The sequence below is a fragment of the Simiduia curdlanivorans genome, from assembly GCF_030409605.1.
GTDB classification, from domain to species: domain Bacteria; phylum Pseudomonadota; class Gammaproteobacteria; order Pseudomonadales; family Cellvibrionaceae; genus Simiduia; species Simiduia curdlanivorans.
In genome coordinates, this window is the sequence record NZ_JAUFQG010000004.1 from 1,208,444 (window position 1) to 1,266,114 (window position 57,671).

At 50.5% G+C, this 57,671-nt stretch carries 49 protein-coding genes and 1 tRNA gene (1 of these 50 cut by a window edge); 32 read left to right on the forward strand and 18 right to left on the reverse strand.

What is annotated here, in order from left to right; all coding sequences use genetic code 11:
* Positions 1–699 (forward strand): substrate-binding periplasmic protein, encoded by a 699-nt coding sequence (locus QWY82_RS05545; RefSeq protein ID WP_290260554.1) that lies wholly within the window; start codon positions 1–3, stop codon positions 697–699.
* A 196-nt stretch (positions 700–895) separates the two neighbouring features.
* Positions 896–2,008: a zinc-binding dehydrogenase gene (locus tag QWY82_RS05550; RefSeq protein ID WP_290260555.1), complete on the forward strand. Its 1,113-nt coding sequence runs from the start codon at positions 896–898 to the stop codon at positions 2,006–2,008.
* 140 nt (positions 2,009–2,148) lie between these two features.
* On the opposite strand, the gene QWY82_RS05555 is transcribed toward QWY82_RS05550, so the two are convergent.
* Positions 2,149–3,801: a polysaccharide lyase family 7 protein gene (locus QWY82_RS05555; protein WP_290260557.1), complete on the reverse strand. Its 1,653-nt coding sequence runs from the start codon at positions 3,799–3,801 to the stop codon at positions 2,149–2,151.
* A 322-nt stretch (positions 3,802–4,123) separates the two neighbouring features.
* Here QWY82_RS05555 and QWY82_RS05560 point away from each other — a divergent pair, with 322 nt between their 5' ends.
* Positions 4,124–4,912 (forward strand): class II aldolase/adducin family protein, encoded by a 789-nt coding sequence (locus QWY82_RS05560; protein WP_290260558.1) that lies wholly within the window; start codon positions 4,124–4,126, stop codon positions 4,910–4,912.
* Positions 4,913–4,990: 78 nt separating this feature from the next.
* On the opposite strand, the gene QWY82_RS05565 is transcribed toward QWY82_RS05560, so the two are convergent.
* A complete protein-coding gene (locus QWY82_RS05565; RefSeq protein WP_290260559.1) occupies positions 4,991–7,276 on the reverse strand; it encodes a tetratricopeptide repeat protein in 2,286 nt (761 codons plus the stop codon).
* A gap of 113 nt (positions 7,277–7,389) precedes the next feature.
* Between QWY82_RS05565 and QWY82_RS05570 the strand changes: the two genes are divergently transcribed.
* Positions 7,390–7,740 carry a hypothetical protein gene (locus tag QWY82_RS05570; protein WP_290260560.1) on the forward strand — a complete coding sequence of 117 codons (351 nt, stop codon included), beginning with the start codon at positions 7,390–7,392 and terminating at the stop codon, positions 7,738–7,740.
* Positions 7,741–7,779: 39 nt separating this feature from the next.
* Here the strand turns inward: QWY82_RS05570 and QWY82_RS05575 are convergent, their stop codons facing one another.
* From QWY82_RS05575 to QWY82_RS05585, 3 genes are all read right to left on the reverse strand, one after another.
* A complete protein-coding gene (locus QWY82_RS05575; protein WP_290260561.1) occupies positions 7,780–9,336 on the reverse strand; it encodes an arylsulfatase in 1,557 nt (518 codons plus the stop codon).
* 96 nt (positions 9,337–9,432) lie between these two features.
* Complete coding sequence (locus tag QWY82_RS05580; protein WP_290260563.1) at positions 9,433–10,482, reverse strand: HAD family hydrolase; 1,050 nt, start codon at positions 10,480–10,482, stop codon at positions 9,433–9,435.
* Positions 10,483–10,658: 176 nt separating this feature from the next.
* Entirely contained in the window at positions 10,659–11,555 is an 897-nt protein-coding gene (locus QWY82_RS05585) for an alpha/beta hydrolase (protein ID WP_290260564.1), read from the reverse strand.
* A 560-nt stretch (positions 11,556–12,115) separates the two neighbouring features.
* On the opposite strand from QWY82_RS05585, the gene QWY82_RS05590 reads away from it, so the two are divergent.
* The 6 genes from QWY82_RS05590 to QWY82_RS05615 all read left to right on the forward strand — a co-directional run bounded on the left by QWY82_RS05590 (position 12,116) and on the right by QWY82_RS05615 (position 18,081).
* Complete coding sequence (locus tag QWY82_RS05590; RefSeq protein WP_290260565.1) at positions 12,116–12,820, forward strand: DUF3313 family protein; 705 nt, start codon at positions 12,116–12,118, stop codon at positions 12,818–12,820.
* 394 nt (positions 12,821–13,214) lie between these two features.
* Positions 13,215–13,979 carry a 3-hydroxybutyrate dehydrogenase gene (locus QWY82_RS05595; protein WP_290260566.1) on the forward strand — a complete coding sequence of 255 codons (765 nt, stop codon included), beginning with the start codon at positions 13,215–13,217 and terminating at the stop codon, positions 13,977–13,979.
* A 109-nt stretch (positions 13,980–14,088) separates the two neighbouring features.
* Positions 14,089–15,804 carry a class I poly(R)-hydroxyalkanoic acid synthase gene (gene phaC, locus QWY82_RS05600; RefSeq protein ID WP_290260567.1) on the forward strand — a complete coding sequence of 572 codons (1,716 nt, stop codon included), beginning with the start codon at positions 14,089–14,091 and terminating at the stop codon, positions 15,802–15,804.
* Between the two features lie 82 nt (positions 15,805–15,886).
* On the forward strand, positions 15,887–16,336 hold the full coding sequence (gene phaR / locus QWY82_RS05605) for a polyhydroxyalkanoate synthesis repressor PhaR (protein WP_290260568.1): 450 nt from the start codon (positions 15,887–15,889) through the stop codon (positions 16,334–16,336).
* A 111-nt stretch (positions 16,337–16,447) separates the two neighbouring features.
* Positions 16,448–16,810 (forward strand): phasin family protein, encoded by a 363-nt coding sequence (locus QWY82_RS05610; protein ID WP_290260569.1) that lies wholly within the window; start codon positions 16,448–16,450, stop codon positions 16,808–16,810.
* Positions 16,811–16,866: 56 nt separating this feature from the next.
* The gene (locus tag QWY82_RS05615) at positions 16,867–18,081 is read left to right on the forward strand and encodes a polyhydroxyalkanoate depolymerase (protein ID WP_290260570.1); all 1,215 of its coding nucleotides are present in this window, start codon (positions 16,867–16,869) and stop codon (positions 18,079–18,081) included.
* Between the two features lie 54 nt (positions 18,082–18,135).
* On the opposite strand, the gene phbB is transcribed toward QWY82_RS05615, so the two are convergent.
* From phbB to QWY82_RS05645, 6 genes are all read right to left on the reverse strand, one after another.
* The gene (gene phbB / locus QWY82_RS05620; protein WP_290260571.1) at positions 18,136–18,879 is read right to left on the reverse strand and encodes an acetoacetyl-CoA reductase; all 744 of its coding nucleotides are present in this window, start codon (positions 18,877–18,879) and stop codon (positions 18,136–18,138) included.
* Positions 18,880–18,897: 18 nt separating this feature from the next.
* Complete coding sequence (locus QWY82_RS05625; protein WP_290260572.1) at positions 18,898–20,067, reverse strand: thiolase C-terminal domain-containing protein; 1,170 nt, start codon at positions 20,065–20,067, stop codon at positions 18,898–18,900.
* Positions 20,068–20,715: 648 nt separating this feature from the next.
* Positions 20,716–22,113, reverse strand: a complete 1,398-nt coding sequence (locus tag QWY82_RS05630; protein ID WP_290260574.1) for a diguanylate cyclase — start codon at positions 22,111–22,113, stop codon at positions 20,716–20,718.
* Between the two features lie 397 nt (positions 22,114–22,510).
* Complete coding sequence (locus QWY82_RS05635) at positions 22,511–23,059, reverse strand: porin family protein (RefSeq protein WP_290260575.1); 549 nt, start codon at positions 23,057–23,059, stop codon at positions 22,511–22,513.
* A gap of 308 nt (positions 23,060–23,367) precedes the next feature.
* On the reverse strand, positions 23,368–23,715 hold the full coding sequence (locus QWY82_RS05640) for a hypothetical protein (RefSeq protein ID WP_290260576.1): 348 nt from the start codon (positions 23,713–23,715) through the stop codon (positions 23,368–23,370).
* 308 nt (positions 23,716–24,023) lie between these two features.
* The gene (locus QWY82_RS05645; RefSeq protein ID WP_290263547.1) at positions 24,024–24,236 is read right to left on the reverse strand and encodes a hypothetical protein; all 213 of its coding nucleotides are present in this window, start codon (positions 24,234–24,236) and stop codon (positions 24,024–24,026) included.
* Between QWY82_RS05645 and QWY82_RS05650 the strand changes: the two genes are divergently transcribed.
* A complete protein-coding gene (locus QWY82_RS05650) occupies positions 24,153–24,743 on the forward strand; it encodes a transposase (protein WP_290263465.1) in 591 nt (196 codons plus the stop codon). The two genes, QWY82_RS05645 and QWY82_RS05650, sit on opposite strands and share 84 nt — an antisense overlap.
* 79 nt (positions 24,744–24,822) lie before the next feature.
* Here the strand turns inward: QWY82_RS05650 and QWY82_RS05655 are convergent.
* Positions 24,823–24,909 (reverse strand) — tRNA-Leu (locus QWY82_RS05655).
* Between the two features lie 299 nt (positions 24,910–25,208).
* On the opposite strand from QWY82_RS05655, the gene rnr reads away from it, so the two are divergent.
* The 8 genes from rnr (at position 25,209) to QWY82_RS05695 (ending at position 33,483) form a co-directional block, all read left to right on the forward strand.
* Entirely contained in the window at positions 25,209–27,833 is a 2,625-nt protein-coding gene (gene rnr / locus QWY82_RS05660; RefSeq protein WP_290260577.1) for a ribonuclease R, read from the forward strand.
* An 11-nt stretch (positions 27,834–27,844) separates the two neighbouring features.
* On the forward strand, positions 27,845–28,582 hold the full coding sequence (gene rlmB / locus QWY82_RS05665; RefSeq protein WP_290260578.1) for a 23S rRNA (guanosine(2251)-2'-O)-methyltransferase RlmB: 738 nt from the start codon (positions 27,845–27,847) through the stop codon (positions 28,580–28,582).
* A 325-nt stretch (positions 28,583–28,907) separates the two neighbouring features.
* Positions 28,908–29,339, forward strand: coding sequence for a 30S ribosomal protein S6 (gene rpsF, locus QWY82_RS05670; RefSeq protein ID WP_290260579.1), 432 nt, complete (start codon positions 28,908–28,910; stop codon positions 29,337–29,339).
* A gap of 11 nt (positions 29,340–29,350) precedes the next feature.
* Positions 29,351–29,578, forward strand: a complete 228-nt coding sequence (gene rpsR / locus QWY82_RS05675) for a 30S ribosomal protein S18 (RefSeq protein WP_183911075.1) — start codon at positions 29,351–29,353, stop codon at positions 29,576–29,578.
* A 12-nt stretch (positions 29,579–29,590) separates the two neighbouring features.
* Positions 29,591–30,472, forward strand: a complete 882-nt coding sequence (locus QWY82_RS05680) for a YybS family protein (RefSeq protein ID WP_290260580.1) — start codon at positions 29,591–29,593, stop codon at positions 30,470–30,472.
* A gap of 35 nt (positions 30,473–30,507) precedes the next feature.
* A complete protein-coding gene (gene rplI / locus QWY82_RS05685; protein WP_290260581.1) occupies positions 30,508–30,954 on the forward strand; it encodes a 50S ribosomal protein L9 in 447 nt (148 codons plus the stop codon).
* Between the two features lie 207 nt (positions 30,955–31,161).
* Entirely contained in the window at positions 31,162–32,622 is a 1,461-nt protein-coding gene (dnaB, locus tag QWY82_RS05690) for a replicative DNA helicase (RefSeq protein ID WP_290260582.1), read from the forward strand.
* 657 nt (positions 32,623–33,279) lie between these two features.
* Positions 33,280–33,483, forward strand: a complete 204-nt coding sequence (locus QWY82_RS05695) for a hypothetical protein (protein ID WP_290260583.1) — start codon at positions 33,280–33,282, stop codon at positions 33,481–33,483.
* A 12-nt stretch (positions 33,484–33,495) separates the two neighbouring features.
* Here the strand turns inward: QWY82_RS05695 and QWY82_RS05700 are convergent, their stop codons facing one another.
* Positions 33,496–34,083 (reverse strand): HutD/Ves family protein, encoded by a 588-nt coding sequence (locus QWY82_RS05700; RefSeq protein ID WP_290260584.1) that lies wholly within the window; start codon positions 34,081–34,083, stop codon positions 33,496–33,498.
* Between the two features lie 228 nt (positions 34,084–34,311).
* Between QWY82_RS05700 and panC the strand changes: the two genes are divergently transcribed.
* Positions 34,312–35,163, forward strand: a complete 852-nt coding sequence (gene panC / locus QWY82_RS05705; protein ID WP_290260585.1) for a pantoate--beta-alanine ligase — start codon at positions 34,312–34,314, stop codon at positions 35,161–35,163.
* Positions 35,164–35,171: 8 nt separating this feature from the next.
* A complete protein-coding gene (gene panD / locus QWY82_RS05710; protein WP_290260586.1) occupies positions 35,172–35,552 on the forward strand; it encodes an aspartate 1-decarboxylase in 381 nt (126 codons plus the stop codon).
* A gap of 18 nt (positions 35,553–35,570) precedes the next feature.
* Here the strand turns inward: panD and QWY82_RS05715 are convergent, their stop codons facing one another.
* Complete coding sequence (locus QWY82_RS05715) at positions 35,571–36,155, reverse strand: c-type cytochrome (protein WP_290260587.1); 585 nt, start codon at positions 36,153–36,155, stop codon at positions 35,571–35,573.
* 74 nt (positions 36,156–36,229) lie between these two features.
* Positions 36,230–37,789 carry a response regulator gene (locus QWY82_RS05720; protein ID WP_290260588.1) on the reverse strand — a complete coding sequence of 520 codons (1,560 nt, stop codon included), beginning with the start codon at positions 37,787–37,789 and terminating at the stop codon, positions 36,230–36,232.
* A 245-nt stretch (positions 37,790–38,034) separates the two neighbouring features.
* On the opposite strand from QWY82_RS05720, the gene QWY82_RS05725 reads away from it, so the two are divergent.
* Positions 38,035–41,028 carry a TonB-dependent receptor gene (locus QWY82_RS05725; protein WP_290260589.1) on the forward strand — a complete coding sequence of 998 codons (2,994 nt, stop codon included), beginning with the start codon at positions 38,035–38,037 and terminating at the stop codon, positions 41,026–41,028.
* A 628-nt stretch (positions 41,029–41,656) separates the two neighbouring features.
* A complete protein-coding gene (locus QWY82_RS05730) occupies positions 41,657–42,475 on the forward strand; it encodes a PhoH family protein (RefSeq protein ID WP_290260590.1) in 819 nt (272 codons plus the stop codon).
* 174 nt (positions 42,476–42,649) lie between these two features.
* On the opposite strand, the gene QWY82_RS05735 is transcribed toward QWY82_RS05730, so the two are convergent.
* Positions 42,650–43,861 (reverse strand): ammonium transporter, encoded by a 1,212-nt coding sequence (locus tag QWY82_RS05735; RefSeq protein ID WP_290260592.1) that lies wholly within the window; start codon positions 43,859–43,861, stop codon positions 42,650–42,652.
* Between the two features lie 231 nt (positions 43,862–44,092).
* Here QWY82_RS05735 and QWY82_RS05740 point away from each other — a divergent pair, with 231 nt between their 5' ends.
* Positions 44,093–44,611 carry a TrmH family RNA methyltransferase gene (locus tag QWY82_RS05740; protein WP_290260594.1) on the forward strand — a complete coding sequence of 173 codons (519 nt, stop codon included), beginning with the start codon at positions 44,093–44,095 and terminating at the stop codon, positions 44,609–44,611.
* Positions 44,612–44,683: 72 nt separating this feature from the next.
* Positions 44,684–45,184, forward strand: a complete 501-nt coding sequence (locus QWY82_RS05745; RefSeq protein ID WP_290260595.1) for a DP-EP family protein — start codon at positions 44,684–44,686, stop codon at positions 45,182–45,184.
* Here the strand turns inward: QWY82_RS05745 and QWY82_RS05750 are convergent.
* Positions 45,165–47,711, reverse strand: coding sequence for a serine/threonine-protein kinase (locus QWY82_RS05750; RefSeq protein ID WP_290260596.1), 2,547 nt, complete (start codon positions 47,709–47,711; stop codon positions 45,165–45,167). The two genes, QWY82_RS05745 and QWY82_RS05750, sit on opposite strands and share 20 nt — an antisense overlap.
* Positions 47,712–47,951: 240 nt before the next feature.
* Here QWY82_RS05750 and acs point away from each other — a divergent pair, with 240 nt between their 5' ends.
* The 5 genes from acs to QWY82_RS05775 all read left to right on the forward strand — a co-directional run bounded on the left by acs (position 47,952) and on the right by QWY82_RS05775 (position 52,429).
* Positions 47,952–49,886 carry an acetate--CoA ligase gene (acs, locus tag QWY82_RS05755; protein WP_290260597.1) on the forward strand — a complete coding sequence of 645 codons (1,935 nt, stop codon included), beginning with the start codon at positions 47,952–47,954 and terminating at the stop codon, positions 49,884–49,886.
* A gap of 161 nt (positions 49,887–50,047) precedes the next feature.
* Positions 50,048–50,497 (forward strand): acyl-CoA thioesterase, encoded by a 450-nt coding sequence (locus tag QWY82_RS05760; protein WP_290260598.1) that lies wholly within the window; start codon positions 50,048–50,050, stop codon positions 50,495–50,497.
* The gene (gene smrA / locus QWY82_RS05765) at positions 50,490–51,089 is read left to right on the forward strand and encodes a DNA endonuclease SmrA (protein WP_290260599.1); all 600 of its coding nucleotides are present in this window, start codon (positions 50,490–50,492) and stop codon (positions 51,087–51,089) included. Before QWY82_RS05760 ends, smrA begins: the two co-directional genes overlap by 8 nt.
* Before the next feature lie 50 nt (positions 51,090–51,139).
* The gene (locus QWY82_RS05770) at positions 51,140–51,679 is read left to right on the forward strand and encodes a hypothetical protein (protein WP_290260600.1); all 540 of its coding nucleotides are present in this window, start codon (positions 51,140–51,142) and stop codon (positions 51,677–51,679) included.
* Between the two features lie 18 nt (positions 51,680–51,697).
* Positions 51,698–52,429: a SapC family protein gene (locus QWY82_RS05775; protein WP_290260601.1), complete on the forward strand. Its 732-nt coding sequence runs from the start codon at positions 51,698–51,700 to the stop codon at positions 52,427–52,429.
* 168 nt (positions 52,430–52,597) lie between these two features.
* Here QWY82_RS05775 and QWY82_RS05780 read toward each other — a convergent pair whose 3' ends face one another.
* Entirely contained in the window at positions 52,598–53,776 is a 1,179-nt protein-coding gene (locus QWY82_RS05780) for a helix-turn-helix domain-containing protein (protein WP_290260602.1), read from the reverse strand.
* Positions 53,777–54,213: 437 nt separating this feature from the next.
* Between QWY82_RS05780 and QWY82_RS05785 the strand changes: the two genes are divergently transcribed.
* Entirely contained in the window at positions 54,214–56,004 is a 1,791-nt protein-coding gene (locus QWY82_RS05785) for a cellulase family glycosylhydrolase (RefSeq protein ID WP_290260603.1), read from the forward strand.
* 62 nt (positions 56,005–56,066) lie between these two features.
* Positions 56,067–57,671: the 5' portion of a glycoside hydrolase family 9 protein gene (locus tag QWY82_RS05790; protein WP_290260604.1), read on the forward strand. It continues 1,476 nt past the right edge of the window; the window shows 1,605 of its 3,081 coding nt (coding positions 1–1,605); its start codon is at positions 56,067–56,069; the stop codon falls past the right edge of the window.

Here is a 57,671-nt window from a genome sequence, read left to right on the forward strand (position 1 = left end):
ATGGCTAGCTATCTGTTTGGTATCGGCTGCGCACTGACTTTGCTGGCTTCATGGGGCAGCGCAGGCGAATTCTCTGAGCTTAAGGCAGGTATTCCAGAAAATCTTCCGGAAGTTCACCTTGAAAATGGAAAATTAATAAGCCCTCATGCGTCTTTGCGACAGCTGCATTGCATTGAAGAAAATTTGCCCTACGCCATTCGCTGGGAGGCTTATCCTGCGGCAAGGTTGATGCATGTTTTGCAGTCTGGCAGCGTTGATTTCGCTCTTCCATTATCCGTATCGCCAGAACGAGACGCCGACTTTGGAAAATTTATTCACTTAGGAACAAACTCGGATCTATTGGTGCGTCTAGAGCAGCTACCTGGGGAAAATAAAGATACTGTTGTCGGCGCTATGCGCGGGACTATACAAGCGCAAATTGCACAGGAACGCGGCTTTGGCGTCATGAAAGTGAATGAAATAGACGTGTTAATAAAGCTCTTACGTGCAAAGCGAGTGGATGCCATTATCCTCACTGAAAAATATTTCAACGCCAACGCACAGACCTGGGTAGAACCTGTCCATTCAACACTGTTTAGAACCGAACTTTTCGGCATCTATTTCTCAAAAAGTGTGGCCAAGAAAGTTGTCGATGATTTTGCGTTAGTGGCTCACCTTTGTCGTAATGCGGCGCAGATGAAAACCATTGCAACAGATTAATCCAACCTACTCGTGTATTACTTTCTGGTCGTTATATTGCTGAGGGCAATTCTGTCCGTGGCCCGAGCCTTGTGATTGCTAATGGCAAGCCTCGTTTGGGCTTGTGTTACACCACGGCATTAGCAGTCTTAGTGAAAGCACAGTATTCTAACCATCAAAGCACTTCACCCCTAGATCTAGCGGATAAGGAATGACTATGAGTAAGGCACTACAACTTTTTTCTGAAATCAAGCAAACCGGCGAGTTGATTGTGAGTTTGCAGGAGGTGGCGGTGCCTGAGCCGGCGTCGGGTCAGGTGTTGGTGCGCATGCAGGCGGCGCCGATCAATCCCTCTGACATGTGGCCCTTGTTTGGCCCGGCCGAGCTGCGCGAAGCCAAGCTGAGCGACGATGGCCTGAGCTTGCGCGCGCCGGTGTTGCAGTCTTGGGTGGGGGCGATGAAATCTCGCTGGAATCAGGCCTTGCCGGTAGGTAATGAGGGCGCCGGCGTGGTGGAAAAAGCCGGTGCCGGCGCCGAGCACTTACTGGGTAAAACCGTGGCGGTGATGGGTGGTGCTAGCTACGCGCAATATTGCTGCGTGCCTATGCACAGCTGCCTACCCCACCAAGCCGGCGTGACGGCGCGCGAGGCGGCGGCTTCCTTTGTCAATCCACTAACGGCCTTGGGCATGGTTGAAACCATGCGCATGGAGGGGCACACCGCGCTGGTGCACACAGCGGCGGCGTCAAATCTTGGCCAGATGCTTAACCGCATTTGCCAAGAGGATAAGGTGCCTTTGGTGAATGTGGTGCGTAAACCTGAGCAGGCTGAATTGCTTAAAGCGCAAGGCGCGACCTTTGTGGTGGACAGCAGCCGCGAAACCTATCGCAAAGATCTTTACGCCGCCATTGCCGCCACTGGCGCTACTTTGGCGTTTGATGCCACTGGCGGCGGCGAGTTAGCGAGCGATATTCTCGCCACCATGGAGGCTTATTTAAGCCGTGATGCTCAAGGTTTAAATACCTACGGCTCGGAAGCGCTAAAGCAGGTCTATTTATACGGCGCACTGGATGTAAGCCCGACAGTATTGCGGCGTGCCTATGGCATGAGCTGGGCTGTGGGTGGCTGGCTGCTGCCGCGCTTTATTGCCAAGGTGGGCATGGCGCGTGCGGCAGAGCTACAAAAACGCGTGGCCTCATCGATTAAAACCACCTTCGCTAGCCAGTTTACCGAGCAGGTAAGTTTGCGCGATATGTTAAAGCCCGAGGTGATTGCGCGCTACACGGCGAAGAAAACCGGCACCAAATTTTTAGTCAATCCAGACGCATAATTGTTCCTGTTTACCGGGTGGCCGAGCCACCCGGCAAAGCCATAAAAACGCGTTGATTTAAAACTCGAAACCCAGCTGGTCCCACGATAGTTAAGAATATACGGCGGTAAAAAAATAAGGCGAACATATTCTCGGTCGCACTAGCTACCGCTATGCGCGACACTCAATTCGTAGACATTCACCACAAACTTTCCCGCCGACCCAATAGCGGCTTGGGCGTAGTTGCCAATCTTGAAATAGTAAACATGATCGCGCCAATCGCTACTCAGTTCGGTGCCGAAGGCAACGGATTGGGTGACGCCGTTGACGGTGATCGACAGTTGGTCATCGCTTAGACTGATGGTGTAATCGAACGTCTCTGTGCCCGGTGTGCCGAAGCTTAAATTGAAGGGGTCGCCGCTATCTGGGTTTTGGTTGATGATGGCGCGCACGGGTTTGGTGGGGCCGTCCCACTGTAGTTTAACCAGTGCTTTGCTCGAGTCTTTAGCGTGTATTTGGCCAACCACCACTTGTGGGTCGCCGCTGAAATAGTCTGTTACCGATACCTTCGCTGTTAGCCTATGGGTGCCGGTGGGTGACCAATTGGCGCTGCTGTCGCTTTCGCCGGCTTGCCAATCGTACAGTTCGCGCAGTTCGCTGCGCGCGTAGGTTGAATTGGCGGTGGAGGCTAGGCGTGGGTCGGCCAGATCGACGCTGAATTGCATGGCGCCATCGCTACCGGTCGCAAAGGTGTCGGTGTCGATGAAGCCATCGTTTAAAGGCGCTATGCCGTCTGGATTTAAGTCGAAGGGTTTGATTTCTGCGGCGTTCGAGCCACCGCTGCCAAAGTAAATATCCTTCGAGTAAGGCAGGGTCAGCTTCCACTGGTCGAGATTAAAGTTACCCGAGGGCGGTAGGCTGGCGTTGAGGCTGCCGGTGCGAAAGTAATCGAGTGCAGTAAAATTAACCGTCGCGCGGCCATCGGATTGTAAATACACGCCTGCTTTAAAATAGCTGCTGAGATCTTGCCAATAGCTGACATCGCGCGCATTAACTTTCACCACATCATCCACGCTGATGGTCATTTTATTGTTGGCCACCGCGATTTCCGCGCTGTGACCAGCGCTGTTATAACTGCCGAGATCGACATAGGTATAGGCGCCGGCTGCTATTAAGTCGTCTTTAATTACCGCCCATAAATGATCGCTAATACCGTTGCGCTGGCGCAGCCAAACTAATCTGAGCAGAGGTTTATTGAAGGCTTCTGAATCGTGAATTTGCATGAAGGTAAGCTGATCTACGTTGCCGCTTAAGGGGTTGTCTATAGTGAAGCTTCCCTTCATGCGATTGCCTGCATCCTTGGTATACCACTCGCTCATTTGGCGCAGTTCCGAACGCTGGCTTAAGCCTTCAACGGTAAAGGTGACGCTATTGGGTTTTAGGTTGCTGCTGTAGAAATAGCTATTCCAAGCCGAGTCGCTATCAAAGTTGCCTTGGGCTATCAGCGTACTGCTGGTGGGCGCCTGCAATTTTGAGGCATCTAAAACCGATTGAAAGCTTGGCACGGCGCGATAGGGAGCGGTTAAAATTTCTGTTGGCGTTGGCGTTGGCGTTGGCGTTGGCGTTGGCGTTGGCGTTGGCGTTGGCGTTGGCGTTGGCGTTGGCGTTGGCGTTGGCGTTGGCGTTGGCGTTGGCGTTGGCGCCGGTGTTGGCGTCGGCGCCGGCGTTACCGGTGTGTTAGTGGAGTTGGAGGAGCCTCCGCCGCCGCAGCCTATAAGAGTTGCCGTGATTAGGCCGATGGTAAATAACTTCATAGCTTTCTCTTTGAAAATGGGGGCCAAAATCCTTAAGGCGCTGGTAGGGGTAGCTAGGTCAGGGTGTAGGGCGGCGGTTAGGCACTCCTAGCCCATGGTGGCCCATGTTAAATTCTGGTCAACCGATTAGTCTGATCAACAGGTCAGACTATAATCTACCCAATCAAGGCCGAAAAGCCCTAGCAGTAAAAAATGTGGCTTTGTCGGAATTGTCTCTACCCCTTAGTGAATATTTACCAGTGCGAGAGCCGGTTTAGGGTGCTAGTTTTTAACCCTAGCGTGCCAGTGCACGAGCTTTTGGCTTTTACTAAAAGGGGCGATGATGAATTCCAAAACCAATAACATTGTGATGAATGCCGATCTAGATACCATGGGCCAGGCGGCTGGCTCTATTGAGGCTGAACGGCTGCACCGCAAGCGTCAGCTGGTGGCGGCTTTTCGGTTGTTTGGTAAATTTGGCTTTGACGAGGGCGTGGCGGGCCATATCACCGTGCGCGACCCAGAAAAAACCGACCACTTCTGGGTTAACCCCATGGGCGTCTCCTTCAAGCAGATCACCCTATCGCAGTTGCTGTTAGTCAGCCACGAAGGCGAAGTAGTTGAAGGCAATGGTTTTCTCAACGGTGCCGCGTTTACCATTCACTCCCATGTTCATGGCGCGCGACCAGACGTAGTTGCCGCTGCACATGCGCACTCTGTGCACGGCAAAGCCTGGTCTTCTTTGGGGCGGCTACTCGACCCAATCACACAGGATGCCTGCGCCTTTTATGAAGACCACGCGCTCTATGATGATTTTGGCGGTGTGGCTTTGGAAATGGAGGAGGGCGAGCGCATAGCGAAGGCTCTGGGTGATAAAAAGGCTGCCATCTTGCAAAATCATGGCTTAATTACCGTGGGCCAAACCGTTGAGGCGGCGGCTTGGTGGTACATCACCATGGAGCGCAGCTGCCAAGCTCAGCTGCTCGCAGAAGCCGCCGGTAAGCCTAAGTTGATTGCGCCTAAGGTAGCCAAGAAAACCTGGGAGACGGTGGGCTCGCCCATTGCTGGGCAATTCCAGTTTTCGCCCTTGTTTAACGTGATTAGCGCCGAGCAACCAGACATGTTTGATTAAAGTTTCTAGGAGCCGGCCATCTAGTTGCTAGACCAAGCTGCTAGATGGCCGGCCTCGAACTATTCCTTAGCCATCTCGCTATTTTTTCTGCCTTAAATTGTTAAGTACGCCGGTAACCTCTGGGTGAGGCGGGTAGGTCTTTTGCCAGGTTTCCAAGAACGCAATGGCCTCCGGTGTTTTATTAATTTTCTCTAAAATAAGCGCATAGGTGTAAGCATACCGAGGGTTATCGGCTTGCAGTTTGGTAGCTTGTTCTAATTCCGTTTTTGCGCCGGACAAATTCGTCGCACGCACGTAGAGCAGGCCAAGTGAGTAATGCACGTTAGCGTCTGTTGGCTGCACACTAATAGCCCGTTTTAATAACGCTTCACCTTCGTTGTCGCGGTCTAAACCACGGTACAGATCCGCGAGGTTGAGCAGCGCGGGTAAGTGGTTGGCCGATAGCTGCAGTGCCTTGTTATAGCTTTTTTCTGCCTGTACGTAATTTCCCTGCGCCATGTAGAACAGGCCGAGGGCTACTTGCGTCTCTGGGAAGTCGGCATTGAAGTTGGCGCTTGCGAGAAAATCTTTATAGAGGCCTTCGATAAGTTGCGCTTCTCGCGGTGGAATTTCTGCCAAAGGTATATCGGCTAGCTGCCGCGCGAGTTCGACGCGCACAGACAAAACCGGCTCATCTAACCTAGCGCTCAACAGGGAAAAGCGATAATTTGCAGGCATCGCTTGAATTGAGCGAACGGCCGCGGCGCGCACCAGCGGGTCGCTATCGGCCAGCAGTGTTTTCAGTTTTTCGATATCGGTGTGCTGAAAAAAACCATCGTGCATTAACACGGCTGTAGCGCGGGCTATGTCGGGCTGATGTTTATTCAGCGCAATGGCCATTAAATCGGGCGCCGCTTGCGCATCGCGTTGTTGGATTCTGTGGAAGGTATTGGCGAAGCTGTGGCTGGTTTGGCTTTTGCCCAAGGGTTTTAACCAAGCATCAATTGCGCTCGCTGCCCATTGATTGTCTCTATCCGTGTGGCATTGGGTGCAGGCATTTGGCGTTGCCGCCGTTTCGCTAACAGTCGGCCTTGGGATTCGGAAGCTGTGATCGTGACGCACATCTACGCCCATATAAGTTTCGGATGGCATATGACAACTGACACACTGCGCGCCGGCGCTTTGTTTTTCATGATGATGGTGCGCGCTGCTGTCGTAGTAGCTGGGTAAATGGCATTGGCTGCAAACCCCATTGCTGTCGCCTGGCTTGCCGACTTTTAACGCGAGTGAGTGCGGGTTGTGGCAGTTGCTACAGGTTACGCCCTCGCTGTACATCTTGCTTTGTAAAAAGCTACCGTATACGTACACCTCATCGGATATTTGGCCATCGCTAAAATATTGTGGCGATTCTAATAGATGCAGGCTGTGACTATCGTAAAATGATTTGTTCACATCGGCTTGCTGCAGCTCTGAGCGGCGCGAGTGGCAGGTGGCGCAAACTTGGTGTTGTTTTTCCGCCGATGGGCCAGTGCGACCTAAGGTCGTGCTAAGGGATTTTTTGGTTTGTGTTGTGGCTTCGGGCGTTTGCAGCGCCGCAATAGCCGACCACACACCTTTGTTGGCGAGGGAAAGTTTAAATCCAGCATTGCTGGCGGGTGGGTTTGCTTTGTCGCCACGCTTAGCCCAAGCCAGGTGTTGTGAACCTTGGCCGTGGCAGGCTTCGCAGCCGATATTCACCTCCTGCCAGGTGGTTTTGTAGGTGTTTTTTTCGGCATCGTAATTTTTTCTAAGGTCGGTTGAGTGGCAGGCGGCACAGCGCGAATTCCAATTAAAATAGCTGCCAGTCCAATGCAATGCGTCTTGGTGATCGATAGGGTCTAGCTGGCTGCCGCCATGTTGCAATAATTCATGTTCCGGGTAGAGGTGATACCAGCGCTGCCCGCCTTCGGCCTTCGCTCGGGTATCCCAAATAATTGACAGTACTTGCTTTCGCCCGTCGGGAAAATCAATGAGATATTGCTGTAACGGCTCGATGCCGAAGGTGTAGGTTATCTCGAACTCCTGTAGCTTTCCTTCTGCATTGTCGGTCAGGACAAAAAACTTACCCTCGCGTTTATAAAATCGACTGGTAATGCCGTTGTAGATAAATTCGGTATTGTTAAAATCGCCGAGCACACTTTTATCCGAGGCGGGTTGCATGGCATGCCAGTGATGGCTTTGTTGCCAGTCTTGATATTCGGCCTGGTGACAGCTAGCGCAGGCCTCACTACTCACGTAGGTGATTTGGTCGTCTTTTGGCGAGGGATCGAGAGCTTGGCCTGCACTGTGCCAACCAAGTGGCAGGGCGATGATTGCTAAGTAGAGGGCTCTTAGATTTTTATGCATTATGTTCGCTTATTTTTTGCCGATAGGAAGTTAAAGCGGGTACGGAAATAGTATCATCACTAAACCTTGTTATCGATTGATTTAATTGTTTTACAAATAGGAAGTTAACTATCATGAATGTACGTAGGGCATTGACACTTTTGTTCATGATTACCATAGCGACGCACGCTGTGTCTCAGGTGCTTGATCCTGACATTGAGTGCGCAGCCTATTGGCAACTCAAAAGCGTTGGGCTTGCCCAGGAATACAGTATTGCGGCGGCCATAGAATCGGAAAAATATCAGCAACAGTATGTGGCTGCAAAGAATACCTTAACCACGCACCATGGCAGCGCCGATTTTACCCGTCAGTTTTACGATAGTGTAAAAGTCATGTTGGCAAGTGTAGATAATGATCTATCGAATACGGTTGTGCTGGACGAACAATACCAAGAAAGGTGTACGCTAGAAACAGAGGCTCAATGAATGAGCCTCTCTAATGTAGATCTTAAGAAATAGTGAGTATTAGTGCGACGGAGGGGTTAACTGTCGAATAATCGCATCTTGGTCGATGGTAAAACTTGCTGCACTCTGGCGCGGCGGAAACTTCACATAGGTTTCAAAATGCTTAGCCACGTAGGCCTGTGCTGGAATTAACAGGAAAGCGCGATCTAGGTACCAATCCCAATAGGTGTTCGAGGTGATGGTCGCGTTTTCGTACGGGTCTGTGCGCAAGTTAAAGAGAATTGGCATACGGGTTTTGGTAAAGGGTTCAGCCCAAATGTTCAAGGTTCCCACTTCTCGCTGCTGCTGGAACACAACCTTCCAGTTGTCGAAGCGAAGACCGGTAAGTTCGCCATCGTCAGAAAAATAGAAAAATTCCTTGCGTGGCGCTTTGTCTTCTTTGCCTGTTAGATAAGGCAGGAAGTTGTAGCCATCGAGCATAACCTTGAACTTCTTGCCATCGGCTTTGTGACCTTTCATCAGCTTGTCTTTGATGTTGGTCTCGCCAGTGGCTGCTAACAAGGTTGGCAGCCAATCAATATGAGACATAATCTCATTCGATATCGTGCCTGGTTTGATGTGACCGGGCCAGCGAACCATTGCCGGTACGCGATAGGCGCCTTCCCAGTTGGTATTTTTTTCTCCGCGGAAAGGTGTAGTGCCGGCATCGGGCCAGGTGTTCATGTGTGGGCCGTTATCGGTGGAATAAAACACAATGGTTTTGTCTTTCATTCCCGCTTTGTCGATGGCGGCAAGCACTGTGCCGACGTTTTTGTCGTGATCAATCATGACGTCGTGATAATTGCTTTGCCATCTACCGGCCTGGCCGACACTTTCAGGCTTGGCATGGGTGCGAAAGTGCATGTGGGTAAAGTTCACCCAAACGAAGAAGGGCTTATCGCCTTTGGCTTGCGTTTCAATCCAGTCTGCTGAGCGCTTGGCAATATCGTCATCGATGGTTTCCATGCGCTTTTTAGTCAGTGGCCCGGTATCAATAATGCGGCCGTCGGCAAAACTATGAATCACACCGCGCGGGCCAAACTTTTTCTTAAACTCTGGGTCCTTCGGATAGTCCCGTTGCTCGGGTTCTTCCTCGGCATTTAAATGGTAAAGATTGCCGTAGAACTCATCAAAGCCATGGTTACTTGGCAGATGTTTATCTTTATCGCCTAAATGATTTTTGCCGAATTGTGCTGTGGCATAGCCCTGGCCTTTTAGTAGCTCGGCAATAGTGGGGTCCTTCTCATGCATGCCCATTTCCGCACCGGGCATACCGACTTTACTTAACCCTGTTCTATAGACATTTTGCCCCATGATAAAGGCCGCACGGCCGGCAGTGCAGCTTTGCTCGGCGTAGTAATCGGTAAACATCATGCCCTCTTTGGCGATGCTATCGATATTGGGGGTCTTATATCCCATCATGCCGTGGCTATAGGCGCTGACATTACTCTGGCCAATGTCATCACCCCATATCACCACGATGTTGGGTTTATCGGCGGCAAATGCCGCGCAGCTTACGAGGGTTCCTGCAATTAAGCTGAGCGCTTTAATATGCAGGCGGGATCTACTCTTTCTCATGCTGATGTTCCTTATTTAGCTTGGTACTGGTAGTCCGCCGAGGCGGGATGAAAACGTTGCGCATTTCGATAGTGATGAAGGCATATGACAATTTTGTTACTGGTTTTGGTCATTGGGATAAATTTTTCGCCAGTCCTTTTTCATGTCGACTACCAGCCAGTTTTTTTCAGCGGCTTGAGTTAACCCTTGTTTGAGTTGACCGATAGGCGAGTCTTGATCGTAGGCCCATTCACGCTCTGCATCAGTATGGTGAATGTAGGCACTCAAATGGGGCAGACTGTTGGCGTCTGTCCATTGCAGCATTTGTAAATCACCGTCGGAATTACCGAAGGCAAGTATGGGGCGCTTGCCAATGTGTTGATGAATGGCGATGGGTTTTCCAGCCTTGTCATTGATAAAGTTAAGCTTGGGCCTGCGTAAAATAACTGGGTTGCCATTGCGGTATTCGTATTCCAATTTAACGCTTGAACCAATCACATTTTCTGGCGCAACGCCATACACCTGTTCGGCCCAGGGGCGCATAAAATCGACGCCGCCACCGGAAACGATATAAACCTTAAAGTCCTTTTCCCGTAATAAGCTCATCAGTTCGAGCATGGGTTGGAACACCATGTCGGTATAAGCTTTGCCAGTGCTTGGATGCTTGGCGGTTTTTATCCACTGTGTGACAACGGCTGCATACTCTTCGCTGGTAGCGGAATCGTTGCCGGTATGGCTAGCCATAACCAGTTCTATTAAACCCTTCTCACCACTGGCCGCTAACGCTTTCATGTCATTTTCAAGCACAGCTTTGTAGGGTTGTTGTTCGAGCCATTGAGCTTTCAGTTCTGGCGATGACTCGGCGAGTGCGCGCACCCGATCCATAGCAAAAAGTAGTTGAAAGTATGCCGGTTGCTCAGACCACAAGGTGCCATCGTTGTCGAAGACGGCAATGCGATCTTTTGGTGCAACATAGAGCTTGTTGTTTGTATTGCTGACGTCGGTAATGAATTGAAATAATCTTTGACTGTTCTCGTTGTCATGCCAAGAGGGGAGGCTGCTGGCAATTGATGTCTGATCTTTGCAGGCTAATAAGCCTAACAGTAAGGTGGATATTATGAAGGCAAGCAGCAAGCGCGGGTTCGAGTTATAGGTGAAAGGTTTCACATGACCATCCTTTGCAGTGAGTTTTTACCAACCTAAAACACTAGCAGCGAATAGACATATCAGCAAAATTTCTGTTAGAAAAAATAATTCTTTCGCGTGGGCTAAGCATAGCGAGTATGGAAAGAGATAGTGCTTGCGGGCAAAGATTGGCGCATTAAGTCAAGTAACTTGTATCTTTATTTAGTTTGGATTGACTTTATAAATTGAATGGCGTCTAAAACCACGGGATTTTCGCGCCTCAGGGGAATTGAAAAGCTTGCGATAATATCCGCGTGGCCAACACCCTGATAAATGCGCTTATTGACGACGCTGTTTGCGGCTTCTAGCCGTTTATATAGACCTTCAATATTGACTGGTTTCACCCTTGTGTCGGCGGCGCCGTAGAGCAACAGGCTGGGTGGTTCGGAGCCGTCTACATAGGTAATGGGCTGCGACTCGCGCTCGGTGAGAGGCGGGCCGAACAGTTCGGGCATGTAAGCCTCGTCAAAGGGTAAGAAATTGTACGGGCCGGCTAGGCCAATAAAGCCGCTTACGTCTGCGTAGGTTTCCGTGCTCAGGTAAGCCTGATTCATCGCCAGCATGGCCGCCAAATGTGCGCCGGCTGAGTGGCCCATTAGAAATATTTGTTTCGGGTTGCCGCCGTATTGATCAATGTGTTGGTGTGTCCACTCGACCGCGTTTCTGGCGTCATCAATAATGCTAGGAAAGCGCACCTTGGGAAATAGTCGATAATCTGCAATAACCACAACGATGCCGTGCAGGGTTAAGGTTTGTGCCACAAACGCATAGTTTGCCTTTGGCAGCGTCTCGCAGGCACCCCAACAACCGCCGTAGAAAAATACCACAACGGGTAAGTTGCCGGCGCTGAGACTATTGAGGGGCGTGTAAATATCTAGCCGTTGTTCCGCTTCCGAGCCGTAGGCGATGGCGGTGTAGCGCTGCATGTCTTGAGCGAGAGCCATTTGATTAACAATAAATAATTTAGCCTGAGTTGATGTTGCAATACCGATCATCACCAATAGGAGTGCTGCAGTTAAAGCCAATAGAAATTTTCCGAGATGCTGACGTCGCATAGTTTTATCCTAAGTTATAGATGTTGCGCCTACTATATAGAGCTTATCTGTTACAAAAAGTTGGCGGCTAACGTATTACCTTCTAAGCCTAAAGACTTAATTTGGTGCTTGATCGGCAAGGACTGAAAGTATGCTGCCCTAGGGCTTTAAGGCTGGTGTCGGGGCCGGGCTACATAGCCGATTTGAGCAAAGACATCTATCTTTGCCTATCGGCTAGCTCTCGATCTGATACCGTAAATCCCCTTGCGGACATTACCGTATATACCTTGCTGGCGCACGTAAAGCCTGTTGCCTAGACTACTTGATTAATCTAGGGTATTGGACTAGAGAGCAATTTAGATGTTAGAAAATTGTGCGACCTAAGTCGTCGCAATGGCTTTCAAGCGCTGACTAAAATAGAGTTGACCTATCGCCTGAAGCCGTTGGCGAACATTTTAGATTGTTGCGATGCTTGTTCTGCAATTTTATATTTTTTAGAGCCTGTTGCTTATGGCTGCGTTAGCAACACTTGCTGGCCCGCAGCGAACAGAAAGTAAATGACATTATAGGGAGAAAAGGGTATGGGTAAAGTAATTGCTATTGTGGCGAATCGGCTCAAACCGGTTTTCTGTGCTCTATTGTTGGTTTCTATGCTCGCGCCGATTGCGCAGGCAGAGAGTGAGCTGCCGGAGGTGAGTAGTGATGGCTTACACCTACTAAAAACGAGTAAGGTGCGCGTTGCCTATGTTAAACCCGGTGTTGATCTCACCCACTACAGCAAGGTGAAGCTGCTCGACTGCTATGTTGATTTTAAGAAAAATTGGCAGAAAGAGTACAACCTCGATGAGGTGGGTTTAAGTGGCCAGGTAAAAGATAAAGATGCCGAAAAGATAAAGGATAAATTGGCCGCTGAATTTCGTACCGTGTTTACCGAGTCGCTCACAAAGGCGGGCTATCCGGTAGTAGAGGATATTGGTTCAGGTGTATTACTACTTCGGCCTGCGCTACTTAACGTTGACGTAAGTGCTCCGGATATTTTGACCGCTGGGCCATCGCGTACCTTGGTGAAATCTGCGGGTGATATGACCTTGTTTTTAGAGTTATATGACGCATCAACCAGCACGTTACTGGCTCGTATTATCGATCCACGGGCGGATAATCAAGCCTACGCGAAACTGGCCTCCGGGGTGACGAATAAGGCTGCCGCGGATCGAATTTTGCGTACCTGGGCAAATCTGTTGGCGGAAAATCTTGCCGATGTGCGCGAAAAAGCCGTTGCAAAGTAGCGTGACTGCGCCGGTTTTAACCCAGCGCCTTGCTGTTAAAAGGCGCTGATTGCTGGCTAATCAGACCAGGTCCAATTTGCAAGACGGCTGGCTAGCCGATGATCATCACGCGCCCTTCTATTGCGTATTTTTTCTTCGTATTTCGCCCATTGCCATTGGTTCAGCGGATGCCGAATCGTTGCCCTTCTTTTTCAATTGAGTCACGTTAAGCAAAAGGCCTTACTTGCTTTCCGCATTCAGCATGCTTAGGTAATACAAGCGGTTTTCCTATGTGGACTCTATTTTGCATTCTACTTGTTGAGCGCTAGAACACCCTCGAATTGTCACATTCGTGCGCTAGGATTGGGCGTATTGTTCTCGATCTGTGCGCTTTAAGTGAGCAGGAGCAGACGAAATGTCTAAAAAATTGTGCGCCAGTATCGCCTTAGTAACCGGTGCTGCGAGCGGGATTGGCTTGGGCTTAGCCACACATTTGGCGCAAGCGGGATGCCGTGTGTATTTAACCGACCTAGACGGCGCCGCGGCAAGTCGAGCCGCACAAGCTATCGATGGCGACGTGGTTGCGCGGGCGTTAGATGTAAGCGATGCCCAGGGCATTGAGCGCTTAGCGCAGGAACTCGGCACTGTCGATCTACTTATCAATAACGCCGGCATTCAGCACGTGGCTGCCCTCGAGCAGTTTCCGGTGCAGATGTGGCAGCGCATTATCGATATATTGTTAACCGGGCCCGCGCTCTTAACCCGTGCTTTCTTGCCGGCCATGCGCGCTCAACAATTTGGGCGGATAATTAATATCGGCTCGATCCATGCGCTGGTCGCATCGCCCTACAAAAGCGCTTATGTGGCAGCCAAGCACGGGCTGTTAGGTTTCAGTAAGACTGTCGCACTGGAAACGGCCAATACGGATATCACCATCAATACCTTGTGCCCAGCTTATGTAAAAACCCCTTTGGTAGAAAGCCAAATCAGTGCCCAAGCGCAAACCCACGGCATTAGCGAAGAGCAAGTTATTCAAACCATTATGTTGAAGCCTATGCCTAAGCAGGCCTTTATTGGCTTGGAGGAAATTACCGCCGCCGTCGATTACCTCGCCAGCCCTGCGGCGCGCAACATGACGGGGCAAACCTTAGTGCTTGATGGCGGCTGGACGGCCCAGTAATTGACCGGTAATTGATTCAGTAATTGTAAAAGCTATTTCATAGAGCAGAGTAGCTATCACAGTAACTACACCAATAACGACACCAGTAACGACAAGAACAGGAGTGGCTATGACGGTGGATTACGCATCGATGGTGAGTAGGCTAACTCAGCAAGTCGCCTTGCATATGCAAGATAACGCGCAGCATTTAAGTCGTATGGTTGAACACGGCGGCGTTAAAGTCTCGGTAGAGCCGAGCCAGCTGATGCAGTTGCAATGCGATCTATTTAGCCGCCAAACGCAACTGTGCAATGCCATGATCACGGCGCTTACTGAGCACAAGCCGCTACCGGAAATTACTCAGGCGACCGACGACCCACGCTTTACTGACGATGCCTGGCACGAGCAACCGGCTTATAGTTTCCTGCGGCAAAATTATTTACTCAATGCGCAGATGTTAGAGAAGCAGTTAGATGCACTGCAATTCGGTAGTGCCGCCGATGCCGCCCACTGGCGCTTTTATACCCGGCAGCTCATTAATGCCATTGCGCCGTCAAATTTTCCTTGGAGCAATCCCGATGTCATGCGCGATGCAGTACAGGAGCAAGGTGAAAGTTTACAGCGCGGCTTCAACAATTTATTGGCTGACTTACAGCGTAGCCCGTTAGAGACCCTGAAAGTTAATCAGGTAGACGGCCGAGGTTTTACCCTAGGCGAAAATATTGCCTGTACGCCTGGCAAGGTGGTCTTTCGCAATCAATTGTTTGAGCTGCTCCAGTATGCGCCGCAATCGGATACAGTGTATAAAACCCCTTTGCTGTTGATCCCGCCCTTTATCAATAAATTTTATATCCTGGATTTGAACCAGAAAAAATCGCTGGTTAATTGGTTGGTCGGGCAGGGCTTTAGCGTGTTTATGGTGTCTTGGGTTAACCCGGGGGAGCAGCACCGCAAGCTAGGCTTTACTGACTACCTGCGCGACGGTGCTGCCTGCGCCATCGATTTGGTGCGTAACCTGTGTGGCGTTAAAAAAATTCATGCGGCTGGTTATTGCGTGGGCGGCACCTTATTGGCGAGCACCCAGGCTTGGCTAAAAGCGCAGGGGCAAGACAAGCTAGCATCGCTGACCTTATTAACAACGCTGTTGGATTTTTCCGAGCCTGGAGACCTTGGCCATTACCTCTACCCGCCATTGCTCGAATCCCTTGAGCCGATGATAGAAGCGCGCGGCCTGCTGGATGGCAGGGTGCTGGCCACTAGCTTTAACTTCCTGCGCGAAAATGATCTCTACTGGCCGAACTTTATTAACAATTATTTAAAGGGAAAAACGCCACCGGCCTTTGATTTGCTGGTTTGGAACAGCGATTCAACCCATTTAACAGAACAAATTTTTCAAACGTATGTAAAAGGCTTCTATCACCACAACCCACTTGCCGGTGGTACGCCGTTGACGGTGGATGGGGTGGCGTTAAATTTGGCCGCTATCGATACACCGGCCTATTGCTTGGGCGCCGAAAAAGATCACATTGTGCTTTGGCAGGCCGCCTTCAATAGCGCGCGTCTATTGGCTGGGGCAACCCGGTTTGTGCAGGCGGGCTCTGGCCACATAGCCGGCGTTATTAACCCACCCAGTCAAGACAAGTATGGATTTCGCGCTGGGGCGCTCGCTAGCAGCTTGCCTGAATGGGAGGCGGGTGCCGAGGCTCAGCCCGGCTCCTGGTGGCAGGATTGGCGGACTTGGCTGCTGGCGCAAGACAGCCGCGAATGTCCGGCGCGCACGCCAGGTACAGCGCAATATCCGGCGCTGGCCGAGGCTCCGGGTGATTACGTGCGAGTGACTGTCTAGCCAGGGGGGCGGCTATTACACCTTGGCGTTGCTCGGCTCAGGCGATATGCTGTAATGCAGCATTTAACCGTGAGCGAAGCCTGTGATTATCGTTAAAAAGTACCCGAATCGACGGTTGTACAACACCAGTAGCAGCCAGTACATCAACCTTGACGATATCAAGCTGATGATCAACAGCCACCAAGATTTTCGCGTGCTGGATTCGAAGACAGAGGCCGATGTTACCAAGGGGCTGTTGCTGCAGATTATTGCCGAGCAGGAGGCGACGGATCAGCAGTCGCTCTTGACCAACACCCTGCTAAAGCAGCTGATTCGCTTCTACGACAGCGATATGCAGGCCTATGTGCGGCAGTACTTGGAGATGAGCCTAGCTCATTTTATGGAGCAGCAGGGTAGCCTAGATGCGGTAATGAAGCAGATGGTAAGTTCGACGCCCATGGGGTTGTTTAATCAGTTCATGAGCCAGAGCAACCCGTTTTGGCCGAGTCCCGAAAAGCCCAAAAAGAAGCCGGATTCCACTGAAGAAGATTGATGCGCCAATTTTTGCTGCACCGCAGCAAATTATGATTGACACAAGCCCAAGGCTTTTCTACTCTGTGAAAACCGTATGCTGCAGTGCAGCAAATCACACAGGAGCAAGGCCATGTTTGAACAACTTACCGAGCAGTTCCAGTCCGCGATGAAGCCCGCCAACAACCTGATGGCGGTTAACATTCAGACCTTCGAAAAATTGACTCAGCACAACACCGCGCTGCTGAGCGGTGTGGTCAACGACACCATGGCTTACACCAAGGGTTTGAGTGGCCAGAAAGATGTGAACACCTATATGGAAGGCAGTAAAAGCTTCCTCGAAGGCTTGCAGGAAAAGTTCACCAGTGCCGCTAAAGATGTCTATGGCATCTTGTCTGAGGCGCAAGAGCAAACCGCTGAAACCTACAAAGACTTATTCGCGCAAAGTGTACCGGCTGCAAAAGCGGCACCGAAAAGCGCTCCTAAGGCTAGTTAGTTACCGCGGTCGCTTTGGCCCCAACCTTGTTGGGGCTCTTTGTCTGGGAGTGGAACATGCGTTATCAAACCTTCGAAACCTACGCCAATGGTTTGCGCGTATGGCACGAGTCCTTTAATTTTCTAAAGCACTTAACCGATCAGCACCCGCTTACCCATACCCCCATGGGGCGCGCTTTTTGTGCCAGCTTGGAAATGGGGCTGCGCTTAACCCAGCGCTATGAAAAGCAGGCCTTTGATATTCGCCAAGTGACTATCGATGACAGGTCGGTGGGGGTGTACGAGCGCATCGAACACGAAAAGCCCTTCTGCAATTTGATTCATTTCAAGCGTCGCGGGCGCGAAGATAAAAATAAAGTATTGCTGGTTGCACCGCTGTCCGGCCATCACGCAACGCTCACCAAAGGCACAGTAGAGGCGTTGCTACCGGATCACGAGGTGTACATTACTGACTGGCTAGACGCGCGCGAAGTGCCCTTAACAGAGGGTGAGTTTTGCTTCGATGCCTATGTGGATTACCTCATCGAGTTTATCGAGCTGCTGGGCGACAACACCCATGTGATCGCGATTTGCCAACCTACGGTGCAGGCATTGATTGCAACGGCGGTGCTAGCAGAGCGCAAAAGTGCGGCCACGCCTAAGTCGCTGACCTTAATGGCAGGCCCCATTGATTGCTCGCGCAACCCCAGTCGCGTTAATCAGTATGCGCAAGAACACCCCATGGATTGGTTTCGCAATTTTGCCATTATGACCGTACCGAAAGGCTACCCGGGCGAGGGCCGGCGAGTCTACCCAGGCTTTTTGCAGTTGGGCGGTTTTCTCAGTATGAACCCCGATACCCATGCAAAAAAGCTTTATAATTTTTACCAAAATTTAATGATCGGCGAAGAGGAAGATGCCGATCGCTTTCGTGCTTTTTACGATGAGTATTTAGCCGTATTGGATATACCCGCTGAGTTTTACTTAGAGACTATAGAGCGGGTATTTAAAAATAATGAAGTTGCGCGCAACGCGATAACTCACCACGGCAAGCCGGTAGATTTTTTAGGTATCGATAATACGGCATTGCTGACAGTGGAAGGCGCCATAGACGACATCTGCGGCATTGGCCAAACCGAGGCTGCTCAGGATATTTGCAAAAATATTCCGAAACATATGCGGCGTCATCATTTGCAAGAGGGCGCTGGCCACTACGGTATTTTCAGCGGCTCGAAATTTCGCATGCATATCCGGCCGTTAGTCACCGAATTTATTCATAAGCACAGCAATTAAAATAAAAAGACCTTGGGGCTAGTAAACCACCAAGGTCTTTTCGTGCAGATCTTGTTAAGCCATTGACTGGCCGCCGTTCACTGAAAGGGTGGTGCCGGTGATGAAATCGGCGTCGTCTGCCACCAAAAAATTCACACAGCGCGCCACGTCTTCCGGTTTAGCTAAGCGCCCGACGGGGATCTTTTCGATGATTTTCTGTAGCACTTCTGGCGCAATCGCGCGCACCATTTCCGTATCCACATAACCCGGTGCAACGGCGTTAACCGTAATACCAGAGCGCGCCGATTCTTTCGCAAGTGATTTAGTGAAACCACACATACCGGCCTTAGCCGCGGCATAGTTGGTTTGGCCAAACTGACCTTCGAGGCCATTGATTGAACTGATATTAACGATGCGGCCAAATTTCCGCTCGCGCATCCCGGTCATCACGGCGTGGCAGGTGTAAAAGCAGGAGGATAAATTGGTTTCAATAACATCGTGCCAATTCTGCGGCGACATTTTATGCATTACACCGTCGCGCGTGATGCCGGCGTTGTTCACTAAAATATCAATCGGCCCCATATCGGCTTCGATGGTGTGAATGGATTGTTGCGTCGCTTCGAAGTCCGAGGCGTCAAATTTAAACACCGGAATGCCGGTGCGCTCAGAGAAAGCTTGTGCCACTTCGTGGTTGCGTTGGAAGCTGGCCAGTACACGATAGCCTTCGTTGTGCAAGGCAATACTAATGGCTTCGCCAATGCCGCGCGTGCCGCCGGTAACCAGAGCCAGTCTATTGGTGGTGGGTGCTGCTGCAATCATGGTCTTGCTCCTGTGCGATTAAATGCGTTCCAAAATGTGGGTAAAAGCCGAGCCGGCTGCGCCGCCGAGGTTTTGCGTCATGGCCAGCGTTGCACCGGGTATCTGTAATTCACCGGCTTGTTCCGTGAGCTGTAAAAAGCACTCGGCCAGCTGATAAACGCCGGTCGCACCCACTGGGTGACCGCGGGCCTTTAAACCGCCAAAGCAGGTAATGGGCAAGCTGCCGGTCTTGGTGAACATGCCTTCGGCGGCCATGTGTGTTGCAGTACCTGGCTGAGCAAAGCCGGCGGCTTCTAAGCTTAGCGCTGTCATCACTGTGTAGGCATCGTGTGGTTCAAATACATCGATATCGGCGGCGGTCACGCCACTTATTTTGTAGGCTTTTTTAAATGAATCGCGCGCGGCGGCGAGCGCTAGCGGATCTTGTCGATCTTCGATGGCCAAGGCGTCGGTCGCACAGGTAGATGCCAGCACTTTTACCACCGGCATACCTAAGCGTTGCGCCCGACATGCCATCTCTTTATTGCCTAGCAGCAAAGCGCTGGCGCCATCGCAAATAGGCGGTGCATCGAATAGCCCGATGGGGTCAGCTAGCATTCTGCCTGCGTCATAGTCATCGCTGGTGATGGTTTTTTGCAGCATGGCGCAACTATTTTTTGATGCATTTTCGTGCGCGTTGACGGCAAAGTGAGAAAATGCCGAGCGCTCGGTGCCGTAGGTTTCCATGTAGGCCTTCATAATGCGGGCATTTAAGGTGATAAAGGTTTCGCCCTTGCCGCCCTCTCGCTCCCAACAGGATGCTGTAGCTAAACCCCGGCTTACCTCTTCGCGACTGTTGCGGCTCATTTGTTCGGCGCCGGCAACCACCACCAGGGAATGAAAGCCGCTGGCAATGGCCATAACACCCTGGCGCATTGCCGCCGCGCCCGAGCCGCAAGCGGCCTCCGCCGTGATGGCTTCGCAGCCGGTAAGTTGGGCGTGTTGCGCAATTAACGGCGCGAGTAATTGCTGATGCGATAAAATCCCAGATAGCATATTGCCCACATAAAGCGCGGTCACTTCTTCGCGCGCAAAAACGGCGTTCTCCATTAGAGGTTCAATGGCGCGCGCGGCGAGGCGCGCTACGTCGTCTACATCGTATTTTACCGCCGGCACGCGGCCGGCGTTGAGTATAAAAACCTCTTCCATGGTAAAACCCCTGCTATTGAAGTAAGAATTGCGAGCCTCATTAACGAACCTTGTCATTCGTAATTGCAAAGTCTGCGCCGAGTTTGTGACTAATCTTTTACAGCTGGAGGCTAGGTAAGAGGTTTGGGTTAAATTAATAGAAATAGAGAGGGTTGATGCATTTTTCAGTGCTTTTAGGAATATAAAGATTGAGCTAATAAATTGATTTAGATATAAAAGTACTAACTTCAGTACCAGCTAGCGCTAAAGTGGCGGTTGAATTTCTTTGTAGTTAAATGAAATAACCTTCTTGAACGCACCAGAAAAAAGCGCATATTTTTCGATCGACTGGATGTTGCGCTAAAAAGAGTCATAAAAATGTAACTTGCCCGTCGTCAATGCATCGTTGGTGCTTTGCGCTAGGAGTAGATGCTTGGCCATGTTTAAGAAGAGGTTGGCCGTTGCTGTTATCGCTGTTTTAGATCGAGTTAAATGGTCGGCCTTTGGGCCAATGCCGAATGGGGTTGGTTGTATCTTGTTTGCTAAAGATGTTCGCGCTGATTTTTTGTCGCTATGCTTCGGTGCCTATACTTCGGCAACTCTATTTCGGTGCCTATGCTTCGATAACGACGTTTTTCCAGCGGTGTTTCGGCAAGAGTGTTTCGATAACTAGGCTTCGTCATTCGTGCGGTCGCGACACACTTGGTTTCTGCCGTTGTTTTTTGCGCAATAGAGTGCGCGATCAGCAAGACGCATGAGTTGGGTAAGGTTAAGCTCTGTTGTATTGCTGACTTGGGTGTAGCCGATGCTTACTGTAATGCCACCATGTGGAAGGCTAAGGGTCTGGGCCGCTATATTTTGTCTTACCCGCTCAAACAGAAGCTGTGCTGTTTGATCAGACTCGGCCATTATCGCGATAGAAAATTCTTCGCCGCCAATGCGCCCGCAGGCATCTTCGGCGCGCAAGCTGTCTCTCAGGGTTTTAGCCACGGCGATGATGGTTTTGTCGCCTTCATCGTGGCCAAAGCTATCATTGATGGATTTAAATAGATCGATATCTAAAATTGCGATCGCAAAAATTTGATTATGCCGTTGCACGCGAGCGAGCTGGGTTTCGGCCAGCTGAAAAAATGCCTTTCGGTTGGGCAGTCCCGTCATATAATCGTCATAGGCCAGTCTTTGCAACTCTGTATTTTTTTGCCTTAGCTGTTCTGTGCGCTCTTTAATGATGAGTTCGAGTTCCTCGCGCATAATCTTTAAGTCTTTGTTTCGTTGCTCCAGTTTTTCGTTGTAATAGGTGGTTTGGGTTATGTCGCGCTCTATGGCGGCAAAATGCGTTACCTCGCCATACCGATTTTTAAGTGGGATAATACTTAGGTCGAGCCAGTAGGGCATGCCGGTTTTGGTGTAGTTGAGTATTTTTTCTCGGCAGGGCTTTTTAGCTTCAAGGGCGATGCGAATTCTTTTTCTGGCTTCCGGGGAGGTATCCTTCCCTTGTAGTATGCGCGGGGTTTCGCCAATAATTTCGTCGGCAGAAAACCCAGTGAGTGATTCAAAGGCCTTGTTCACATACACCACCTTAGGCCCAAAGGGCGCCTGAACGTCCTCTGCTTCGGTAACGATGACGATATCTTGGGTATTATGCAGAATATCGGCAAAGGAAAATTCCGATTTTCTATCGGTGATATCGACAAAACTGACTATCACAAAACAGTTGTCGCTGCGCTGTTCTCCCTCCACATAAGCATTCACCGAAAACCAAACAATATCCGGATTACTCGAGTCGGTTACGCCGAGGATTTGATCGCGCACCGCAGTTATTGAACTGAGTGCGCGATTAACTGGGTATTCGGCGGGTGGTAGGGGAATGCCGTGTTCGTCGATAAAATGCCACTGTGGGTCTAGTGCGTCTTTGCCAATGATTTGGTTATAGGACAGCCGTAACAATCGAAGCGCGGTGGGGTTGGCATAAATAACTTTGGTATCTGCGGCATGAATCACAACGCCAATGTTGGCATTTTCTAGTAGTTTGAGAAGGCCAACCTGTGTAAACGATTGCGTATTCATTCGATGCCCATGTTGGTACAGTTTTGATAAGCCTAGCCAAACTGGCGCCTAAATCTACATCTAAGGTATATTTGATAGCGATATGGGGAGTAAGTCTAAGATGAAATTACCATAAGTGCGCAAAGTACGTAAGTAAGCCGGAAACGCGTTGAATATCTTCGAGCTGATTGGTTGATCAAGCAAGGGTAATTACGCCGATTAACCCACTGCCACCCTAGGCGAAAATCTTATTGTCAATTCAACTCTATAATAGTTGTGTACATTGCTCAATTGTCTCGCCAATGTAGAGCGCTCTGCCTTATTGACACTGTGCAGTATTGTTGATGCAGCCTAATATAAATGCCCTTCTCAAACTCGAAGGCGAGTGGCATGGTTTTATCCATGCCACTTTCAGTCGTTAAAAGGTATAGGCGGCGCCAATGGAGTAGAAATCCATATCGGCGTCATCGAGTTTAACGCGCTCATACTCCGCTCTTAATTGAAACGAGGCCACCTGGAATTTAGCGCCAATCCCGTAGGCTGGGTCTGAACCTGTGGCCTTGGCACGGTAGTCGCCATTGGTAAATGTCGTTTCCCAATCCGATAGGCCGGCTTTGGCAAATAACCCTACTGGGCCTAAGTCTAGGCCGCCCACCAAATGCAATTGTGCTGCGGTATTGGAGAAGCGCGTGGTGTCGTCGAAAAGCTCGCCGTACTGGCTACCAAAATCCACATAGCTACCTTCTAGCGCGATATCGACCATAGGGAGCAAGCCAAAGTTGTAACCGGCGAAAAATTTATAGCCGGTATCCGAGTCGTCTATGTAGTCGTCGAAACTGTCGAAGCTTAATTGTGCGCTACCAACAGATCCGCCTAAATAAAAGCCTGAATCGCTACCGGCTAGTGCGCTTTGAGATAAAACGGCAGTAAGTATAGTTGCGGTAAATATAGAAATGTTTGATTTCATGTTCTGATCCTAGCGGTTGAATAAAGAGGCTTCCTTTATACCGCTGTAAACCTGAACCGAACCTGAATAGGCTTAATCGATGTTGATATAGGTTTTTCGGGCTGATGTGGATAATGATTTCTTGGCGAGTGACTCGCTGTAAGAGCGGCATCGGGAAAGTGGATGCAAACAAGAAACTGATGGCGTGGATTGCCTAGAGTAAGTTAAAGCGCTAGGCAGTATTAGCCTAGCGCTAGCTTAGAGTAGACCTGAATCAGTAGCATGAAGGAGCGAGTTGCCAGGTACAACTAATCGTAATTCATTGGTAGCTAGGTATCTAAATCGTTCTCATGTTTTATTGAAGTGTAACTCTGATTTAAATAGGTTAATGCTGTTCTGTAGCTGTGCGCAGAAACTAGCGCGTTAATATGTTTGGTAGACGAGAAACCTAGAGCTTGTAAATTATTTAGCCAATCTTGAGCGTAATCGGCATGGATTTGATGGCATTCTGCAAGGGCTTGGCTAATCGCTTCATTGGGCTCGCTGGTAAGGGCTGCATTAATTTTTAGCGCATCCATTGTGCATGCTAGCAATTGATACTCTAGTGATTCTGCCTGCGATGCGGCGCAAATCGGCAAAATGCAAGCTAGTAACATTAAATGTTTACGAGTATTCATAGTCCATTTTCTCGTCATTAATTTTCTGTAGGCAATACCGCGGGCTTGAATGTAAGAAGCTGGCGACGCCGTCCATTGAGACCTAAATACTGCTTTATATCCAATAATGTTTAGTTATGTTTTTTATGATGAACAAAACTAAATGTATCGACTAGTGTTAGTAATGGCCCCGCTGTTCATTGTTGGTGATTTGTTTGCTAGTGCGCCCTGCGATAGTGCATTTTATTTTTTGTATTTTTTTTGGGTCAGATAAGAATAAAGGCGCGTCAATCATCGTCTGACTCTTTAAACATTTTTCTATGCTAGTGTTAATTTAAATCAATGGCGACAAGGATGCTGCCATGGCAAGACTGCCTCGAATCTCTCCTATTGGTATTCCCCAGCACATTATTCAGCGCGGCAACAACCGGCAGATCTGTTTTGGCTCTGAAGAGGATATGGCGTTTTACGCGCACTGGTTGGGGCATTATGCGCAGGCGTATCATGTGGAAATTCACGCGTGGGTTTTTATGACCAATCACGTCCACCTCCTTGTAACGCCCTTGGCAGAAAGCGCTGTCTCGGCAATGATGCAAGCCTTAGGGCGCCGGTATGTTAGATACTTTAATCGTACCTATCAAAGGACTGGAACCTTGTGGGAAGGTCGATTTCGATCGGGGCTAGTGCAAGCTTCAAGGTACTTATTGGTTTGTCAGCGCTATATCGAACTTAATCCCGTTAGCGCCGGGATGGTCACAGATCCCTCCGCTTATACCTGGTCCAGTTATCGCTGTCATGCGTTGGGTTTGGCCGTTCAGCTGCACACGCCTCATAGTGAATACCTTCACCTGGGTCGAGATACGCTAGCACGGCAAGCTAGTTACCGAGACCTCTTTAAGAGGCATTTGGATAGTGAGTTGACGGATAACATACGCGCCACGGTGAATGCGGGGTTGGCGTTAGGCGATAGTCGATTTAAGGATGAGCTTGAAGCTTTGTGTGAGCGAAGATTAAGGCCTGCGAATAGAGGGCGGCCAAAGTTAGTATAGGGTTGATTGAGGCGCCATAATTCTTATCTGACCCTAAATAAAAAAGGCCCTGATCTTCCGATCAGAGCCTTCCTAAGTATGGTGCCCAGAAGAGGACTTGAACCTCCACGGCCGTAAGGCCACTAGCACCTGAAGCTAGCGTGTCTACCAATTTCACCATCTGGGCAAATATGACGAGATTATACTGCGGCCTATTTAACGCAGTTTTTGCCTTGGGTTCTTCACGCATTTGGCGCTTGTCTGAAGAGGCAGTGGGTACTTCCTGCAACTCGTCTACAATCACCAGCAAGGCAAATCAGCTAAAAGCCGAGGCGCGCACTATAAGGATGTGGTATATCCTTGTCAATTACACCTGCACAAAAATCCTGCGATTTTTTGGGAACTTGCTGGTGTTGCCGGCTTCATAGGGTATAGTGCGCCGGTTAATGAGTAGCCTGTTGCTACATCTATATAAAGGAAAGAGTATTGACCAAGAAAAAAACGCCAAAGAATGACCCTCATGCCAGTCGCGAAGCGGCTAAGTACGATAACCCCATCCCCAGTCGAGAATTCATAGCCGAGGTGCTTAATGGCGCTGCCGGCCCGCTGAATTACGACGATCTAGCCTATAAGTTAGCGCTTACTTCTGACGATGATCGCGAGGCTCTGCGCCGTCGCTTGATCGCCATGGAGCGCGATGGCCAGCTGATTAGCAACCGCAAGGGCGGCTATGCTGTGATCAACAAGGTGGATTTGATCCGCGGCCGCGTGCAGGGCCATAAGGATGGTTACGGCTTTTTGATTCCAGCCGAGGGTGGCGAAGATATTTATTTGTACAACCGTCAGATGCAATTGGTATTTGACGGCGATGAAGTGTTGGTGCGCATCAGCGGCACCGACAACCGTGGTCGCACCGAGGGCGTGATTGTGGAAGTGCTGGCTCACAACACCCACCAAGTGGTGGGCAAGTTAGTGCACGAGCAGGGCGTGGCCTATGTTCGGCCGGATAACGCGCGCCTGTTACACAATATCCTGTTGGCACCCGAGGACATGAAAGGCGCCGTGGATGGTCAGTTGGTAGTGGTAGAGGTGACCGAGCAGCCTGGGCGCCGACAGGTGCCGCGCGGCCGGGTGATTGAAATTCTTGGCAACGAGTTTGCGCCGGGCATGGAAATCGACGTGGCGATTCGCTCGCACGGTATTCCCTATATGTGGCCGTCTAGCGTTAAGCGCGAAGCGGAAGTGCTGCCTGAGCAGGTGGATGAGCAAGATAAGCTGGCGCGCGTGGACGTGCGCCATCTGCCCTTTGTCACCATAGACGGCGAAGATGCACGCGACTTCGACGACGCGGTTTACTGCGAGCCGAAGAAAACCGGCGGCTGGCGTTTATATGTCGCCATTGCCGATGTGTCGCACTATGTGAAAATTGGCTCGGCTTTAGATAAAGAAGCCATCGTGCGCGGCACGTCGGTGTACTTCCCCGACTATGTGGTGCCCATGTTGCCCGAGGCGCTATCGAACGGTTTGTGTTCGCTTAACCCGCACGTGGATCGCTTGTGCATGGTGTGCGAAATGACTATTTCCAGCGCCGGTAAAATCAGCGGTTATAAATTTTACGAAGGCGTTATGCACTCGCACGCGCGTCTGACTTACAACCAGGTGGGCGAGGCCTTGGCTGCTGATGTGGATCAGCGTTCAACCGGTCGGAAAATTGTCGATAAAATTCTCGGTCGCAAGAAAGCCGAAAATCTTGCCCTTGGCGATATCTTGCCGCAGGTGCGCGAGCTTTATGCACTGTATAAAAGTTTACGGGTGGCGCGGGATGAGCGCGGAGCGATTGATTTTGAAACCGTCGAAACGCGCATTATTTTCGATCGCGATCGAAAAATTGAGCGCATCGTGCCGGTTATTCGCAACGACGCGCACAAGCTTATTGAAGAGTGTATGTTGGCGGCCAATGTGTGCGCCGCTAAGTTTTTAGAGAAGCACAAAATCCCTGGGCTCTATCGTGTGCACAAAGGGCCTGCCGATCAAAAGTTGGAAAATCTGCGCGAATTTTTAGGCGAGTTAGGTCTGGATCTGCCCGGCGTGGGCAGCCCGACACCGGCGGCTTATCAGTCGGTGCTGAAGGCTATTGAAGGCCGGCCTGACGCCCATGTCATCCAAATGGTGATGCTGCGCAGTTTAAGTCAAGCCGTGTACCAGCCGGAAAACTTAGGCCATTTTGGTTTGGGCTACACGGCTTACGCGCACTTCACCTCGCCGATTCGCCGCTACCCAGATTTGTTGGTGCATCGCGCTATTCGCTCGGTGGTGCGCTCCAGCCAAGAGTCTACTCAGGTGCAGCGCGTTAGCGGTGCGGTGGACTTGCCGAAGGCAAAAATCTACCCCTACGGTATTGAAGACCTTTTGGTGCTCGGCGAGGGTTGTTCGCAAAACGAGCGCCGCGCCGATGAAGCCACGCGCGAGGTGATGAGCTGGCTTAAGTGCGAGTTTTTACAAGACCGGGTGGGCGAGAGCTTCGAGGGCGTGGTCAGCGGTGTGACCGGCTTTGGTTTGTTTGTCGAGCTAAAAGACTTGTACACCGATGGGCTTGTGCATGTAACCAGCTTGCCGCACGACTACTATCACTACGATGCGGCGCATCATCGCATGGTGGGCGAGCGCACGCGGCAGGTGTTCCAGTTGGGCGACTCGCTGCGCGTGAAAGTGGTTCGGGTGGACTTGGACGAGCGCAAGGTCGATTTTGAGCTGGAAGAGGTGCTTACCAAACGCAAGCCGGGTCTGCCGAAAAAAGCCGCGAAAAACTTACGCCAAGACGTAAAAAAGAAAGGTCGTACCCAAGCTGATAAGAAGGCCGGCAAGAGCGTAGCAAAAAAGGCGGATAAAGCGCCCGATAAAAAGCCGGGTAAGGCTCGCGCCAGTAAAGCCAAGCCGGAAAAAGCGGCTACGACCAAAAAGTCCGGTGCAGAAGGCAAGAAACCGTCGGCCAAAAAACCAGCGCGCAAAGCCTCGGTGAGCAGGCGCAAGGCCGCCACCACCGGTGTGGCTAAGCCGTCGGTAAAAGCGAAACGCGCCGCCAAGCCGAAAAAGAAAACTCCTCGAGATTAAGTTAGTCGGTCATGAAAACAGAGTTAATTTACGGCCTGCATTCGGTGCAGGCCCTATTGAAAAGTGCTCCGCAACGCATTCGAAAGTTAATGCTGTTAAATGGTCGCGACGATCAAAAGCTACAGAAATTTGTCAGCTTCGCCGAGCGCGAGGAAATTCCGCTGGAGCGCTGGAGCCGCGCTAAGCTCGACGGCCTTGTGGCAGATGGCAATCACCAGGGCGTGGTGGCCGAATGCGAGCGCGGCGAATTGCACGACGAAGCTTTCCTGTTCGCATTGTTGGAGCGCCTCGAGCAGCCACCTTTTTTATTAGTGCTCGATGGCGTTACCGACCCGCACAACTTGGGCGCCTGTTTGCGCAGTGCCGAAGCCGCTGGCGTGCACGCTGTTATCGTGCCGAAAGATAACTCAGCCAGCCTCACCGGTGTGGCCCGTAAGGTAGCCTGTGGCGCCGCCGAGGTGCTGCCCCTTATCCCTGTGACAAATCTTGCCCGTACCCTCAACAAGCTGCGCGACCAAGGTGTTTGGCTGCAGGGCGCCGCCGGTGAAGCAACTATCGACCTCTATCAAGCCGACCTCAAAGGCCCGCTTGGCATCGTCATGGGCGCCGAGGGCGACGGCCTGCGCCGCCTAACCCGCGAAACCTGTGACGGCCTCATTAGCATCCCCATGGCGGGCGAGGTCTCCAGCTTGAATGTCTCGGTGGCGACCGGGGTCTGTTTGTTTGAGGCGGTAAGGCAGAGGCGTTAGGCTTTTTAGCCGCAAGCCGCAAGCCGCAAGCCGCAAGCCGCAAGCCGCAAGCCTGAGATGCCCCCGCTATTTCGGCCCCTACAAGCTACAAGGCAGGGCCAGCTTTTTTTCAATAGAAAAGTGAAAAAAATGCTCTTCTCTTGAAGCTTGCTGGGGGTGCCAACCCCCAGTCTTGAAGCTTGCAGCTTGGTCCTATTGATCAAACTTGCATCAACCGCTCGCCTCGCATACAATCCGTCGCCCAAAACTGGCTGGGTTAATGTTTACTCAGCTCTCCTTGTCTCACCACAATTGCGTGGGAGACGTAACCCGTAAGGAGCAATAAATGCGTCATTACGAAATCGTTTTTCTGGTTCACCCGGATCAGAGCGAGCAGGTGCCCGGTATGATCGAGCGCTACACTACTACCATCAATGCTGATGGCGGTAAGGTGCATCGCTTGGAAGACTGGGGTCGTCGCCAGCTGGCATACTCCATCAATAAGATTCACAAGGCTCACTATGTTCTGATGAACGTAGAGTGCAGTGAGACTGCTTTGGAAGAAATGAACACCAACTTCCGTTACAACGACGCTGTTCTGCGTAACCTGGTGATTCGTCAAGACGAAGCTATCACCGAAGAATCCCCCATCATGAAAGCTGAGAAAGAAGGCCGTGAGCGCAAACAGCGTTCAGATTCGCGCCGTGAAGCCCGTAATGATGCGGAAGATCAAGACGACAGCGACGACGATGTCGACGCTGACGACGCTGACGAATAAGGAGTTACACCATGGCACGTTTTTTCCGTCGTCGTAAGTTCTGCCGTTTCAGCGCCGAAGGCGTTAAGCAGATTGACTACAAAGATCTGGAAACTCTGAAAGCATACGTTTCAGAGACCGGCAAGATTGTTCCAAGCCGTATCACCGGTACTAAGGCTAAGTACCAGCGTCAGTTGGCGACCGCTATCAAGCGCGCGCGCGTTCTGGCTCTGCTGCCTTACACCGATAGCCACGAGTAAGACCTAAATAGCGTGCAGGCACTGCTGAACTTCATTATGCGCGGCCGCTTACAAGCGGCGATTGTAGCGATGCTCGGCAGTTGGTTTCCATTGGTCAGTCCGGCCGTGGTAGCTTTGGTTTGTCTGCGCAAGGGTGCTTTTGAAGGCACCTTAACCATGTTGTGGGCCATGTTGCCCGCATTAGTGGCCTTGGTGATTAGCGACCAAGGGATGAGCGACATGGGGCCGTTAATGCCCTTTGTCACCCTGATTGGATTGGTGGCGGTGCTAATGTCCGCCCAAGTGTTGAGAGCCAGTATTTCATGGCCCTACACACTCACGGCTCTAGTGGCTTTCTCGGCCCTAGGCGCACTGTTACTGGCGATGTTTTTGCCAAACCCGGTGCAAAGCCTGATCCAGATTATGGGTGACTTGTTGCGCGAACTAGCCGCCAACGCGCCGGAAGGTGCTGCGGTTGCAAACCCGAGCGACACTTTTGTGTTGGGTTTGATTGCCTATGTTGTCGCTTTGAGCGGTCTAGGCAGTTTGCTGTTGGCTCGCTGGTGGCAAGCCTTGTTGTATAACCCAGGTGGTTTTCAGCAAGAGTTTCACCAGTTGCGATTACTGCCCGTTCAGGCGGTGGTTTGTAGCCTCGGCGCAATCTATTGCTTGTTGCAGCCTGCGGGCTACCAAGCATGGGCGAGTTTATTTGCGTTGCCATTGTTGCTCACCGGAGTTGCGCTGGTGCACGCCTTTGTACGTGCACGCGATTTAGGTAAAGGTTGGTTGGTGTTGATGTACTTTGGGCTCTTTGTTGCAGCCCCGTTGAGTGCAGCGATATCCGCCCTAGCCGTGGCCGATACGTGGTTAAACTTACGTGATCGTTTGAAGGTGAAAACACCGTCTGACGATTGATGCAAACGAATTGCAAAATTTAGAGGATTACCGAGATGGAAGTTATTCTGCTCGAAAAAGTAGGCAAGCTAGGCAAGATTGGTGACAAAGTCGCCGTTAAAGCCGGTTATGGCCGCAACTTCTTGTTGCCACAGGGCAAAGCTATCCGTGCAACGGCTAGCAATGTTGCTGAATTTGAAGCGCGTCGTGCTGAGTTGGAAGCCGCTGCTAACGCCAAGTTAGCTGAAGCTGAAGCTCGCGCTGCGAAGATCAACGAATTGGCTATCACCATCACCGCCAACTCTGGCGACGAAGGTAAGTTGTTCGGTTCTATCGGCACGCGCGACATCGCTGATGCAGCAACTGCCGCTGGCGTTGAAGTGGACAAAGCTGAAGTTCGTCTGCCAGAAGGCGCGCTGCGCGAAGTTGGCGAGTACGAAATCGACGTTCAGGTTCACTCTGACGTGACTGCAGTACTGAAACTGACTGTTATCGCCGAGTAACCCTTATCGAGGTGAAAACCTCGGTAGTGACAACTTGCGGTAAGGGTTACAATCGGGCACTTTGTTGGTCCCCACTAAGCCTTGGCGATAGCCTTTGCGACGGTGAGGTTCAGCTCAGTGCCCGTTTTGTTTTTGGCTGGTGCTGATTTGCCGCCAAGGCAAAACCAAGCGCCGTTGAAAACGATAAAAACCAGCTAGAGATCATCCATGGCCGAGCCCCGTCAAAAGCGTGCACCTGAGGATCAGGTCGATAACCTCAAGAACACCGTGCTGCCTCATTCCCTAGAAGCCGAGCAGGCCGTGTTAGGTGGTTTGATGCGCGATGCCGGTCGCTTCGATACGGTGGCCGAGCTCATAACCCCGGAAGATTTTTTCCGCGACGACCATCGGCAAATTTACGCCATGATGGAGCGCTTAGTCGCCAGCGAGCAGCCGATTGATGCCATTACCTTAGTCGATGAACTGGAGCGACACGGTGAGCTGGAGCGCGTCGGCGGTCACGCCTATCTGTTAGATCTTGCACATAACACGCCGTCTGCCGCCAACATTGCCGCCTACGCCCGCATTATTCGCGAGCGCTCAACCCTGCGCGACTTAATTGCCGCCGCCAATGAAATTAGCCACACCAGCCTTAACCCGGCCGGTTTAGATTCCGATGACTTGCTCCAGCTGGCCGAGCGCCGCGTTGCCGCCATCGCCGAAGATCGCCCGAAAGAGGGCGGCTTTGTTGGCGCTGAAAGCCTTTTGCACGACGCTGTGGCGCGCATCGATGAACTGTTTCGCACTGATTCTGACCTCACCGGTTTATCCACCGGCCTCGCCGATTTGAACGAGCGCACGGCGGGCTGGCAACCGGGTGAGTTGATTATTCTCGCCGCGCGTCCATCCATGGGTAAAACCGCGTTGGCCTTAAATTTCGTCGAAGCTGCACTGCACAACACCAAGAAGCCATCGCTGGTGTTCAGCATGGAAATGCCGTCAAACTCGCTCATCATGCGTATGCTGTCGAGCCTCGGCCGCATCGATGCAGGTAAGTTGCGCAACGGCAAACTAACAGAAGAAGATTGGCCCAAGTTGTCGAGCGCGGTGGCCAAGCTCAAAGACAAGCCGCTCTACATCGACGACACTCCCGCGCTAACGCCGCAGGAGGTTCGCGCTAGGGTGAAGCGCGTGGTGCGCCAACATCAAACCAAGTTGCTGCAAGAAAACCCAGACATGACCTCAGAAGAGGCAGAAAAACAAAGCCAGCCGGGCATGGTGATGGTGGATTATTTACAGCTCATGCAAGTGGCTGGAAGCAGCGATGGTCGCACCCAGGAAATTTCCGAAATCTCCCGCTCGCTCAAAGGTTTGGCGAAAGAATTTAGTTGCCCTGTCATTGCGCTATCGCAGCTGAACCGCGGTGTGGAGCAGCGACCTAACAAGCGCCCCATGAACTCAGATTTGCGTGAATCGGGCGCCATCGAGCAGGACGCCGACGTTATTTTGTTTATCTACCGCGATGAATATTATAACGAAGACAGCCCCGATAAAGGTATGGCCGAGTTGATCATCGGCAAGCAGCGCAACGGTGAAATTGGTACCTGCAAGGCAGCGTTTGTGGGCAAGTACACGCGCTTTGAGAATTTAGCCCCGGAGTATATGCAGGCACCTGACTACGGCCCTTAGCGCCTTAGCGCTAGCTGTGTAGCTCTCGCGGCGTTGCAGCGGTCTTGAAAAATGCTCATGTACTCTTCGTACACTCCGCGTTTTCAAAACCACTGCGCCTTGCGAGAGCGTCCTCGCAGAACGCGCTAAGTTCACTGTTTGAGTTTGGGTGGCATGAAGTGCGGCTTTGAACGCTTTGCGTTCTGGCCAAATAAGATAGTGAAACTGCAAGGTGATTATATGCCCTGCGTGCGTTGCAGGGGCGTCTCATCCGCTTTTTCAAAACCACTGCGCCTTGCGAGAGCGTCCTCGCAGAACGCGCTAAGTTCACTGTTTGAGTTTGGGTGGCATGAAGTGCGGCTTTGAACGCTTTGCGTTCTGGCCAAATAAGATAGTGAAACTGCAAGGTGATTATATGCCCTGCGTGCGTTGCAGGGGCGTCTCATCCGCTTTTTCAAAACCACTGCACCTTGCGAGAGCGTCCTCGCAGAACGCGCTAAGCTCGCTGATTGGGTTGGTAGATAGCTGATTAAATATATTGCCCACCAACCTATTTTCGCTTGAGCGCTGCTGTATCAAACTGAATAGGCGCATCCTTCTAGCCTGTGGCGGCCTGGCCCCCAAACTTCTCACGCCCTCGCACTATCGGCGTCTTTTTACATTCCAGAGGTGATGACTATGAAAATTGTTGCCGTTTTATTATGCGTTTGGTTTTTAGTGGCTTGTAGCTCGGACAAACAAGTAGAGGCGGATAGACCTGAGGGGGCGATACCTCAGGCGCAGCTTCAGGCGTTGGAGAAGGCTAAAGCGGTTGAGCAAACCTTGCTGGATGCCGATGCGGCGCGGCGGGCTAAGGCCGACGAAGCGACCAGCCCCGAGTAGCAGGGCTAAGGCTTAAAGGCCGGATAGGTAGATCAGAATAAAGCACTCACCGCTGAGCGACCACTCGCCGGCGGAGGGGTCTTCAATCTTTAGCAAATGGCCGGCTGGCAGCGAGTACTCGTCTTCACCTATGCCTTGGCGCAGGGTTAGGGTGGTGCGATGGCTGTAGGCAAAGCAAAAGCGCTCTTGCAGTATGTCGACCTTGCTCGGCGTTTTATAGGTGTGCAAGCGGGCCTGATAGCGGTGGCTCTTGGTGACGATATTAAAGTCGGTAATGGGGCCGTCAATGAGCTTGCCGTGAGTTTGCCAGCTGCCGTCGAAATCGGCGAAGGGTAGGTCGCCGCTCAGTTTTTGGCTATGGCCTATGGCGTGCTCGAGAATGATACCGTTGCCTTCAAGTACCACGAGTGTGCGTTGGTAGCCGGTGAAGTCGGAAAATGGGCCGTCTTCTTCCACTTGAGCAATGCTGATGCGCCAATCGAAGGATTGAACCGTATCGCCTTCGCTGATGGCGAGCTCCAAGGTAGTTCCCTTGCCGTTTTTCCAGGGGATTTCTTTGAAGTCTTCTGGACCGAAAATTTCAATCATCGAGCTACTCACTTGCTTGCGCCCTACAGGGGGCGTTCGACTCAAACTCCGTTAGTCCGCAATCCTACCACTCATTGCTGAGCTGTTAATCCTATTTCATGTAAAAAAACACACGAATAGTAGGCTTTCGGGGCGATCCCCCGTAAATTATCGAATATTCGTTCCGTTTTTGCTCATAGTGTTCAAACAATCGTTCTAGTATCATCTGCGCGTTTTAAAAACACCTGTTGAGGCCACCTCATGCGAATTTTTCATCAAATCCAGTCGTTGCGCGATGCACTTAAAGCCGAGCGTGGCACCGGCAAGCGAATCGGTTTTGTGCCCACCATGGGTAATTTGCACGATGGTCACATTGCGCTAATTAAACAGGCGCAAACCGCCTGCGACGTTGTTGTCTGCTCCATTTTTGTCAACGGGCTGCAGTTTGGCTTGAACGAAGATTGGGATAAGTACCCGCGCACCTTCCGCGAAGATTGCGACAAACTCAAAGCGGCCGGCTGTGATTATCTGTTTAACCCAGACGATAACGAAATGTACCCTAATGGTTTGGATACCCAAACCCGCGTAATCTGCCCAACCATGACCGACGTGCTGTGCGGCGCCAGCCGGCCTGGGCACTTCGAAGGGGTGACCACCGTGGTCACTAAGTTGTTCAATATTGTGCAACCCGACGAGGCGGTTTTCGGCATAAAAGATTACCAGCAGCTCGCGGTGATTCGGCGGATGGCGGAAGATTTGTGCATTCCTATTCAAATCACCGCGGCGCCTATACACCGCGAAGCGGATGGCTTGGCGATGAGTTCGCGCAATTCCTATTTAAAGCCTGAAGAGCGCACCAAGGTGTCGCAATTACAGGCCAGCTTGCAGTGGGCTGCGGCACAAATTAAAGCCGGTGAAAAGGATTTTGATGTGATAGAGCTGGAGGCAAAATCGCAAATTATTGCCGCTGGTTTTCGACCAGATTACTTCTCGATTTGTAACAGCAAAACCCTGGCACAAGCGGCGCACGACGATAAAAACATTACCATTTTGGGGGCGATGTTTACGCAGTCTGCGCGACTCATCGACAATCTTTCCATCGAATTGAATTGAGGTACGGCATGTTAACAACGTTGCTAAAAGGTAAGCTGCACATGGCCAGCGTGACAATGGCGGAGCTTTGGTATGACGGCTCTTGCGCCATCGACCAAAATCTTGTCGAACTGGCGGGCCTGAAAGAATTTGAGCAAATTGATATTTATAATGTCAGCAATGGCGAGCGCTTTACCACCTACGTGATTTTGGCCGAGCCGGGTTCTGGCACCATCTCCATGAACGGCGCCGCCGCTCGACGGGTACAAAAAGGCGACCGCGTTATCATTGCAGCCTATGGCCAGTTTACCGACACCGAGGCCGCCGTGCATAGACCCAAGCTTGTTTACTTAAACGCCGACAACAGCGTTGAGCGCTCTACCAATACCATTCCTATGCAAGTGGCTTAACCAGTACTGCTCATGGGCTTAAGGTTTTTGATAGACCCCAAAATACACATGGGGTTTATCGCTGCTTTGCCCCTCTCTAACTCTCTGTGGTACTTGATGTTGTACCGGTGCGAGGCTCTTCAAATAGTGTGCAATGGCGCGCGCATCAGGGTCGGATAATTGTGCGTAAGCGGCCCAGGGCATAACGGCCGACTGACGAATACCGTGGCGATCTTCACCGGCTTTCAGCATTAACACTATGTCTGTCTCCGACCAATTGCCTAAACCTGTACCTGGGTCTGGGGTTAAATTCGGCGGAAAGACGATACCGGGTTTGGCGCTCCTTAACGGGTTGCTCGTGGCTATGCCTGTGTCTGAACCAGCCAGCAAAAATTTTGAATTCGAATTACCTGTTAACGCGCCGTCGGTATGGCAGGTGCCGCAACCTAATAGCGTTACAAGGTAAGCACCTTTGAGACTGAGTTCAGTCGGTTGTGCGGCTGGTGTTGGTGCCGTTTGAGCCGTGTCTGGGTGTCGCTCGATAAAGGTCGCGTCAGTCGCGTGCTGAGCGCAAGCGGCGAGAGAGATGAGCGTGGCAGATAGGATGACCTGACTAAGCTTCATAAGAAGACTCCTCTAGTTCTTCTTAATTTAGCCGGTATCTGGCGCGATTATATTGATGTGGCGCAAGTGCTGATTTATCGTTTGACAAAAATTTGCGCTATTTTTTGCTCCAATACATCGTAGGTAAAAGGTTTTGTGACATAGGCGCAAATACCGGCCGATAACACTTCTTCTATGCGTTTCTCACTACTGTAACCGCTCGATATGATCGCTTTAATAGCCGGGTTTATCCGTTTCATGGCCTCAAATAATTGTTGCCCATTCATTTCTGGCATCAGCATATCCAGCACCACTAGATCGAAATCTCGCCAGTGATGTTGGTAGTGTTCAAGTGCGTCTGTCGGCCTGCCAAAGGTACAGACTTTATGGCCGTGTAAGCTAAACAGCTGCTCAGAATAGGCCAGCACCATGGCTTCATCGTCGACAATGAGCATGGACACTTGAGGCGCGTTAACTTTGTTAACCACGGCCATTTTCGACGAGGTGGGCGGTTCGCCTAGGGGCAATAAAATCTCGAACAGGGTGCCCTTGCCCGGTGTGCTAATGCAGCTGATTGCGCCGCGATGTAAGTGCATGGTGCCGTAACTTGTGGCTAAACCCATGCCCATACCGGCACCGCTGCTGACGCCCTTGGTAGTAAAAAATGGCTCGAATATATGAGAAATAATATCTTCATCCATGCCATTGCCTGTATCTTCAATGCGCAAGCGTAGGTATTCACCCGGTGGCACTTTGAACTCGCCCACATGAATCAGCGAGGTTAGTGATACATTTTCCGTGTTAATAGTCAGCTTGCCACCTTTGGGCATGGCGTCTCGAGCGTTGAGGCAAAGGTTGAGCAAGGCATTTTTAATTTGCGTCGCTTCACCGAGAAAATAAGGTGCTTTGGCGTCTAGCTGCGTGGCTAGTTCGATGTTGCGTGGGAAGGTGTGTTTAATGATGGACGTGGTGTCGGCAACTAAATCGTGCAAGTTGCATTGCTTAAATTGGTAGGAGCCTTTGCGTGCGAAGGTCATGAGTTGTTGGGTAAGGTTTGCCGCAGAGGTGGCGGTACTAATAATTCGCTTGGCCTGCTGGCCAACTTCATCTTGAGACGAGATTTTTTCGATAATCTCGGCATAGCCGATAATACCGTGAATTAAATTATTAAAATCGTGTGAAATGCCGCCGGCCAACTGGCCGATGGCCTGCATTTTTTGCGCTTGCCGCAGCTCCTCTTCGAGTAGCCGTTGCTTGGTGATATCCGAACCGATACTTAGCGCACCGATGGGCTCACCCAGCTCGTTGAGCAAAATTTTATTGGTCCAATTTATCCAAACTCGCTCGCCGTTGCGCTTGACGTTTTCGTTAACATTCAACGCGTATTTTTCGGGGTTCTGACAGATGTCATCCATCAGTGGCCTCAGGTCTCGCCCCGTTGTTTCACCTTCGGGCACGATAGTATCCATGACATGTTTGCCAATAATTTCTTCGGCGCTGTAGCCGAAAAACGTTTGTGCGTATTCATTGAAGAAGGTGATGATGCCGTCGCGATTCCAACGCAAAATAATCGCATTGGCATTTTCCACCAATTCTCGATATCGCTCTTCGCTGGCTTTTAGTTGGCTGTAGAGTTGGGCTGATTCCCGGCTCATGGTCACCTCTCCCTAGGCAGTGCCCACGTATAGTAGCAGCTTGTTCTGCCCGGCGTTAACCGCCAATTAACGCGAATGAACGAATTCTACCTCTTTGATAAATAAGGTTTTTCTTATCTGTTCGCCAGGCTATTGGTGCACCGGTGCAATATTGTGTGTACATTATACTGAATATTGTATACAGTTTTCTTGTCGGTTTTGATACGCGACATCTCATCGGTTAACAATAAGAAAGAGGATTCATCATGCCTAGCGGCCAAAACAACGCCTGGGGCTGGCGCCAGTCCGCCCTCGCGCTCGCCATAGCTTCAACACTTACCATTAGCCCCGTCTTTGCAGCGGAAACCAGCAGCGGTTCGCTCAAGGGCGTGGTTACCAACAGCAGCGGTGTTGCAGTCAGCAACGCCAGTATTCTTGTACGCCATAAGGACAAAGGCTTCACGCGAACCATTAACACCAACAGCCAAGGGCAATACATGCTGCGTAACTTGCCCGTGGGCGAGTACGAATTGGTGGTGAGTAAAGACGGCTTCGGTGCAGTCTCGGCCAGCTCTGTGGCGATTCAGGTTGGCCGCTCGGCGATTTACGACGGCCAGTTGATCGCCGTCGGCGTCGATATGGAAACCATCGAAGTGCTTGGCACCATGCGCCGGCTAGTGGACACCGGGTCTTCGACAGCGGGTATTGTGGTAACGCAAGAGCAGCTGGGTATGATGCCCATCAACAATGGCTTTGAGGCCATGGCCGTGTTGGCGCCAGGTGTTTCGAGTTCCAGCCAGTTTGGCGCGTCAAGTTTTGGTGGCTCATCCTCTGCGGAAAACATCTATTATCTGAACGGTTTAAATGTAAGCACTATTCGCCGCGGTATCGGCTCTCTGCCGCTGCCTTGGGAGGCAATCGAGCAAACCGAAATTAAAACCGGTGCTATAAATCCGGAATTTGGCGGTGCGCTGGGTGGTGTCATCAACGCTGTGTCGAAATCGGGTGGCAATGAATTTGATATTGGTGGCAGCTATCGCATAGATCCTAACGCAACCAGGACAAGCCACGATTCGGTATTTGAGGCTGACGGTCAATACGCGATTAACACTGAGAGAGATGCCGAAACCTACCAAGAAGTCAATGTATGGGCCAGCGGCGCGCTCATCGAAGATCAGTTGTTTTTTTACGGCCTATATAACCCACGCAATACTCGCGATGAATGGGCATCGGGCGGCACCTATTTCGATAGAAACACAGACGAAGATCGCTGGCTGGTGACGTTAGATTACCAGATCAACGAAAATCACCGCGTTGATGTTACGGCCATTAATTATGAGCGCGAAGGCGATTACGACAGTTACGCCTATACGCCTGCCGATGATGAAATTAATGGCCTTAACGGCAACACCAAATTTGCCAATGGTGGCCAGGTTTATGGCGCCCATTACAGCGGTCAATTAACCGAGGCTTTTTCGGTCGATGTGGTTGCAGGGCGCACAATCGAAGAAGTTTACAACCGCGCCAGTAATGATTTACCGGGTGTGTGGGATTGCCGCAACGGCAATTGTATCGCCTACAGCAGCCACTCTGATTCCAACATTGTTGAAGAGGAATATACCCGTGATCAATTCAAAATTGATCTGCGCTATGACCTTGACAATCACTCGCTGCAAGCTGGCATTGATGCCACCATGCTCGACGTCGACTATCTAGAAACGCAAAATGGTGCCGGTACTGCAAGAGGTTGGTGGAGTATTAAAGTCGCGGGTTTGAACGACCTTTCAGGCGCGCCACAGGGCGATACCTATATCGAAGAGCGCCGTCGCGATACCGGTACCAGCTCAACCGTGTCGAGCCAAGCATTCTACTTGCAAGATTCTTGGCAGGTAGCGGACAACTGGTTGTTAAACATCGGTGCACGTTACGAAAGTTTTGAGAACACCGTTACCGGCGGCGAAAAATTTGTCGATACCAGTGGAATTTCCCCGCGCTTGCAAGCCATTTGGGATGTTAATGGCGACGGCGATACTAAAGCGTTTGCATCCTTTGGCCGCTACTATCAGCCTGTTTCTGCAAACATGAATATTAAGCAGGGTGGCTATCAGCGGGAAACATTCGAGTACTATCGCGTTGATCAAGTGGATGCCAATGGTCGACCCGTACTGGGTGCCGACGGCGCGCCGTCCCATGGCGACGCCTATCGCGACACCTATGTGCGCCAAGCCGGTATCGTCGAACCAGAGCTGATTGCGGACAATGATCTCGAGGGCATGTACAGCGATGAGTTTACGCTGGGCTTCGAATCGGTGGTTATGGACGGCATGGTGTTTGGTATGCGCGGCGTCTATCGGGATTTAAAAACTTCCATCGAAGATACAGACATGGCGCCAGTATTGGCAAAATATTTTGCCGAAAATGGCATCGCAGATAACGTAGGGCAAGGCTCCTACTACGTGTTGCACAATCCCGGTGAGGATGTGTCCATTCGCTACGATTTTGATCAGAACGGCGTTATTGAAGGTGCAGAAAACGTAAAACTTTCTGCTGCCGATATGCAGCTGCCCGATCCGAAGCGCCGTTATCTCGCCTTAGAAACCACTTTTAAAGGCCAGTTGCTCGACAACCTCTACATTGATGCATCTTACGTTTTATCGCACAGCTACGGCATGACAGAGGGATTAGTGCGCACCGATAACGGTCAGGCCGATCCGGGTTGGACTACCAGCTATGACTATGGCGATCTGATGGATCACGGCGATGGCGATCTGCCTAATGATCATCGCCATGCGTTCAAACTTGCAGGCTACTATGACATTACCGACAAGCTTACCTTGGGTATGGTGTCGTCATTAATGTCGGGCGCACCGACAAATTATTTCTCGGTTCACCCTCAAGGTGTCGATAGTTGCGCGCCGGGTAGTGCTTGGGAGGCGTGTATCTCGCGCTACTATGGCGAAGCCTCTTTCTATGATGAGAATGGCAATCCAGCACCGCGCGGCTCGGCGGGTCGCTTAGATTGGCTGTTTAATATGGATTTGTCCTTAGCCTACGGTTTAGAACTCGGTGTTGGCAGGGTTGATATTAAAGGCACGGTTTACAATGTGTTTAATAGCGATACCGCAACGGCCATTAATGAGCAGCGCTCCATCAACAGTGGTAGTACGGCTAACGGTTTGGCGCTAAATCCTAACTATGGCTTGCCAAGCGTGCGCCAGAGTTCCCGCTTTGCATCTTTAGAAGTTCGTTACGAGTTCTAAGTGGGTTAAAGCCATCGCGACACGCTCAAGTGAGCTTGTCGCGATGGTCGAGTTTCCTCATTGATCAGATTAATGCTGCATCAATTTAACGTGCATGGCTGCCAACACCTTTAGCTGTGCACTTTTTTGTACCGCGTCGGTCAGATTGTGGTGCGGAAAAAATCTACTTTACAAACGTTAATTTTCGTCGCATATTAAAAGCAACAGTAAGACGCAAGCTGAAATGACTTAAACCTGATGTTCGCGCTAGAAAGATGTCGCAGAAAATTTGGGTTTGATCGCGAGGCGTTCTTGCCGCTCCATTGGCCAAGCGCCTCCTGTGTGAAACTCTTCACGCAATTGTCATCTTCGCTCTGCATACTGGAACTTCATAAATTACTTTAAGTCTTTGGCTGGGTAATACGCAATTCATTGTTTTCAATTAAAGGGAGGGTGTGCGTTCTTGTTGTAAAAGCGGCGACACAAATGCCCTATTTTCGGTTGTGTCACTGTTCCAAGGTTTTAACATTGCCTTAATGTTTTAAAGAAGCAGCGTTACAGAGTTTATGCAGCTAGGGATTTCGGCGGCAGAAAAGATAATTTCAGCATTGGCCGGCCCTGTTACTTGAAACCAATGGAGTCTTACCTCATGGCGAAAAGATCGCAAGCGCGACGCAAAAACTACGACGAACAATACTCAGATAAAAAGCAAAAGAAAGGTAGCCGCAACGGCCGCAAGCATCAAACCAGCCATCACAGTAATATTGTCGAGCTCAACGCTCACTACAACACCACCGACACAGCCTACTCAACTCAGCGCTCCAATCAGCCACTCAAAGCTCGAACGCCCGCCCAGCAAACCTACATTAACGCCATCAAAAATAATGCGCTCACCTTTGGTATTGGCCCAGCCGGTACCGGAAAGAGTTACTGCGCCGGCGCCTTGGCCGCGCAGGCTTTAGAGTCAGGCGAAGTAGAGCGCATCATTATTACCCGTCCTGCCGTTGAAGCCGGTGAAAATCTTGGCTTTTTGCCCGGTGGGCTGGATGAAAAGTTTGCTGTCTATATCGACGCCTTCCGCGACATTCTCAATGAGCGCTTGGGCTCTGGCACGGTAGATTACTGCTTGCGTCACGGCCGAATTGTGGCAGCACCGCTGGCCTTTATGCGCGGAAAAACCTTCGACGAAAAAACCTTTGTAATCTTAGATGAAGCGCAAAACACCAGCCTCGCGCAAATGAAAATGTTTTTAACCCGCATTGGTGAGCGCTGTAAGGTGGTTATTAATGGCGATATCAAGCAGAGCGATATTCGTGGTAAGAGCGGCCTAGCCGACGCGGTCAATCGCTTGCAGGGTGTCAACAATGTGTTCGTACATGAATTCGAACGCGCTGATATTGTGCGCAGTGGTTTAGTGCGGGAAATTATCGAGCTCTACGAGCCAGATGAAACCGAAGTGGAAATGTAGTCGAGCCGGGTCTGCAGCGATTTGATTCTCGCTTTGAATTTAACTGAGTTCAAAAGTAGCTTTAAATTAGTTCCTAAGTAAATCTAGCCAGCTGTAAACCTAACGTTAGACCGGCGATAACTTGGTGAAAATAAAAAAGGGGAAGCTCTGCTTCCCCTTTTTGCGCGCTCTTAATTAATCGTGCGAGGTTGCGCCGATTTTATGGATAGACAGATCCGCGCCATTGAACTCGTCCTCTTCGCTAAGGCGAATGCCGGAGACTAGATCGACGGCTTTGTACACCAGATAGCCGCCGACCAGCGCGATAGATATACCGAGTAGCGTGCCGACTAGCTGAGATAAAAAGCTAACACCGCCAAGGCCACCGAAAGACTCAAGGCCGAAAATACCGGCGGCTATACCGCCCCATGCGCCACACACGCCGTGTAGTGGCCAAACGCCTAACACATCATCCACCTTGTGCCAGCGGTTTTGAATGAAGGTAAACAGTAATACAAAAATGCCGCCGGCCACAGCGCCGGTGAGCAGGGCGCCGATGGGATGCATTAAATCCGAGCCAGCGCAAATAGCTACAAGGCCGGCGAGTGGGCCGTTGTGAATAAAGCCGGGGTCTTTTTTACCCACAATCATCGCCACCAAAGTGCCGCCGACCATGGCCATCAAGCTGTTCACCGCCACTAAACCGCTGATGCCCTCCAAGGTTTGTGCGGACATGACGTTAAAGCCAAACCAGCCGATGCATAAAATCCAGGCGCCAAGGGCTAAGAAGGGAATGTTTGACGGCGCAAACGCAACCACATTGCCATTGCGCACGCGGCCGTTGCGAGTGCCTAAAATAATGATCGCGGCTAAGGCGATCCACCCACCCACCGCATGCACGACAACGCTGCCGGCGAAATCGTGGAAGGGGTTGCCGAACTGCTGGGTGAGCCAATCTTGCACGCCGTAATTACCGCCCCAAATCATGCCTTCGAACAGCGGGTAGACCAAGCCAACCACGCAAGCTGCCGCAATTAACATGGGGTAAAATTTCGCGCGCTCGGCCACGCCACCGGAAATGATCGCGGGAATGGCGGCGGCGAAGGTTAATAGAAAAAAGAATTTCACTAATTCGTAACCATTATTTTGTGCCAGCGCCGTGGCCGAGGCAAAGAAGTGGGTGTCGTAGGCGACGTAATAGCCGACGAAAAAGTAAACCAGCGCCGAAACGCCAAAATCCGTTAGAATTTTTACCAAGGCATTAACTTGGTTTTTCTGTCGAACCGTGCCCACCTCTAAAAAGGCGAAACCAGCGTGCATGGCAAATACCATGATGGCGCCGAGTAAAATAAAATAGGTGTTGGCACTTGAAACTAAAGTTTCTACGGCACTGTTAAGTGACTCCATTTGCGTCTCCTGCGGTCTAGTTTGGTGCGGTTTTCAAAGTAGGCACAAAGTTGGTGCTTTTGTGGCGTAGTTGAACCTGCATAGTTTTATTTTATCTTATTGATTTTTAAGTGTTTTCTGTGGCGATAGCCAAATGCGAACATAATAGAGCAAAAAAAATGCCAACCTGCACCAAATTGGCGCGTCTCGCCCGTCAACGTGCAGCCTTACTCATCCGTTCAGCGTGAGCCTATGTACCCAGATTCAGACCAACAGCTCGGCCATCAAGATCATCACCCCGTCGCACAGCGGCGCTCGATCTCCGTGGTCATCCAAAACTTTGCGGCGCCGGCCAATGTGGGCGCCGTGTTTCGCAGTGCCGATGCCTTTGGGGTGGCCTGCGTCTACCTCTGCGGCGATACCGTAGCGCCGCCCAACACCAAACTGCGTCGGCTTTCGCGCGCCGCAGAGAAGTACGTGCCTTATAAAGTGGTGGCAGATGCGGTGGCGTTAGTGCAGCAATTAAAAGCGCAGGGGCTGCAAATTATCAGTTTGGAAATTACCGCCAATAGCTTGCCCTTGGCGGATGCGCGCTTAACGGAGCAACCGCTGTGTTTAATTCTGGGCACCGAAGACGAAGGTGTTGCGCCTGAGTTGCTGGCCCTGTCTGACTTGGTGCTTCATATCCCCATGAGTGGCTACAACTCGTCGCTCAATGTGGGCAGTGCCTGTGCGGTGGCGCTTTACGAATTGACCCATAAAGCTAGCTAGCTCTGGGCGAGACGCGCGAGCTGTGGCACACTCGGGCGGCATGTAAATTTTACAACAAAGGAGTGATGTTTTATGGCTAGCTTAGCTGTGATAGACCCTATCAATGTACCCGTTGGCGGTATCGCCACACTGCAACTGCAATTAGTACCACCCTTTAAAAATACCGACCCTGGGCGCCCAGAAAATTGGAGCATCTTGAATGAGGCGGGCGAAGTGGTTGATCCGAATAGTTTGAGGATCGTGTTCAGCTCTGATTCCTGTTCATTTCAGCGTATGCGTGAGCGCGCAATTATTATGGTCACGCTCACTACGGCGGGCTCTGATAAGGATGATCGCTTCAAGTTTTTTGGCAATGGACTTGAATATGCCGAAGATAAAGAAGATGTGAATGACGATGTGACAACGGATTTGACCAAAGATGGTCAGACGCTTGTGTTCACTATCCAAAATCAAGGTGGCGTTGAGTCGACGGTTGATTTTGGCTTTTTAGTGTCGCGGAAAAATCGTCAAACGGGCGAGCTTCATATATTTGAGGGGCCTGATCCAATATTGATTATTGAGCGCCCTCGATAACAGGTGCTGCTTCGGTGCATGGGGATTTTGCTTGTGCATCGAAGAATAGTGTTTGAAAACGCTCATCGATACATAAAGCATTAAACCAAGGAAAATTATACCATCCAATGTGATAGCCCATTTCAAGGCTGCTATGAACTCTGATCATTGCGTTGTCTATGTCCTTTTTGGCAGAAAAGTAGAGGGCTTCGGCATATATTAAATCTGCATTCTCCGGCTCTAGTTTTTTTGCCTCTTCTAAGTCTTTATGCGCTTCTACCAGATCGCCTAGATGAACACGTATAGTCCCTTGTAGTATGAGGCTTGAAAGGTCTGATACATCTTTTGAGTATTTCAAACTCATGTTTAGGTGGTTTTCAGCTTCTTTTATTTTATTTTGTGCAAGATATATTTCCCCTAGTGTGTGCTGCTTCTTTGGGTCAAAGGGTGCAAGATCGACTGATGCTATTGCGCTTTGCGTGGCAGCGCTGAGGTTGCCACTAAGAAAATACGCTATTGAAAGATTGTTCAAGTCATTTGGATGCGATGAGTTTTTTGCTATTTTTTTATATGCCTCCGCTGCAGTTTTAAACTCTCCCCGTATCATGGAAATCGCCGCGAGAAAGCTATTAGTTTTTCTATGTTCAGGATTCAATTCTAGTCCATTGCGCAAAGTGGTAATCGATTCATTCAATTTTCCCTGAGCATATTGGCAGTAGGCAATAGAGTAGTAAATGTCAATGGATTTTCGAGATGCAAGTAGTTGAGAAAATAATTCTTCTGCCCTAGAAAAATCATTTTGATCCAGCGCTAATTTCGCTTTAAAGCGATAATAAGTGTCGTATTGATTAAATTTTTTTAATTCTTCTATTTTTGTATTGGCAGCGTCTAGTTGCTTTAATGCTGCTAGCATTAATATTTCCAGCTCGATGCTTACTTCCGGATCGATCAAGTTTTGATTGTCTCGAAGTATGTCAGAAGACTTTCTAAGGAAAGTTCCGTCGTTAGTTACATCGTAGTGTGATATTGCTGCATCAACCAGTAGCCTGTATCCAGGAATGAATGCGGGATTATTTTTTAACTCATCAATCAATTCGAAAAAATCTTCCGAAGATAGTGAGCTCGTAGTGTCGTATTTTTCGGCGATTTCCAAATAAATTGAATAACTTTTCTCATTTAAAAGTTCACGATATTGCGCTGTGCTATCGAACAGTTTTAAGGTGTTGTGCCAAGTGGTAAAATAGGCGTCTTGTGTGGAGGACGTATGAACCGCCCAAGATTTACGTTGGGCTACGTTCCAATTCGGCGCCGTTAGCCTTTCAATCGTAATGTTGCAGCGGGTACCTTGGCAGCTAAGCTCGGATCGTATAATCGAATCTGCACCCGTTTGATCGCCAATAGTGGCTAAGGCATCTGTTTCATTCCATTCGCTCTGATCGATAAGCTCGGTGCTATTGGTGCTTAATAGCGCCGACCGCATGGTATCGAGCACCGTGAATGCGATCGTCTTGTTGTCCAAATCGGACGTTACGACAGGTTTTAGTACCGCAACATGTTGTTTGCCTTCAAGCGACAGCGATGCGACTAGTGCGAGAGAGCCAGCGGCGATGAATACCAGTGTGGTTATTATTATGGCATTTAGGGAGCTTGTGTTTTTCCGATTTGTTTCAATCAACACCGTTTCAACCTTCTTCACCGGCAAGGGCTTAAAGGCGACTGCCATGTTTGCGGCAGTGGGCCGGCTCTTCGCCTTTTTTTGCAAGCTCTGTTCAATGATCTCTGCGACCTCTTGGCCGCGCTCATCGCTTTCTACATTGAATTTAAAAGGCGCAGGAGCTCTGTACAAGATACTGTGCAGCAGCGTATCTGTGTCGCTGGTGTCGCCAAAAGGGTGATGCCCGCACAGCAAGCTATAGGCCAAAATACCAAAGGAAAACACATCGCTTGCAGTGGTTAAATCTTCACCAACTGCTTGCTCGGGGGACAGTGAGCCAGGGCTGCCAACAAATTCGCCCGGCAAAACTTGGCTGTCGTGAATGTTGGTGTGCTTGGGCTGGGCTTGGTGCCGTGCGATGCCGAAATCCATGATTTTTACCGCGCCGTCTGCGGCAATCATGATGTTTTCGGGTTTCAGGTCTCGGTGAATAATGCCCTTGGCGTGGGCGCAGGCTAAGCCTTCGGCAATTTGCTTCAGCCAATCGAGCCGCTGATCGAAATCTATGGCGTCTGAATGCAGCTCGTCACTATTAAGTATGTCCAATAGCGTTCGGCCACACACATATTCCATCACCAGCGCGGGCACGCCATGCCAGTCGATAAGATCGTAAATTTGGACAATATTGGTGTGGTTAATCTGAGCTAAGAGTTTGGCTTCTTCCTGAACCGCTTCTACCCAGTGTTCGTTAGCGCGGTTTTGCCGGATACACTTGATGGCAACTTTGCGATTTAAGCGCTTATCGTACGCCAAATACACCACGCCCATACCACCTTTTCCAAGAATGGATTCGACCTCGTAATTGGCGGCATTATTGAGCGGAATTGGGTTCATGCGTGGCGTCAAATTGGGTTATTTTTATTTTCCCTATGTCGTCATGTGCCCACGTCCTTGTGCTGCCAAAATAGGTGGCAGCAGGAGCAAAGGCTAACTTACTGTGCCAAGCCTTGGGTTGCAACGGCAAAGTTGCAAACCCTAGCATTTAGACCATTGGCTAATAGGTATTTAGGTGCAAGTTGTTATAGTGGTTGACTAACAATAGGGTGCACAACAATTAGATCGGAGTTTATGTACATGTCAGACGTTAAAACTTACCCCATCCCCAATAATTTTGCCGATGCCCATATCACAAAAGCAAAATATGAGGCCATGTACGCGCGTTCAATAAACGAGCCAGACGCGTTTTATCGCGAACAAGCTGCACAATTTTTAAGCTTTTCTAAGCCTTTCGACTCAGTGTGTGAGGCGAACCTTCTTAAGGGCGAAGCGAATTGGTTTGCCGGTGGCCAGCTTAACGTGTCGGTGAATTGTATCGATCGACATTTGCCTGCGCGCGCCAATCAAACGGCGTTTATTTGGGAGGGCGATGACCCGAGTGTGGCGAAACATATTTCCTACGCCGAGTTACATGAACAAGTGTGCCGTTTAGCCAACGTTTTGCGCGCGCGCGGCGTCAAGAAGGGCGATCGGGTGTGTATCTATATGCCCATGATTCCAGAGGCGGCCTACGCCATGTTGGCCTGCGCCCGCGTGGGTGCTATTCACTCGGTGGTGTTTGGTGGCTTTTCGCCCGACGCTCTGAAAGATAGAATTTTAGATTCCGACTGCAAGGTGCTGATCACTGCCGATGAGGGCTTGCGCGGTGGTAAAGCAGTTGCGTTAAAGGTTAACGCCGACAAAGCCTTGGCGTCTTGCCCCAATACCCACACTTGCTTGGTGGTTAAGCGCACTGGCGGCAAGGTGGCTTGGGACGATAGCCGCGATGTTTGGTATCACGAGGCAGTGGCGGGTGTTGCCGCGCAATGTGAACCAGAGCCCATGGGTGCGGAAGACCCCTTATTCATTTTGTATACCTCGGGTTCCACCGGTAAACCGAAAGGCGTGTTGCACACCACGGCGGGCTATCTTTTGCACACGGCCATGAGCTTTAAATACACCTTCGATTACAAGGAGGGTGAAATCTATTGGTGTACCGCCGATGTGGGCTGGGTGACGGGCCATAGCTATATCGTCTACGGCCCCTTGTGCAACGGTGCCACCAGCTTGATGTTTGAAGGCGTGCCCACTTATCCCTCGGCTGCGCGCTGTTGGGAGGTGGTGGACAAGCACAAGGTGAATATTTTCTACACCGCACCGACGGCCATTCGCGCCCTTATGGGAGCCGGTAATGACTTTGTAACCAAGACCTCGCGCAAGAGTTTGCGAGTATTGGGTACCGTGGGTGAGCCCATTAACCCAGAGGCGTGGGAGTGGTACTACCACGTGGTGGGCGAAGGCCGCTGCCCCATCGCCGATACCTGGTGGCAGACTGAAACCGGCGGCCACATGCTGACGCCTTTACCTGGCGCCATCGCCACTAAGCCGGGCTCGGCGACACTGCCCTTCTTTGGCGTGCAGCCGGTGTTATTGGACGGTGAAGGCAAGGAAATTAACGGTGTGGGCGAGGGTAGCCTTGCCATTAAGGCGTCTTGGCCCAGCCAGATACGCTCTGTTTATGGCGATCACCAGCGCATGATCGATACCTATTTCAGCACCTTCCCCGGTTACTACTTCACCGGTGACGGCGCCCGCCGCGATGCCGATGGTTACTACTGGATTACCGGACGCGTGGACGATGTGCTTAACGTCTCTGGTCATCGCATGGGTACGGCAGAAATTGAAAGCGCCTTGGTGCTGCACGACAAGGTGGCGGAGGCCGCGGTGGTGGGTTGCCCGCACGACATCAAAGGCCAAGGCATCTATTGCTATGTGACTTTGATGGCCGGCACCGAGCCGAGCGATGCGCTGAAGAAAGAGTTGGTGGCCTTGTGCACTAAGGAGATTGGCCCCATCGCCAAGCCCGACATTATTCAATGGGCGCCGGGTCTGCCAAAAACCCGCTCGGGCAAAATTATGCGCCGCATCCTGCGCAAAATAGCCGCCAATGAGATTGATAGCCTAGGCGATACCTCAACCCTCGCCGACCCGTCAGTGGTTGACGAGCTGATCGAAAATCGAGCGAATCGTTAATATTTAATCCAAAAACGGCGGCTAGCCGTAGTAGTTTTCGCACCCTCGGGCAGCTTTCGTTGCTCGTACTCTGGGCGGTCAAATTGACCGCCCTTTTTTTGCGCGTTACTCTTCCGGCTTTCGTGTGTGCAACAGGCCAATAGACCCTGCGGAGAATTGATGTGGCAGGCGCAGGTAATTTTGATTTCCCCCATCCGTTTACCCAGCCATTGGTGGTTGAAGCCGGTCATATCGATGGCTTGAACCATGCCAATAATGCGGTTTATGTGCAGTGGTGTGAAGCCATTGCGTGGGCGCATTCGCAGGCGCTAGGCCTGTCGATTGAGGACTATCAGCGTTTAGATAGGGCGATGGCGATTCACAAGGCGGAATACGACTACTTAAAGCCGGCTTTGCTATCTGAGCAGCTGGTCTTGGCGACTTGGCTCACTGGTTCGGACGGCAAGCTCAATATGACCCGTCAATTTCAGCTGCTACGCGGCCAGGATACGCTGATGCGGGGGCAGTGGCGGCTCGTGTGTATTGAGATGAGCAGCGGCCGCGCTCGGCGCATGCCCGAAGCTTTTCTGCAGGCCTACGAGCCTGCGTTGGTGGGGGTGCCCCATGAGTGACGATAGAGTTAAGACAGAGAGTTTTCTTGGTCTTATGAGCGAGGCGATGCCCGATGTTCGGCCGATCAATATCGAGCCACGCGTCGATCTGGTGAAACCGAGGCTGCCGGAAGATACCCTAAAGGCTAAACGCGCTGAGGCGGTAAAGGCCGAGGTGGAGGAATACAACCGCCTGAGTGGTGAGTTTATCGAGCCGGTAGACCCCCACGATATACTGGCATTCAAGCGCGCCGGCATTCAGAATGGCGTATACCGAAATCTGCGCTTGGGCAAATACCCTATTGATGCCCAGCTCGACCTGCACAATCTCACCGTGGAGCAGGCGCGAGCAGCGGTATTTGGCTTTATCGAGGAGTGCTGCAGCTACGATATTCGCACGGCCTTGATTACCCACGGTAAGGGTGAGGGTAGAAAACCGCAACCGGCGCTGTTAAAGAGTTGTATTGCGCACTGGTTGCCCCAATTAATAGAAGTTCAGGCCTTTCACTCGGCCCAGAAGCAGCACGGTGGGGTGGGGGCGACCTATTTGTTAATCCGCAAGAGCGACAAACAAAAATTGGAAAATGCCGAGCAACATCACAAGCGGCGCTAACCGATCAGTTACGGAAGACTGAATAAACGAAGTAACCAGAGACAAGAATAATGACTGAAGAAGCAACTCAGCAGCCTCAGGCCGCTAGCGGCGAAAAGCCCAACATTACCCTGAATATCCCAGAAGTGGTGAATCTCGCTTGCAATGTATTGCACGGTGGCTTCATTGCTAAAGGCGATGAGCACGGCAAAAAATTATTTAAGCAATTGAAAGAGCAGGACAGCATGCCGGCGGGCACCATGACCGTGGCGGAAAAGCTGTCTATTCAATTGTCTGTGGCCTTGGATCGCAAAGAATTCCGCGGCCAATTTGGCTTCCCCGTTTTCAAGGCAACGCTGCAAGCCATGCTGCAAAATATTGGCAAGACCATCAATGCCCGCCAAGATCTCAATTTCTTGACCAGTGAAACTGGCAACATCTTGATTCATAAACCAGGTGTTATCGAAAAAGACGGTGAATTTAACGTTTTGGTCTTGGTGTTAATGCCAAAGCCCAAAAACGAAATGCAATTGTGCTTAACGTACCTAGATCCCGATCAGTACGAAACTTTGCGCAACGCCAAAGAATCCAAAGACCCTTCCTCTAAATAAAAGAAAGCGAGACATTTTGTGACTAAGCAACTTCTAATTTATGGCAATGCCACCCCCGTTTCCAGTGAGCGTCATCGCAATTGGGCAATTGATGCGACAGCTGATTTAAATTTTGCAAAAACCGTTAATTCCGTGCCGCTGACGGCCGTAGAATTTTTTAATGCTGCTGAAACTTACCCGGTTGTATTCACTAAGAATGGCGATACTGTAATTCCGTTGGCGGTAATGGGCGTGAAGCCGGAGACGAATCTATTTATCGATAAGGACGGCAAATTCACCGGGACTTACTTACCCGCCTTTTTCCGACGCTATCCTTTTGTTTTCTCAAGCAATGATGACGGCGCTAACTTTTTGCTGTGCTTAGACGAAACCTACCCTGGTTGCAACACCGAGGGTAAGGGCGAGCGTTTGTTTGACGACGAAGGAAAGCAAACAGAATATTTAGGCAAGGTTCTCGAGTTTTTGAAAGAGTACCAAATGAACTTTTCACGTACGCAAACATTTTGTGCGCGTTTGCAAGAGTGGAATTTGCTAGAGCCAATGGAGGCAAAATTCACCCCTAAAAGTGGTGGCGAAGAAATTCGCCTCGGAGGATTTTTAGCGGTAAATCGCGAAAAATTAAAGGCCTTAACGCCAGAGCAAATGGCAGAACTTGTTAAGAGCGATGGCATGGAGTTGCTGTACACGCATTTACAGTCACTGCGTAAATTCCGCGAGCTAATCGCAAAAGTAGGTGCTGAAGCTAAATAAAACTAGCAAGGCATAAAAAACCGCCAATTGGCGGTTTTTTTATGCGTGCTATGACTGCGAAAGCGTTGATTACAACCAGCTCATAGCATTCTGTGGCTTAGTTGCGATTGATTTAATTGTTCAGGCTGGGGGTTTTAGTTTAAGAGAGTGTGCCATGAAGATCGGTTCTTATGGACGCGCCTCGAAACCAGCCATTTGATGCATGCACATTGTCTTGCGGTATTGGCTGGGTGTCATGCCCTCAGTTTTTTTAAACATGCCATTAAATGTGGCCTTCGAATTAAAGCCCGCCTCGTACATGATGTCGAGCACGCTAGTGCTCTTGTGGGCGCTCTCAGATAGCAATCGTTTAGCCTCTTGTATGCGGTAGCCGTTGATAAACTCAAAGAAGCTGCAGCCGTAGTGGCCATTAATCACGCCGGATAAGGTGCGCGGCGAAACCCCGACACTGTGGGCCAGATCATCGAGTGACAGTTCTGGGTTGGTGTATATCTTATTGTTGAGCATGAGCGGTTCTAGTGTCTGAATGTGTGCAAAATTAAAACCTGATTTTGTGGTGCCTTTACTAAGCTGAAGTGGCTTTAAAAAACATTGCTGCACTGCATCGCTATGTAACTTTGAAACTAGCGATATAAAGTAGACCGCGCAGATATAATTCTGAAAAAGACCAATATACCCCACAGGTAGCGAATATTTCGTGAGTACTTGCGCGGTTAGAAAAATTGCGTTGAGCAGGCTGATGCTGGTGTATAGGCAAAGCCCATAGGCTAAAACATGTAACCATGTTAGTTGATTTGGCTTTAGATTTGATTCAGGTGTAAGCGTATATTTTTTTAATAAAGTAATTGACGCAAGCGCTAAGGCTAGACGAAATATCTCCCGCGCTGTTTGGACAAAAAATATTGTTATCGAAAGATCCATAATATCCATTGTCGACTGGATGCTTTCTTTAATGGCTAATGGAAGCGAGTGATAAGCAATGAGTTGATGTGAGGTGTTTAAAAAAAGCGGCAATAAAAGTAGATAGTCTATCGCTTTAAATTGAAAGTTTTTATCCAGTTGGCTCCTTACTAAAAAATAGGCCATAGGTGCTTGCAACCAAGCGCCGAATTCAAACAGGTAGATCAACGTTAAATGATGCTTCACCATCCAAGGGTGAAAGCCGGCGCCGAAGTTAATCAGAATATCGAGAGGAATGGCAAAGCTCGCTAGACAAAAGCCAATAATAAAAACTTTGTGTAGCTTTGAAGGCTGCGGCAGTTGAAGTAGGAGCAGCGCGAAAATTATGCACATCAACATGGTGCAAAGTAGCACGGCATCGTGCGTATTAAATAGAACTTCACTCATGAACACACCTCTAGTACCAGCTCTTATTGATGACAAAACGTAATTGTCTGTTATGGCTTTTGGATCTGGTACGTTAGATCCTATAAAGGTCATTTAGACAATAAGATAATTGTGATGGCTTTACAAGCTGTGTGTTGGCCGTGGTTCGCAGTTTTTTTAGGCGAATTCTTCATAAAAAAATAAATGCTATTCAGTTCACAAAACCGGTGGCGCGGGAAAAGCCCTGACAATAGAGGCGCCATTTCTGCCGAGCAATACTTCTGTTTTTACTGCTATTTAAACTTATTTGCGGGAAGTTGAACGTTTGAAATGACGCAATGCCGTTGCGTAGACGACAGCTTATCTACCGAGCGGTAATTTTACGCTCATCAGTCATCGAGGTTCAGACTGACAATCACGAAAACTAATAACTAGATGTACAGGTCAGGAGCAAAGTAATGAATAGAAAAATTTTAGGCCTTGCTATCTCCGCGTTGCTAGCCGCAAACGTTGAAGCGGCACAGGTTTCCATGGCAACTAGCGGCGATTGGGGCAGTGCGTTTCAAGGCGACACAAAAATCCTCAATAATGAAGCCACAGGTGTGAACGGCTGGACTATCGAGTTCGGCGCTAGCTTTCAAATAGATCAAATCTGGAACGCACGTATCATCTCGCACGTGGGTAATACGTACGTCATTGGCAATTTGGATTACAACGGCCAGATCGTTGCTGGCGAAACTGTAAATTTTGGTTTTATTGGTTCGCCGGGCAATGCAATGATGCCGGTAGACATTGTGTTTAATGGCGGTGTAACACCGACACCGACACCGACACCGACACCGACACCGACACCGACACCAACACCAACACCAACACCAACACCAACACCAACACCAACACCAACACCAACACCAACACCAACACCGACACCGACACCGACACCGACACCAACACCGACACCAACACCAACACCAACACCAACACCTACGCCGACACCACCGGGTAACGCTCTACCGGGTGATGACTGGTTGAGTGTTTCAGGTAATACCCTTGTCAATAAAGATGGCAAGGCCGTGTGGTTAACGGGCGCCAACTGGTTTGGTTATAACACCACCGAACGCACCTTTCATGGGCTTTGGAGTATCAACCTTGATGCAACGGTCAAGGCCATGGCGGATCGCGGCATTAACCTTGTGCGGGTGCCTTTTTCGACGGAAATTGTGAAGGAGTGGATGGCAGGCACCTTTAAAACAGTCAACGTTAACACCCATGCGAATCCAGAACTGGTGGGGAAAAACAGCTTAGAAATTTTTGACGCCTTCTTGGCGTCGTGTAAAAAACATGGCGTCAAAGTGTTAATGGATGCCCACTCGGCGGAGGCCGATAACTCGGGTCACGTGCAACCCTTATGGACGAAAGGTGATATTACCGAGGCTGATTTTATCAATACCTGGGTTTGGTTGGCCGAGCGCTATAAGAACGATGACACCATAATCGCGTTCGATTTAGAGAATGAACCACACGGCAAGGCCCATAGTGATTCTGTATTTGCCAAGTGGGATAACTCTACTGACGCAAATAACTGGAAACACGTTGCGGAAAAAACTTCGAAGGCTATTTTAGCGGCTAATCCCAATATGCTCATTATGGTCGAGGGTATTGAGGTTTATCCGAAAGATGGCGTGAGCTGGGGCTCGAAAGATAACAAGGCTTACCATTTTAACTGGTGGGGTGGAAATTTACGCGGCGTCGCCGATCACCCTGTGCTTGTGCCTGGTCATCAAAATAAAATCATGTACTCACCGCACGATTATGGTCCGCTGGTTTTTGCACAAGATTGGTTCTACGCGGGCTTTTCAAAAGACACGCTAATTGCCGACGTGTGGCAAGACAATTGGCTCTACATACACACCAGTGGTACGGCGCCATTGCTAATGGGTGAGTGGGGCGGCTTCCTCGACGGCGGTGACAACGAAACCTGGATGCTCGCCATTCAATCCCTGATGAATGATTACAAAATTCATCATACCTTTTGGTGCTTGAATCCAAATTCTGGCGATACCGGTGGCCTGTTAAATGGCGATTGGACCTCCTGGGATGAAGCCAAGTACGACATTCTTGAGCCAGTGCTTTGGAAGAATAATAGCGGTCAATTTATTGGCTTAGATCACGAAGTGCCGCTGGGCTCTAGTGGCATCACCGTGAAAACCCACTACCTCAACGGCGGTGCAGAGCCACTCGGCTTGTAATTAACCCTTAACCTCTACATCGCCCGCTGACGTTTCAGCGGGCTTTAAGCGAGATTCATTTCATGAAAAAGACATTTATCAAAACAGCACTCTTTAGTGCGGTAGCTTTTTGTTCGGCAAATACCCTAGCGGCGCCAAACTATGGTGAGGCGTTGCAAAAATCGATTTATTTTTACGAGGCGCAGCAAGCGGGTAAATTACCGGCTTGGAACCGTGTCGAATGGCGCGGTGATTCCGTGCTAGACGACGGTTCAGACGTTGGAAAAGATTTGTCCGGCGGCTGGTTCGATGCCGGCGACCACGTGAAGTTTGGCTTTCCCATGGCCGCCTCAGCTACCATGTTGGCGTGGGGTGTTATTGAATATCCGCAGGCCTATACCCAATCAGGTCAAATGGCTCACATCAAAAATAACTTGCGCTTTGTGGCAGATTATTTTGTTAGCGCCCATACCGCGCCGAATGAATTATACGGCCAGGTGGGTTCGGGTAGCGCAGACCACGCCTGGTGGGGTTCGCCAGAGGTTGTACATTTAACCAGCCGCGCAGCGAGTAATAGACCCGCTTTTAAAGTCGATGCTTCTTGCCCTGGTTCTGATTTAGCGGGTGAGACGGCCGCGGCACTATCCGCCATTGCGATGGTGTTTAAAACCGATGATCCAGCTTACTCTGCAAATTTAATTAACCACGCTAAGCAGCTCTATAGCTTCGCCAATACCTACAAGGGTAAATACAGCGCCTGTATTACCGACGCCTCCGGTTTCTACAATTCGTGGAGTGGTTACAACGATGAATTGGTGTGGTCGGCTATCTGGTTGCATCGCGCCACCGGCGAACAAAGCTATTTAGATGCAGCGGTTACCGCTTACGACAGTTTAAATACCGAGCAGCAATCTACAGTTAGATCTTACAAGTGGACACACGCTTGGGATGATAAAGGTTACGGTTCTTATGTATTGATGGCGCAATTAACCGGTGAGGCTAAGTACAAGGCCGATGCGGAGCGCTGGTTGGATTATTGGACCACAGGTTACCAGGGCGCCAAGGTGAAATACACGCCGGGTGGCTTGGCCCAATTAGATACTTGGGGCGCTACCCGCTACGCCTCTAACACATCCTTTATCGCGTTAATTTACTCCGACTATTTGAAGTCAGTGAACCCGAGCGATAGCCGTGTTAGCACCTATTACAACTTTGCTGTTAGCCAGTTGGAATATATTTTGGGCGATAACCCCATGGGTATTTCCTATCAAATTGGCACCTCGGCCAACGGCCCGAAGAACCCCCATCACCGCGGCGCACATGGGACTTGGGCCGATAGCTTAACGGTGCCCACCGAGAGTCGCCATCTATTGGTCGGCGCTTTGGTTGGTGGCCCAGGCACGGGTGACAGTTATGTCGATGACCGTGGCGACTATATTGCCAACGAGGTGGCAACCGATTACAACGCAGGCTTCACTGGTGCGGTCGCGCGCTTGTATATGGATTTTGGCGGCTCACCCATCGCAGAGAATCAATTCCCCGCGCCAGAAGTTCGCGATTTAGAATATTTTGTTGAAGCGAAAACCAATGCCACTGGCCCACGCCATGTGGAAATTTCAGCCAAGGTGTATAACCGCTCGGCATGGCCTGCGGCGAATACCGATAAATTAAAATTCCGTTACTTTGTC

Bases quoted from the DNA above. Each gene is read 5' to 3' on its own strand.
- QWY82_RS05545 (WP_290260554.1), top strand. From the start codon at position 1: ATGGCTAGCTATCTGTTTGGTATCGGCTGCGCACTGACTTTGCTGGCT.
- QWY82_RS05550 (WP_290260555.1), top strand. From the start codon at position 896: ATGAGTAAGGCACTACAACTTTTTTCTGAAATCAAGCAAACCGGCGAG.
- QWY82_RS05555 (WP_290260557.1), bottom strand. From the start codon at position 3,801: ATGAAGTTATTTACCATCGGCCTAATCACGGCAACTCTTATAGGCTGC.
- QWY82_RS05560 (WP_290260558.1), top strand. From the start codon at position 4,124: ATGAATTCCAAAACCAATAACATTGTGATGAATGCCGATCTAGATACC.
- QWY82_RS05565 (WP_290260559.1), bottom strand. From the start codon at position 7,276: ATGCATAAAAATCTAAGAGCCCTCTACTTAGCAATCATCGCCCTGCCA.
- QWY82_RS05570 (WP_290260560.1), top strand. From the start codon at position 7,390: ATGAATGTACGTAGGGCATTGACACTTTTGTTCATGATTACCATAGCG.
- QWY82_RS05575 (WP_290260561.1), bottom strand. From the start codon at position 9,336: ATGAGAAAGAGTAGATCCCGCCTGCATATTAAAGCGCTCAGCTTAATT.
- QWY82_RS05585 (WP_290260564.1), bottom strand. From the start codon at position 11,555: ATGCGACGTCAGCATCTCGGAAAATTTCTATTGGCTTTAACTGCAGCA.
- QWY82_RS05590 (WP_290260565.1), top strand. From the start codon at position 12,116: ATGGGTAAAGTAATTGCTATTGTGGCGAATCGGCTCAAACCGGTTTTC.
- QWY82_RS05595 (WP_290260566.1), top strand. From the start codon at position 13,215: ATGTCTAAAAAATTGTGCGCCAGTATCGCCTTAGTAACCGGTGCTGCG.
- phaC (WP_290260567.1), top strand. From the start codon at position 14,089: ATGACGGTGGATTACGCATCGATGGTGAGTAGGCTAACTCAGCAAGTC.
- QWY82_RS05610 (WP_290260569.1), top strand. From the start codon at position 16,448: ATGTTTGAACAACTTACCGAGCAGTTCCAGTCCGCGATGAAGCCCGCC.
- QWY82_RS05615 (WP_290260570.1), top strand. From the start codon at position 16,867: ATGCGTTATCAAACCTTCGAAACCTACGCCAATGGTTTGCGCGTATGG.
- phbB (WP_290260571.1), bottom strand. From the start codon at position 18,879: ATGATTGCAGCAGCACCCACCACCAATAGACTGGCTCTGGTTACCGGC.
- QWY82_RS05625 (WP_290260572.1), bottom strand. From the start codon at position 20,067: ATGGAAGAGGTTTTTATACTCAACGCCGGCCGCGTGCCGGCGGTAAAA.
- QWY82_RS05630 (WP_290260574.1), bottom strand. From the start codon at position 22,113: ATGAATACGCAATCGTTTACACAGGTTGGCCTTCTCAAACTACTAGAA.
- QWY82_RS05635 (WP_290260575.1), bottom strand. From the start codon at position 23,059: ATGAAATCAAACATTTCTATATTTACCGCAACTATACTTACTGCCGTT.
- QWY82_RS05640 (WP_290260576.1), bottom strand. From the start codon at position 23,715: ATGAATACTCGTAAACATTTAATGTTACTAGCTTGCATTTTGCCGATT.
- QWY82_RS05650 (WP_290263465.1), top strand. From the start codon at position 24,153: ATGGCGTTTTACGCGCACTGGTTGGGGCATTATGCGCAGGCGTATCAT.
- rlmB (WP_290260578.1), top strand. From the start codon at position 27,845: ATGAAAACAGAGTTAATTTACGGCCTGCATTCGGTGCAGGCCCTATTG.
- rpsF (WP_290260579.1), top strand. From the start codon at position 28,908: ATGCGTCATTACGAAATCGTTTTTCTGGTTCACCCGGATCAGAGCGAG.
- rpsR (WP_183911075.1), top strand. From the start codon at position 29,351: ATGGCACGTTTTTTCCGTCGTCGTAAGTTCTGCCGTTTCAGCGCCGAA.
- rplI (WP_290260581.1), top strand. From the start codon at position 30,508: ATGGAAGTTATTCTGCTCGAAAAAGTAGGCAAGCTAGGCAAGATTGGT.
- dnaB (WP_290260582.1), top strand. From the start codon at position 31,162: ATGGCCGAGCCCCGTCAAAAGCGTGCACCTGAGGATCAGGTCGATAAC.
- QWY82_RS05695 (WP_290260583.1), top strand. From the start codon at position 33,280: ATGAAAATTGTTGCCGTTTTATTATGCGTTTGGTTTTTAGTGGCTTGT.
- panC (WP_290260585.1), top strand. From the start codon at position 34,312: ATGCGAATTTTTCATCAAATCCAGTCGTTGCGCGATGCACTTAAAGCC.
- panD (WP_290260586.1), top strand. From the start codon at position 35,172: ATGTTAACAACGTTGCTAAAAGGTAAGCTGCACATGGCCAGCGTGACA.
- QWY82_RS05715 (WP_290260587.1), bottom strand. From the start codon at position 36,155: ATGAAGCTTAGTCAGGTCATCCTATCTGCCACGCTCATCTCTCTCGCC.
- QWY82_RS05720 (WP_290260588.1), bottom strand. From the start codon at position 37,789: ATGAGCCGGGAATCAGCCCAACTCTACAGCCAACTAAAAGCCAGCGAA.
- QWY82_RS05725 (WP_290260589.1), top strand. From the start codon at position 38,035: ATGCCTAGCGGCCAAAACAACGCCTGGGGCTGGCGCCAGTCCGCCCTC.
- QWY82_RS05730 (WP_290260590.1), top strand. From the start codon at position 41,657: ATGGCGAAAAGATCGCAAGCGCGACGCAAAAACTACGACGAACAATAC.
- QWY82_RS05735 (WP_290260592.1), bottom strand. From the start codon at position 43,861: ATGGAGTCACTTAACAGTGCCGTAGAAACTTTAGTTTCAAGTGCCAAC.
- QWY82_RS05740 (WP_290260594.1), top strand. From the start codon at position 44,093: ATGTACCCAGATTCAGACCAACAGCTCGGCCATCAAGATCATCACCCC.
- QWY82_RS05745 (WP_290260595.1), top strand. From the start codon at position 44,684: ATGGCTAGCTTAGCTGTGATAGACCCTATCAATGTACCCGTTGGCGGT.
- QWY82_RS05750 (WP_290260596.1), bottom strand. From the start codon at position 47,711: ATGAACCCAATTCCGCTCAATAATGCCGCCAATTACGAGGTCGAATCC.
- acs (WP_290260597.1), top strand. From the start codon at position 47,952: ATGTCAGACGTTAAAACTTACCCCATCCCCAATAATTTTGCCGATGCC.
- smrA (WP_290260599.1), top strand. From the start codon at position 50,490: ATGAGTGACGATAGAGTTAAGACAGAGAGTTTTCTTGGTCTTATGAGC.
- QWY82_RS05770 (WP_290260600.1), top strand. From the start codon at position 51,140: ATGACTGAAGAAGCAACTCAGCAGCCTCAGGCCGCTAGCGGCGAAAAG.
- QWY82_RS05780 (WP_290260602.1), bottom strand. From the start codon at position 53,776: ATGAGTGAAGTTCTATTTAATACGCACGATGCCGTGCTACTTTGCACC.
- QWY82_RS05785 (WP_290260603.1), top strand. From the start codon at position 54,214: ATGAATAGAAAAATTTTAGGCCTTGCTATCTCCGCGTTGCTAGCCGCA.